The organism is Rhodococcus sp. WWJCD1 (assembly GCF_002258735.1).
Lineage (GTDB): Bacteria > Actinomycetota > Actinomycetes > Mycobacteriales > Mycobacteriaceae > Rhodococcoides.
Window position 1 is genome coordinate 230687 of record NZ_NOXY01000027.1, and the last position, 46619, is coordinate 277305.

Genomic DNA, 46619 nt, shown 5'->3' on the forward strand with positions numbered 1-46619 from the left:
GGGTGGTGCATCGCAATCTCACGAAGTGCTGCCTCAGAGCGGCGGCGTTTCCGAAGCCGACCACCTCGGCGATCGAATCCATCGGCAGATCGGAGTTCTCCAACAATTGCTGAGCCGCCAGCACGCGTTGATCGTTGAGCCACCGCGCGGGCGTCGTTCCGGTTTCGGCCGCGAACCTACGAGCAAAGGTGCGTGCCGACATGTTCACCCGTGCTGCCAGTCGCCCGATCGTCAGCTCGGAGTCGAGATTCTCGGTCATCCAGTCCAGCAGCGGTGCCAATGTCTCGGTGTGCGTGGCGGGCAGGGGACTGGTGACGAACTGAGCTTGGCCACCGTCGCGATGCGGCGGGACGACCATTCTGCGGGCGATCCCGTTGGCCACGACGCTGCCCTGGTACTTGCGCACGATGTGCAGGCACAGGTCGATTCCGGCGGCCGTCCCTGCGCTGGTGAGGACGTTGCCTGCGTCCACGTAGAGGACGTTCGGATCCACCTGAGCCAGCGGGTATTTCGCGGCCAGCGAGGCCGAATGCCGCCAATGCGTCGTGCACGGCCGATTGTCGAGCAGCCCTGCCTGGCCCAGCACGAACGCACCGTTGCACAGGCTTGCGACCATGGCACCCCGGTCCACCGCCGCACGGAGTTTGGCCAGCAAGGGCTCGATGGACGAGTTGTATCCGATGCCGCACACGTAGCTGCCGTCGTCCGCCGCCTCGGTGCCGCCGGCCGGAATGATGATCAGGTCGGCGCTGTCGAGACTGTCGAGATCGTGTGGCACGTCGATGGTGTAACCGACGCGGGTGCGGATCGGTTGGGGGACACCCGCGATCAGGGAGAAGTCGTAGGTGGGGAGGCCCTCGTCCGAGCGGTCGAACCCGAACACCTCGCATGCGACGCCGAGCTCGAACTGTTCGGTCAACGGCATCAGCGCAACGACCACTCGTTTCAGCATGCGACGAGTATGGCAGAAATTCGAGGATATGTGGCGTTACTGCCACTCGTGGAGACTCTCCGCAGGTAGGACGCTAGGTGCATGACAATTGTATTGGTAGTTGTGCTGTCGTTCCTGGCCATCGATGCTCTCGTGGTCGCAGGCTTCGCTCCCGACACCCACGCGGAGGTGACACAGTTCGGCGACTTCACCTTCTGACGTTGCGGTCAGCCGATTCGCCACTCGCGTTTGGCCTCGCCGTCCCAGCGACGCAGGGCCACGACAGAGCCCACCAGGTCCTCGATGCTCGTCGACAACAGTCGTACGGCGTTTCCCGCCTCCTCGGACGTCAATCGCCGGGCCAGTGTCACGTGCGGTGTCCATCGGCCGGGGTCGAGGTGATCGAGCGAGTCTTCGCCCACGGCCGCGTGCATCCTGGCGTGCAGATCGAGCAACTCACTGGTCGGAACGACCAGGCGTGCCAGGGTTATCGCCCGACCGCCGAACACGACGAGCCCGCCGAGGCGCACATCGAACGGATCGAAACGAACGGCTGCGCCGTCGTCCACCGCGACGGGCATCGACGCTGCCACCGCGACAGTGATGTGTGGTCGGTTCGATTCACCTCGGTGCCGATTCTGGCTCGGGAGGCCGGCATCCGACAGCGCCGCCCACTCGCGGCGAACCGCTGCATCGAGGCCGGATTCGAGTAGAAGTTCTGCGGACTGCACCATGGAGGCCATGATGTCGCAGACGGACGGCCGGAATGCAACGACGCTACGGATCGGGGCGATGACCGGCGACGGAATCGGTCACGAGATCGTGCCCGCCACGATCCGAGTGGTCGACGCGGCGATCGCGGCAGTCGGGGGATCGGCGGTCGAGTGGGTGCACCTCCCGCTCGGTCGCGGTGCCATCGACGAGTACGGCACGCCGATACCCGAGAGCACGTTTCAGGAACTGGGCGAGCTAGAGAGTTGGATTCTGGGGCCACACGACAGTGCCTCGTATCCGGAGCCGTTCCGTTCACAGCTGACCCCAGGCGGACGGATTCGGAAGGATTTCGACCTGTTCGCCAACATCAGGCCTGCCAAAGCCCTTGCCGGCGTGCGAGCGATGTCGCCGAACATGGACTTGGTAGTGGTGCGGGAGAACACCGAGGGGTTCTATGCCGATCGCAACATGTTCGTCGGCAGCGGCGAATTCATGCCGACTCCCGACGTGGCACTCGCGGTCGGGGTGTTCACCCGCAGGGCATGCGAACGCATTGCGCGCGAGGCATTCCTGCTCGCAGACAGACGCCGCCGCAAGCTCACCATCGTCCACAAGACCAACGTGCTGTCGATGACGACGGGATTGTTCCGCGATGCGTGCCGCGCCGTGGGCGAGCAGTTCCCACACGTCGAGGTCACCGAGGAACACGTCGACGCGCTGGCCGCACACCTGGTTCGACGCGGTGAGGACTACGACGTCATCGTGGCCGAGAACATGTTCGGCGACATCCTGTCGGATCTGACGGGAGAGTTGTCCGGCTCGCTCGGTACCGCCCCGTCGATCAATTCCTCGCAATCACAGGCCATGGCGCAGGCGTCACACGGTTCCGCCCCGGACATCGCCGGCAAGAATCGCGCCAACCCGACTGCGCTGTTCCTGTCGGCCGCGATGCTGCTCGAGTGGCTCGCCGATCGGCACGGGAACGACCGGCTCGCCGCAGCCGCCGGGCGGATCCGACACTCGGTCGACGACACCGTCGAATCCGGCGTGGCGACAGCAGACCTCGGTGGGCAGGCGTCGACCAGCGCATTCACCGAGACCGTCGAGGCACGGGTGCACCGCCGCTGATCGACGACGGACTCAGCGCGGCTTTCGACTGCTGAAGATCGCGGTGCCGGGAAAGAGTTGCCCACGCAGCGGGCTCCACTGCCCCCACTCTCGGTCCAGCCACTCCGGCCAGTCCGGCTCGACGATGTCTCGCACCTCGAGGCCTGCGGCAACCAGTTCGCGCACTCGGTCACCGATCGTGCGGTGATGCTCCACGTAGTTAGGGGTCCCGTCGGCGTCGTATTCGACGTAGGGGGTTCGATCGAAGTACGGAATCGTCGCGGTCAGGCCGCCGACCCCTGGATCGTCGGGGAACACCCAGCGCATCGGGTGATTGACGGCGAACACCCAGATTCCCCCGGGCCGCAGTACCCGCGCGACCTCCTTCATGACGTTGGCGGAGTCCGCGACGAACGGAACTGCGCCGAAGGCCGAGCACACGATGTCGAATCGTTCGTCGCCGAACGGCAACGATTCGGCACTGGCCTGGACCAGCGGAACCGTCGAACCCCCCGCGGCCATGGCGTCGACGCCTCGTTGCAACATGCCCATCGAGATGTCGAGACCGATCGCGCGAGCACCCTGAGCGCCGAGCCAGCGAGCGCACGGTGCACTGCCGCACCCCACTTCGAGGACGTCCTTGTCTGCGACGTCGCCCAACAAGTGCACATCGCCCTCGTGCAGTCCCTCGGGGCACCAGACGAATTCGCCGGTGTCGGTCGACACACCGAGAAACGCGCCGTGCGTACGGTGGTAGTTGTCGGCGTCGGAGTCCCACCAGAGTCTGCTGGCGCGGTCGCTCGCGGCCGAATCGACACGGCCGCGGCCGGGAGTGGACGATGGCTCAGGAAGATCGCTCACACGCCGACTCTAACCGGGTTTGTGCTGGTACTGCGGCATCGCGTACCCTGATCACCGCGAGTGTGTTCATGCTGCGCTTAGGTCGGGTCCGCCCGTCCTCGGCGTTCGCGGAGTCGGCAGGAATATCGCCGTCGACACTCGTGCTGCACATGTTCTACAAGTCCGACCGAACATCCATCAACCGATACCCAACCCGTCCGGAGCAACTCAACACATGCCCTCAACCACAACCTCACCGCAGGTGGCCGTAAACGATATCGGCTCCGCAGAGGATTTTCTCGCAGCCATCGACGCGACGATCAAGTACTTCAACGATGGTGACATCGTCGAAGGCACCATCGTCAAGGTCGATCGCGACGAGGTTCTACTCGACATCGGTTACAAGACCGAAGGCGTCATCCCTTCTCGCGAGCTCTCCATCAAGCACGACGTCGACCCCAACGAGGTCGTCTCCGTGGGAGATGAGATCGAAGCACTCGTCCTCACCAAGGAGGACAAGGAAGGCCGCCTGATCCTGTCCAAGAAGCGAGCTCAGTACGAGCGCGCTTGGGGCACGATCGAGGAGCTCAAGGAGAAGGACGAGGCCGTCAAGGGCACCGTCATCGAGGTCGTCAAGGGTGGACTCATCCTGGACATCGGTCTCCGCGGCTTCCTGCCTGCCTCGCTCGTCGAGATGCGTCGCGTCCGCGACCTCCAGCCGTACGTCGGCAAGGAGATCGAGGCCAAGATCATCGAGCTCGACAAGAACCGCAACAACGTGGTCCTGTCGCGCCGCGCATGGCTCGAGCAGACCCAGTCCGAGGTCCGCAGCGAGTTCCTGCATCAGCTCCAGAAGGGCCAGGTCCGCAAGGGCGTCGTGTCCTCCATCGTCAACTTCGGTGCCTTCGTGGACCTGGGTGGCGTCGACGGCCTCGTGCACGTCTCCGAGCTGTCCTGGAAGCACATCGATCACCCGTCCGAGGTTGTCGAGGTCGGCACCGAGGTCACCGTCGAGGTTCTCGACGTCGACCTGGACCGCGAGCGTGTGTCGCTGTCGCTCAAGGCAACTCAGGAAGATCCGTGGCGCCAGTTCGCTCGCACCCACGCGATCGGCCAGATCGTGCCCGGAAAGGTCACCAAGCTGGTTCCCTTCGGTGCGTTCGTTCGCGTCGAAGAGGGCATCGAGGGCCTCGTGCACATCTCCGAGCTGGCCGAGCGCCACGTGGAGGTTCCGGACCAGGTCGTGGGTGTCGGCGACGACGCGCTCGTCAAGGTCATCGACATCGATCTCGAGCGTCGCCGGATTTCGTTGAGCCTCAAGCAGGCCAACGAGGACTACGCAGAAGAGTTCGATCCGTCCAAGTACGGCATGGCCGACTCGTACGACGAGGGTGGCAACTACATCTTCCCCGAGGGCTTCGACTCCGAGACCAACGAATGGCTCGAAGGTTACGAGAAGCAGCGTGAAGAGTGGGAAGGTCGCTACGCCGAGGCCGAGCGTCGCCACAAGATGCACACCGCTCAGATGGAGAAGACGGCCAAGGACGAAGCTGCCGAAGCCGCCAACACCAACTACTCCTCCGAGTCGGGTCAGGCCCCCGCCGATGCAGAAGGCGATGCTCCCGCAGCATCGGCTCCGGCCTCGACCGGTGGATCGCTGGCCAGCGATGCGCAGCTTGCTGCACTTCGCGAGAAGCTGTCCGGCAACGCCTGATAGAAGTTGTCCACCCGTGAGGGTGTGACCGCAGCCCCGGTTCTCTTCATGAGAGCCGGGGCTTTCTCGTTCGATAGCAGTCGGGCGGACATGTTCTGCTTGCGAGACGACAATGGACCCGGTTCCGATGAACCGGGCCCATGTGTGAGGGGGAAGTGCGAACTACGCGGCGGTGGCTGGACTCCACTGACCGACGCTCTCCGTACGCTTGCGCATGCTGGCAAAGCTGTGGCGGGCGGGGGTCAGGAGGTTGGTGAACCAGTTACGCCGGTGGTCGGCCAACGCCGAGGCAACTTCCGGAATGAGAACGCAATGTACGCCTGCATCCATGCCAAGGCGGTGCCGACCCGGTTGGATCTGATTGCTTCGCATGGGTGTCCTTTTCAATAGCTGTGGGTCGGCACATCGAGGTCGCGCTCGTCGAAGATAACCGACAGACCTCCGAAACCGGTGTATTTGGGGCTGGTGTGCTTCGGCGTGTTCGAGTGTCAGACTGGGTGCATGCTGAGACTGGGACTGACCGGTGGAATAGGTGCCGGAAAATCGACCGTTGCCAAGGTGCTGACCGAGCTGGGTGGAGTTCTCGTCGACTCCGATGTGCTCGCCCGTGAAGTCGTGGAACCGGGAACGCTTGGCCTGCAACAACTGACGGATACGTTCGGGGCCGACATTCTCGCACCGGACGGTTCGTTGGACCGTCCGGCGTTGGCGGCCGTGGCATTCGGGAACGAGGAATCCCGGAAGAAGCTCAACGGCATCGTCCACCCGTTGGTCGGTCAGCGTACTGCCGAGATCATCGACGGTGCGTCCTCGGATGCCATTGTGGTGCAAGATATTCCGCTCCTCGTCGAAGGCTCGATGGGTCCGTTCTTCCACCTGGTCGTGGTCGTCTGGGTCGATGCCGAAGAGCGCGTACGCCGACTCACCGGGCAACGAAACATGCCGGAGGCCGACGCCCGCGCACGCATCGCCGCGCAGGCAACCGATGACGCACGCCGAGCCGCAGCAGACGTCTGGATCGACAACACCGGTGCGCCGGGCAGCGTCGACGAGCAGGTTCGACTCCTGTGGAACGAGCGCCTGATTCCCTTCGAGCGCAACATCAGAGAGGGCATCGTCGCCCGCACGCATCCGGAACAGGTGACGGCAGACCCGGCATGGGAGTTGCAGGCCCGCCGGATCATCGGCCGCCTGGCTCTCGCCTGTGCGGACGAAGCCGTCCGGATCGACCACGTGGGGTCCACCGCAGTGCCCGGCCTGGACGCCAAGGACGTCATCGACATTCAGATCACGGTGCGTTCTCTCGACGACGCGGATGCGGTCGGTGATCGGTTACGTCTTGCCGGGTTCCCCGGAGTCGAGACCAGTAACTTCGACGACCCCAAGCCTGCATACGGAATGGGCGGTGAGGCAGATCCTGCGGTGTGGGGCAAACGCTTTCACGGCAACGCGGACCCCGGACGTCCGGCCAACGTGCACATTCGGGTCGACGGTTGGCCGAACCAGACTTTCGCCCTGTTGTTCCGCGACTGGCTGCGCGAAGACTCGTCTGTTGCGACCGAGTACTCGGGGATCAAGCGACGTGCCTCCGAGGTGGCCGCAGGGATCAAGGATTACCGTGCGGCGATCGAAGCGTACGAGAACGCCAAGGCACCGTGGTTCGACGTGGCCTACCGTCGGGCGTGGCAGTGGGCTGAGCAGACGAACTGGACTGCCTGACGCAGAGCTGCGCGCATCAGGTCGGCTTACCGTTCCACTCGGTCGGCATCCCGACGGATGCGAGCCACGCGTTCAGGTCGTAGTCGTGCCGCGTCAGTCCTTCGATGGCGGTGATCGATCTGGCCAGCGCGAGCTCGGCCGTCGGGGTGTCGAGGTGTTGCGCCACCCGAGCGTCGAACAACTCGTCGACGTCCAACAGGTCGTAATCGCGGCCGGTACGGACACTGAGGTCGAGATAGTGGTCGACGGATGTCCATCGGGTGGAGCCGGCGGTGTACTCGCCGATGTCGACGTAGTAGTCCTGATCCCTCGCGTGAGCCGGCAGGTAATGGAACACCGAGGCGCGGAGCCCGAGAGCGGGCAGTAGCCAGGACTCGAGGTAGTCGAAGTGGGCATGGTCCGAGGCCCGGGCCATGTACAGCCCCCACGGCTCGACGCGATATTCGTCGACCACGCGTACGAAACCTTTGGGGTCCACGTTCGTTTTGGCGACGAGGTCGAACGTCTCGTGCTTGGGGGCATGTACGACGGTGTGCGCACCGGCTGACGTGTGAGCGACCATGCCTGTAGAAGCTACCGGGAACAGACCTTCGGGGTCTGTCCGGCGGAACTTGTCGGTGGTCGCGTCTACGCTTGTGTAATGGCGTTTGCATCCGAACATCCCGTCGTCGCGCACTCCGAACACCGTCCGGTGGGCGCGATCGAGCGCACCGGACCGGCGTTCGAGGTCGTCAGCGAACACGTGCCGGCCGGTGATCAGCCGACCGCCATCGCCGAGCTCGAACGGCGGATCAAGGCGGACGAGAAGGACGTCGTGCTTCTCGGTGCCACGGGTACCGGTAAATCGGCCACCACGGCCTGGCTCATCGAGAAGCTGCAGCGCCCCACCCTGGTGATGGCACCGAACAAGACTCTGGCTGCGCAGTTGGCGAACGAGCTGCGAGACATGTTGCCCAACAACGCAGTCGAGTACTTCGTGTCGTACTACGACTACTACCAGCCCGAGGCGTACATCGCGCAGACCGACACCTATATCGAGAAGGACTCGTCCATCAACGACGACGTCGAGCGGCTACGGCACTCGGCCACGGCATCTCTGCTCTCGCGGCGCGATGTGGTCGTGGTGGCCTCGGTGTCGTGCATCTACGGCCTCGGCACGCCTCAGTCGTACGTCGACCGGTCGATCGAGCTGGAGGTCAATGTCGAAGTTCAGCGTGATGCACTGCTCAGGCTGCTGGTGGACGTGCAGTACACCCGCAACGACATGGCTTTCACCCGTGGATCGTTCCGGGTGCGCGGCGATACCGTCGAGATCATTCCGTCCTACGAGGAACTGGCGATCCGCATCGAGTTCTTCGGCGACGAGATCGAAGCGCTCTACTACCTGCATCCGCTGACAGGGGACATCGTCCGACAGGTCGATTCGGTACGCATCTTCCCGGCCACTCACTACGTTGCCGGGCCCGAGCGCATGGAACGAGCCGTCAAGGACATCGAAGCCGAACTCGAAGCCCGTCTGGCGGAGCTGGAGGGCAAGGGGAAGCTGCTCGAGGCGCAACGGTTGCGGATGCGGACGCAATACGACCTGGAGATGATCAAACAGGTCGGCTTCTGCTCGGGAATCGAGAACTACTCGCGACACATCGACGGACGAGGGGCCGGCACCGCACCGGCAACGTTGATCGACTACTTCCCCGAGGACTTCTTGCTCGTGATCGACGAGTCGCACGTGACCGTGCCGCAGATCGGTGCGATGTACGAGGGTGACATGTCGCGCAAGCGAAACCTGGTCGATTTCGGGTTCCGCCTCCCGTCGGCGACCGACAACCGTCCGTTGACGTGGGAAGAGTTCACGAAGCGGATCGGTCAGACGGTCTACCTCTCTGCCACCCCGGGAAAGTACGAGCTGGGTCAGACCGGGGGAGAGTTCGTCGAGCAGGTCATCAGGCCCACCGGACTTGTCGATCCCCAGGTGGTCATCAAGCCGACCAAGGGACAGATCGACGATCTGGTGCACCAGATCCGGGAGCGCGCGGAGAAGGACGAGCGCGTGTTGGTGACCACTCTGACCAAGAAGATGTCGGAGGATCTCACCGACTACCTTCTCGAACTGGGCATTCGCGTGCGTTACCTGCACTCCGACATCGACACGCTGCGCCGCGTCGAGCTACTCCGGCAACTGCGCCTCGGCGAGTACGACGTATTGGTCGGCATCAACCTGCTGCGCGAGGGCCTCGACCTACCGGAAGTGTCGCTCGTCGCGATTCTCGATGCCGACAAGGAAGGCTTCCTCCGAAGCGGCACGAGCCTCATCCAGACCATCGGTCGTGCCGCCCGAAATGTGTCCGGCGAAGTGCACATGTACGCCGACAAGATGACGGACTCGATGACCTATGCGATCGAGGAAACAGAACGTCGGCGCGAGAAGCAGATCGCGTACAACAAGGAGCGGGGTGTCGATCCGCAGCCGCTGCGCAAGAAGATTGCTGACATCCTCGATCAGGTCTATCAGGAAGCCGAGGACACCGACAATGTCGTCGAGATCGGCGGGTCCGGTCGCAACGCCAGCCGCGGGCGACGCGCGCAGGGCGAAGCAGGACGGTCGGTCAGCTCCGGGGTATACGAAGGGCAGGACGTCTCGTCGATGCCGCGCGCCGAACTGGCCGATCTGATCAAGAATATGACCGACCAGATGATGAACGCTGCCCGGGAGTTGAAGTTCGAGCTCGCGGGACGCTTACGAGACGAAATTCAGGATCTGAAGAAGGAACTGCGCGGGATGGATGCGGCGGGGCTCAAATAGGGCAGGCTGGAGACGCGAGTGGAGCCTGCGGAATGAGCCGAAATGGTTCGGATACGGTTCAGCGATGGACGCAACCACCGCCGGCCGCACCTCTCGCGCGCTCGAACTGATTCACTCGATGACCTATTTCCTTCCAGAGACACAGGATGCTCTGGTCGCGGCGGGATTGCCGCCGCGGGCCTGCTATTTCGCGGGTCGGGCAGCGCCTTTGGGACGGGTCGGCGCAGGTGTCGTCACCGCCACGTTCTACAACTTCAACCGCGAACTGGTAGCACCGCTCATCCCGGCCGCCTGGGACATCGCGTCACCCGACGAGATCATGGCCATCCGGTACGAGACTCTCGACGCTGCCTTCGGCCGACTGCTCGGCCCCGAGGTTCTGACGTCCGCGGACATGGCCGAGGCGGCCGACCTGGCATCGATCGCAGCCCGTGGAATCCCCGGCGACGACGGTCGACCCCTGTACGCCGCATACTCCGAGCTCGACTGGCCCACTGCGCCGCATCTGGTGCTGTGGCATGCCCTGACCCTGATCCGCGAATACCGCGGCGACGGTCACATTGCGGCGCTGCAGACGGCGGGCCTGAGCGGGCTCGAAGCGCTGATCACCCACACCGCCACCGGCTACGGCTTCGAGAAGGAGTTCGCGCGTAAGCGTCGCGGATGGTCGACCGAGCAGTGGGATGGCGCGGTCGCATCTTTGGCCGACCGAGAACTGCTCTCGTCCGATGGTGCCCTGACGCAGGACGGCAAAGATCTCCGCACGTTGGTCGAGGACATCACCAACGACCTCGCTGTTGCGCCGTGGGCCGCCCTCGGCGAGGACGGTGCCGCTCGGCTGGTCTCGCTCGCGACGCCGTGGCGTGAGTCGATCGTCGGTCAGGGCGTCATTCCCGACGGCGTCTTCGGACCGGCGATCAAGAAGAATTAGGCCGCCTCAGCTGGTGATGTCCTTGGTCGCGAAACGCCGCCACGCGATCAACCCGAACACGGCCGCGTACGTGATGGCCGAGAACGATCCCACCACCATGTCGTTCCAGTCGATACTCGTTCCGAAAGCGTCGATCCACGAATTGGCGTAGTGCCCGGGCAGGTAGTTGCGAAGTGACCCCAGTGCGGTGATCTGATCGAGAATCTGCATCAGAATCGACGTCATCACCGCGCCGCCGACGGCCCCGAGCGGGGCGTCGGTGAGCACTGACAGCAGCATCGCCAGGCCGGCCACCCACAGCAGGTTGATGCCTATGTACGCGACTGCGATCAGTAGCCGCACCAGTGAGGTTCCGTACGACAGACCCTCACCCAGTGGGGTGATGAGCGACTCTGCGCCGTACATCACGGTGCCGATCAACAGCGAAACGCCGACAAGCACGACGATCGCCGCACTCGACAACGTGGCCGACACCAATGCCTTCTGCGTCAGCAGTCGACTCCGAGGTACCGGGATGGCCAGGAGGTACCGCAGACTCGACCACGAGGCCTCGCTCGCCACCGAGTCGCCGAAGAACAGCGCCACCACGACGATCAGTAGGAACCCCACCGACATGAACAGAGCGAAGACCGTGAAGTTCATGCCTCCGCGAGTTCCGAGTTCGATCAGTCCACCGGCGTCCGAGTCGGCACTCGAGCTGCCGACGGTGAAGGCGATCGCAAGAATCACCGGGAGCAGGGCAAGAAATCCGATGGCCAACTGAGTGCGACGGCGTCCCAGCTGCCTGCGCAACTCGGTACGGAAGGGCAAGGTACTGCCGCCGGTGTAACCGGCAGCGCGCCCGTCTGCGTGTGCGGTGCTCATGAGCGATCCTTGCTGGTGTCGGACCTGGGGGTGTCTCGGTGGACCAGGTCGAGGAACACATCCTCGAGGCGGGTCGATTGGGAGAATCCGCGCACCGAGACGCCCGCGGTGACGAGTTCTCGGATGACTACGGCGGAGTCGGCGTCGGTCAGGTCGACGGTCACCGTTCCGTCGTCGACGATCACCGCGCCGTCGTGGCCGGAGGCACCCAGCACCGACCGCGCGCGGGTGGCGTCGTCGACCCTGATCTCCGTTTGTCCGCCCGCTGCGGTCAATTCGCGGACCGTTCCGGAACTGATCACCGATCCGCGATTCATGACGACCACATGGGTACAGGTCTGTTCGACCTCGGCGAGTAGATGGCTCGACACCAACACCGTTCGACCGGTCTTCGCGTAGTTGATCAGCACGTCGCGCATCGTCCTGATCTGCGGTGGATCGAGTCCGTTGGTCGGCTCGTCAAGGACCATCAGATCCGGCAGCCCCAGCATGGCCTGGGCGATGGCCAGCCGCTGCCGCATGCCCTGGCTGTACGACTTGACCTTGCGTTCGATTGCGGCGCCGAGGTCGGCGATCTCCAGTGCCTCTTCCAGGTGGGCGTCCTCGATCGGCCGCCCGGTTGCCTCCCAGTACAACCGTAGGTTCTGAGTTCCGGTCAGGTGGGGAAGAAATCCTGATCCCTCGACGAACGAGCCGAGTCTGGACAGCACCGGCGCGCCCGGCGTCACCTTGTGGCCGAAGACGCGGATGTCACCGCCGGTGGGAGTGATCAGGCCCATCAGCATCCGCAGGGTGGTGGTCTTTCCGGCACCGTTGGGCCCGAGGAGACCCAGAACCTGGCCCTGCTTCACCTCGAAGCTCACGCCGTCGACCGCGCGGAAGCCGTTCGAGTACGTCTTGGCCAGATCGGTGATCACCAGCGGAGTGTCGATCAGACTCTCGTCCACTTCGGCGACCGCGCGGCGTCTGGTCCGCACGACTCCGGCCACGATCGCACCAGCGACCGCGAGCAGGACGACCCCGATGCCGATCAGCGGTGCCACCGGAACGGTGCTGTTGGCGCTCTCCTCTGCAGGGACTGTGGGCAACGCAATGGTGTTGTCGGTCATGGCCACGCTGAACTGGGCCGGTTCGAGCGGAACGGCGTAGGCCTGATCCGTGGTGGAAACGCTCAGTTCGAGGTGATGACCCTGCTGGACGGTATAGCTGATGCCAGGCAGCGCGACGGTGACATCGACGGGATCGATGCCCTCGGTGTCGGGGAGGCGGATCGCCGAGACCGCGCCGCCTGGAAGCGTTCTGGTGCCGTTCGGTGCAACGTCGTAGAGCTTTGCGAACAGAACGGCTTGACCCGGTGAGGCCAGTGACGCCACTCGCAGGTTCACTCGAGGTACACCGGTGATCGTCACGGACGAATCGACGGGATCGCTGGTGAACGTCGCCGACTGGCCCGGCAAGTCCGCGGTCAGGGCTGCTCCGGCCCCGGTCGATCCGAGAGTCGAGAGCACCGAGCCCAAACCGGGTACCGACGAGATCGCCGACGGCGACGCTCCGGGCGGACGAATGATCGACTGGTTCTCCGCCTTGGGAGTGAAAGTGACGGATTCGGTCCGGGTGGCGTCGGAGTCGGCCGCCAGTCCCGGGTAGTCGGGAGCGGTCATCCGGCGGTTGCGGTCGCCGCCGCGCTCGTCGGCTGCCCGCTGAGTGGAGTAGACGAACGGCTGGCCACCGGTGGCAGTGTCGTTGTCACGCAACGTCGTGTCGAAGAAGTCGGCGATGGCCCGATCGCTCGTGCCGTCCGTTCCGCCGGCGTCGTGGCCGCCGTCGAACCATCGCACGGTGACGTTCCCACCGGCCGCCGCGATCTGACGCGCCGTCGCGTCGGCCTGATCCAGGCCGAACAATGTGTCCTGGGTGCCCTGCACCAGCAGAGTCGGTGCGGTGATGTTCGACGCCACCGCGACGGGTGAGTGTGCGGTCAGCAGATCGAGGAGCTGTTGGCTGCGGATCCCCGTCACCGCGGATTGGGCGTAGGCGTCGCAGAACTCGGGAGAAAACCTGCCGCACGCAGACGCGCCCTCGCCGGTCCCCGATGTTTCGGTCCCTGCATCACCGCTGTCATCGCCGTCGCTGGGCGGCGTGCTCGCTGCGCCCGCTCCGAAGAACACACCGGCCCAGCCACGCTTGAGCACGCCGGGTCCGCCGTACTCCGCCGCGGCGGGAGTGACCGTGTCGCCGAGGGCTTCTCGGCCCTCGGTCGAGGTGACGCCGTAGTTGGGGAACAGGGCCTGACCCAGGTCGTTCCAGGTGATCGCGGCGGCGATGGAATCGATGCGGGGGTCGGTGCCGCCTGCACTCAGTGCCAGTGCGCCGCCGTACGAACCACCGGCGACTCCTATGTGAGGGTCGCCGGGAGCGTCGAGTTCCACTTCCGGTTGTTCGGCGAGCCAGTCGATGAGTCCGCGAGCGTCGGCGACTTCGCGATCGGGGTCGTTGATCGAGATCGAACCCGTGCTGTCGCCGAACCCGCGTGCGCTGTAGGCGAGGACGGTGTACCCGCGAGCCGCGAGGTCACGTGCCTCACCGTCGACCGAGTCCTTGCTGCCGCCGAAACCGTGGGCGAGGAGCACCGTCGGCGCGGGTGTGACAGCCGGGGCGTAGAGCCGCGCGTCGATGTCGACGGTGCCCGTCGACCCGGGGCTGTCCGGTAGCGTGATGCGCGCATCACGAGTGGATGTGTCGGCGCTCGAATCCTGGGGGAGGAGTACGAATGCGAGAGCGGCTACCGCTAGAACTGCAATCACAGCGGCGCCGACAGTCATGGCCCGTCTCGACAGTGGCGGGCGGGGAATCGGCATGCAAACCAATGTATGTGAGTGGCGCGGATCGTGTTGTTCCCCAAGTTCACGTTCCGATCGGCCGGTTCCGGCTAATGTCAGCGAATCAGTCTCCGGACCACGTCATTCGGTCCTGTGACTTGCACCAATCGAGATCGACCAGAAGTGTCACATCTGTGTGTGACCGACAAATGGAGGAATGAATGAGCGCCTACCGCACCGTCGTCGTCGGGACCGATGGCTCCGAATCGTCACTGCGGGCAGTGGAGAAGGCCGCGGCTCTGGCGGGAGACGCCGATGCCACCCTGGTGATCGCCTGCGCGTACTACCCGGCCGATCCCAAGGACACGTCCGCTGCCGCCGACGCACTGCGCGAGGACGCCTACCAGATCACCGGATCGGCACCGACGCGTGAAATTCTGCGCACTGCGCGCGAGCATGCCACCAAGGCCGGTGCGAAGAACATCGAGGAGAAGGCGATCGTCGGCGCTCCCGTCGAGTCGCTGCTGGCACTCGTGGACGAGGTGAAGGGCGATCTGCTCGTCGTCGGCAACCGCGGCCTGAACTCGTTGACCGGGCGCCTGTTGGGTTCGGTTCCGTCGGACGCCGCTCGCAAGTCCACCTGCGATGTCCTGATCGTGCACACCGTCCGCTGATTTCACCCTGCGCACGCCTTACGGCCCGCTCCATCGAATCGACGGAGCGGGCCGTTGGTGTGTGCAGGTCTCTAGGCTTCCGGCTCGAACGGCTGCAGCGCCGAGAGTTCCTTCGGTAGCGGGTCGACGTGCACCACGCCGAGTCGCTGGGTGGCTCGGGTGAGTGCCACGTAGAGGTCGTTCATTCCCTTCGGCGACTCGGCCACGATGGCACTCGGCTCGACGATGAGAACCGAGTCGAACTCGAGCCCTTTCGCGTCCTTGACCGACGACACGGTCACCACGTCCGAAGCCAGATGTCGGAAGTCGGAGACGCGACCGGCTGGAACGAGCACTGCGCTCAGCCCAGGTCGTGGGTGCTCTGCGACCCGCTTCTCCACTGCGGTGAACAGGTCCGCCTCCAGCACTTGCAGCGCCCACGGTGTCACGCCGGTGCTGCGGATGGACCGGGGCTCGGACTGCTCGGGATCGATCGCGGCCAGCACGTCGTGCGCCACCACCATGATCTCCGACGGCGTCCTGTAGTTCACCGTCAGTTCGGTCCGCTTCCAGCGTTGTGCCACATACGGTTCGAGTACCGAACTCCACGAAGACGTTCCGGCGGGATCGCCGGTCTGCGCAGTATCGCCCACCAGGGTCATCCACCGATTCGGTATGCGCCGCATCACCATTCGCCACGCCATGGTCGACAGTTCCTGAGCCTCGTCGACGATCACGTGCCCGTATGTCCAGGTCCGGTCGCCGGCTGCCCGTTCGGCGGTGGTGAGGCGTTGACCCGAATTCTGCCGTCGCGCAAGCTGATCGGCGTCGATCAGGTCGTAGGCCATCAGGATCTCCGGATCGAGTTCGTCCTCGAGGTCCTGTGGTGCCGAACCGGTCAGGATGTCCAGTGCCCCCTGGGCGTCGGCGATCTGGCCGCGCCACTGACGTTGTGCCTGCTCACGTTCGGCCGCATCGTCCACACCGAGCAACTCGGCCAGCTCGTCGAGCAGGGGAGCGTCGGCAGCGGAGAAACCCCGGCCCCGACGGCTCAGCGAGTCGCGCTCTTCCGCATCCAGTTCCGGTGCGGCCGAGGCGATCTTCTCGGGCGAAGCAAACAGGTCGTGGAGAACCTGTTGGGGAGACAGATCCGGCCACAGCTCGTCGACAGCGGCCATGACGTCCTGGTCTTCGCGCATCTCGTCGCGCATGTCCGCGATGTCGTCGGCGCTGAGCAGGCTGGATCCGTCGACCAGGTTCTGGCCCAGCTTCGCTGCCAGTTGGTTGGCCAGTTGATCGATCACCGAGGACACGAACAGTGGCCGAGCGAGGTTGTGCGGTCGCCGCGACGAGCGAGCGCGTCCGCGAGCTCGGGTGACGATCTTACGGTCGAGCGTGATGTCGTAGGTGTCGAATTTCAGCCGCCTCGGTTGCGCGGGAACTTCCTGCCGGTCGCGTACCGCTCGGGTCAGCACGTCGACCATCGACAGTCTGCCCTTGACCTCGGTGGCCAGGGCCGAATCCTCTCGTTGCGCACGGACTCCCGGGTAGAGGTCGCCGATCGTGGACAACAGCACACCGGTTTCGCCGAGCGACGGCAGCACCTGTCCGATGTAGTCGAGGAACGTGGCGTTGGGTCCGATGATGAGCACGCCGCTCTTACCCAGCTGCTGGCGGTAGGTGTAGAGCAGATACGCGGCGCGGTGCAGCGCGACGGCCGTCTTGCCGGTGCCCGGTCCGCCTTGAACGACCAGCACACTGCGATGCTGCGACCGGATGATCGCGTCCTGTTCGCTCTGGATCGTTTCGACGATGTCGTTCATCTGGCCGGTACGCGCAGCATCCAGAGCCGAGAGCAGCGCACCTTCACTTGCGACACCGCCTGCTACGGCAGCATCGCTCGACGATCGAGCCGAGTTCAGATCCAGGAATTCATCGGCGATCGACGTCACGCGGCGGCCGCGGGTGCGAATGTGCCTGCGCCGCAACACGTTTTCCGGCGCAGCCGGCGTCGCCAGATAGAACGGCCGGGCCATCGGTGCTCGCCAGTCCAGCAGCAGCGTTTCGTAGTCGTTCTTGTCGTCGAGGATTCCGACTCGGCCGATGTAGCGTTCGGGACGATCGTCCACCTTGGGGTCGAGAGAATCCGGATCGAGGTCGATACGTCCGAAGCACAGTCCGTTCTCTGCGGCGTCGTACTTGGCGATGTCCTCGGTGTACATCTGGTTGAACGATTCGCGTTCGCTTCGGGCCTGTGGTGTTCCACCGGTCTCCAACAGCACGGCCCGCAATCGGTTTGCCGCGTATTCGCGCAGCGCGTCGAGCTGCGTGTACAGCCTCGTCAGATGCGCCTGCTCGAGGTCTTCTTCGATCGGTATGTCGGAACCGCTAGATGTGTGGCCGTCGTCCGGCAAAGGGTCTCCTCGGGGATTCGGCCGAGGCGAAGATATCGCCTCGAAATCAGCCAGAGCAGTCTACGCCGCACAACGGCCCTGCCGCAGAACCTCGAGTTCCGGGGCAGGGCCGCTGTGCACGAGCGGGCGCTCGTTGTGTCCGCGAGGACTACTTGGCGTACTGCTGAATCTTCTTGTCCAGATTCTTCTGAGCCTTGGCAACTCGCTTTTCGAGCTTGGCGCGGGCCTGCTCGGTGACCTTCTCGAGCTCCCTGCTCTGCTTCTCGGCGCGCTTGCGAGCGCGCTTGCCGAGTGTCTCCACGCGATCGGACGCCAGATCGGCCCACGTGACTCCGCGCTTCTGAGCCTCGTCGGCGAGGACGGAGCCCTTCTCAGCGGCCAGATCGGCGAGCTTGGATGCCCGCTTCTGCGCGACGTCGGCCAGTTCGACGCGACGATCCGCGGCAACGTCGACGAGCTTCGATCCACGCTTCTGCGCGAGTTCGGCCAGGTCGGTTCCGCGGTGCGCTGCCTTGTCGGCGAGCTTGGATCCGCGCTTCTGGGCCTCGTCGGCCAGGTCGCTGCCGCGGTCGGCGGCGAGTTCGGCGAGCTTGGACCCGCGCTTCTGTGCTTCCTCGGCCAGTTCGGAGCCCTTGTCGGCTGCGATATGAGCCCAGCGGCTCAGTGCCGGCTGAGCAACCTCGGCCAGCTCCGAGCCCTTATCGGTAGCGATGTCCGCGAGCTTGGCCAACTTGGGCTGGGCGGCGTCGGCGAATTTGGCCAGCTTCGGCTGGGCAGCCTCGGCGAGATCGGCGCTGCGGCTCGCGGCGACGGCTGCGATTTCCTTGACGCGCTCACCGGTCTCGTGGGTGGAGTGCCCCGGCAGTGCCGAGACGACGGTCTCCTGCGCGCGGCGTGCTGCCCGCTTGCTACGCCATGCGACGGACGGCTTGCCCTCGGTGTCGACGGCCGCGATGAGCAGTCCGCCGAGGAGGCTCAGGTTCTTGAAGAAGTGGATGCGCTGCGCAGCCTTGGTCTCCGGGTCGGTCTCGTTCCAGAAGGCGTGACCCGCCAGCGTCGTCGGAACGAGGCTTCCGGCCAGTGCGATCGATGCGATACGTGGTGCCTTGCCGGTCGCCAACAGAATGCCGCCCGCAACCTGAATGCCGCCGTTGATGCGAACCAGCGTCTCCGGGTCCTCGGGCACATTCGCGGTGACCTCGTTCGGTAGAGCGTCCTTGCCCTGCTCGATCAGCGGAGCGGCAACCTTTGCCTTGCCACTGGGGTTACGGAGTGCGTCGACGCCCCCGGCGATGAAGATCGTAGACATCAACGGACGGGCGATACGGCGGACCAGCATTGACAGCCTCCTGCGTAGTTTCTCGTGTCATCGGCGTTAGGACATCGCACGGCGGTGGGGAAAACCTACCGGGGTGCGTCCTTTTGTCACACTATTCATACCCCGTGTTCGACGGTCTCAAGCGCGCCGATCGTCACCAGCCCCGTTCGCGCCATTCGGCCAGGTGAGGGCGCTCGGCACCGAGTGTGGTGTCCTTTCCGTGGCCTGGGTAGACCACGGTGTCGTCGCCGAAACGGTCGAACAACTTGGCCGTCACGTCGTCGAGAAGGTGGGTGAAGTCCTCGGGGCTTCCAGTTTTTCCGACGCCCCCGGGGAAGAGTGAATCTCCGGTGAAGAGATGGGTGCGGGTGCCGTCCGTATCGGTCAGCGCGAGTGCGATGGAACCGGGGGTGTGTCCGGTCAGGTGCACCACATCGAACGTGAGCTCGCCCACCGTCACCGTGTCCCGATCGGCCAGCAGGCGGTCCGGAGCGACGGGCAGCGGCTCGGCATCGAGTGCGTGAGCGGCCGTCGGTGACTCCGTGCCACCAGCGATGTCCGCCAGAGCCTGCCAGTGGTCGGCGTGCTGATGCGTCGTCACGATGAGCGAGAGCGTCGGTGCGTTCTCGTCGATGAGCAGCGAAATGCGTTCGGCCTCGTTGGCGGCGTCGATCAGCACCGAATGACCCGTTGCGGAACAGACGACCAAGTAGGTGTTGTTGTCCATGGGGCCGACCGACATCTTCGTGATCGTCGCGCCGGGAATCGTGCGCCGCTGCGGCTGCGAACCCTGAGAGACGACGCCGGTGTAGTTGTCGTCGATGACCATGAGGTGCTCGTCCATTTCGAGGACGCTACCGTCGGCGGCCCGACGAGGGGCGTCGGGGTCGTGCACGTGGAAAAGTGTGTCGGTGCCTGGATCTACCATTGCTACTGCGTGAGGTTCGTCCCTCACCAATACAGGTTTTCGACGTGGGGTCGTCGGTTACACGACGTGTAACCGGTGCATCGGCACCACACGTCATCATGCGACTCGACAGTTGCGCAGTGCTGCATCGAGCAGCGACTCGACTGGACGTGCTCGTTCGGAAAGAAGGGAACACAGTGGCGGATCGCCTGATAGTGCGAGGTGCACGGGAGCACAATCTGCGGGGAGTCGACATCGACCTGCCTCGCGATGCGCTGATCGTGTTCACAGGTCTGTCCGGCTCGGGCAAGTCGTCCCTCGCCTTCGACACGATCTTCGCCGAAGGTCAGCGTCGCTACGTGGAGTCGCTGTCCGCGTACGCGCGGCAGTTCCTCGGCCAGATGGACAAGCCGGACGTCGATTTCATCGAGGGGCTCTCGCCTGCGGTCTCCATCGATCAGAAGTCGACCAACCGCAACCCGCGGTCGACCGTCGGCACCATCACCGAGGTCTACGACTACCTCCGGCTGCTGTACGCCCGCGCCGGCACGGCGCACTGCCCGGTGTGTGGTGAACAGATCGCGAAGCAGACTCCGCAGCAGATCGTCGATCAGGTGCTGGACATGGAGGAAGGGCTGAAGTTTCAGGTCCTCGCTCCGGTGGTCCGTACTCGCAAGGGTGAATTCGTCGACCTCTTCGACTCGCTCAACACGCAGGGTTACTCCCGTGTGCGCGTTGACGGCGTCGTGCATCAGCTCACCAGTCCTCCTGTTCTCAAGAAGCAGGAAAAGCACGACATCGAGGTCGTCGTCGACCGACTGACCGTCAAGTCCAGCTCGAAGCAGAGATTGACGGATTCGGTCGAAACCGCTCTTCGACTTGCGGACGGCATCGTCGTTCTGGATTTCGTCGACCGCAACGAGAACGCTCCGGACCGCGAACGCCGGTTCTCCGAGAAGCTCGCGTGCCCCAATGGTCACCCGTTGTCCATCGACGATCTCGAGCCGCGGTCCTTCTCGTTCAACTCGCCGTACGGTGCCTGCCCCGACTGCGTCGGACTCGGCGTGCGCAAGGAGGTCGATCCCGAGCTCGTCGTTCCCGACGGCGATCTCAGCCTCGCCGACGGAGCTATCGCACCGTGGTCGATGGGCCAAACATCGGAGTACTTCGGCCGCCTGCTGTCCGGGCTCGCCGACGCGATGGGGTTCGATCTGAATGCACCGTGGAACAAGTTGCCCGCCAAGGTCAAGCGAGCGGTTCTCGAAGGCAGCGACCACCAGGTGCACGTGAAGTACAAGAACCGTTACGGCCGAACGCGCTCGTACTACGCCGAGTTCGAGGGAGTGATGCCGTTCCTGCATCGTCGTCTCGAGCAGACCGAGTCCGAGCAGATGAAGGAACGCTACGACGGGTACATGCGCGATGTGCCGTGCCCCACGTGCAACGGTGCCAGGCTGCGGCCCGAAATCTTGTCGGTCACGATCGCGGCGGGCGACTTCGGTCCGAAGTCGATCGCCGAGGTGTGCGAGCTGTCGATCGCCGATACCGCGAACTTCCTGAACAGCCTCACCCTCGGTCGTCGTGAGGAGGCGATCGCGGGCCAGGTGCTCAAGGAGGTGCAGGCGCGCCTCGGCTTCCTGCTCGACGTCGGCCTGGAATACCTCTCCTTGGCCCGAACGGCCGGCTCGCTGTCCGGCGGCGAGGCCCAGCGAATCCGGCTCGCCACCCAGATCGGATCGGGCCTCGTCGGCGTTCTCTATGTGCTGGACGAGCCCTCGATCGGTCTGCACCAGCGAGACAACCGTCGGTTGATCGACACGCTGACCCGGCTCCGCGACCTCGGAAACACGCTGATCGTCGTCGAGCACGACGAGGACACCATTCGTACCTCCGACTGGATCGTCGACATCGGGCCGTTGGCCGGTGAGCACGGCGGCCGCGTCGTGCACAGCGGCTCGTACGAGGACCTGCTGACCAACGAAGAATCTCTGACCGGCGCGTACCTTTCCGGGCGGATGGAGATTCCACTGCCGGACACCCGCCGCGTCGTCGACAAGAAGCGTCTGGTGACCGTCGTGGGTGCCCGCGAACACAATCTGCGCGGTATCGACGTGAGCTTCCCCCTCGGGGTGCTCACCTCGGTCACCGGAGTGTCCGGTTCGGGCAAGTCCACGCTTGTCAACGACATCCTCGCGACCGTGATGGCCAACAAGCTCAACGGTGCCCGCCAGGTTCCCGGCCGGCACACCCGGATCAACGGACTCGACCAACTCGACAAACTCGTCCGGGTCGACCAGTCGCCCATCGGACGCACGCCGCGCTCCAACGCGGCAACCTACACCGGCGTCTTCGACAAGATTCGTACGTTGTTCGCAGCCACCACCGAGGCCAAGGTGCGCGGCTACCAGCCCGGCCGATTCTCGTTCAACGTCAAGGGCGGTCGGTGCGAGGCATGCTCGGGCGACGGCACGCTCAAGATCGAGATGAACTTCCTCCCGGACGTCTACGTTCCGTGCGAGGTCTGTGAGGGTGCGCGGTACAACCGCGAGACACTCGAGGTGCATTACAAGGGCAAGACCATCGCCGAGGTTCTGGACATGCCGATCGAGGAGGCCGCGGATTTCTTCGAGGCCATCACCTCGATCCATCGATACCTCAAGACACTTGTCGAGGTCGGTCTCGGATACGTGCGTCTCGGTCAACCGGCCACCACGTTGTCCGGTGGTGAGGCGCAACGCGTCAAATTGGCGGCTGAATTGCAGAAGAGGTCCACGGGCCGCACCGTCTACATTCTCGACGAGCCGACCACCGGCTTGCACTTCGAGGACATCCGGAAGCTGCTCGGCGTGGTGAACGGTTTGGTGGACAAGGGCAATACCGTGATCGTCATCGAGCACAACCTCGATGTCATCAAGGTCTCCGACTGGGTGATCGACATGGGTCCCGAGGGCGGGTCCGGTGGCGGAATGGTTGTGGCGCAGGGTGATCCGGAGGCTGTAGCGGCTGTGCCGGAAAGTTACACGGGTAAGTTCCTGCAGGAAGCGCTCACTCGTGAGTCGGTTGTCTCGCAACCGGTGAAAGCCGCCCCGAAGAAGCGCAGGCCGCGAAAGGTCGCCGCAGTCCGGTAGCGCCCGCGAACGTCGAACGCCGCATCCGGTAGTGCACCGGATGCGGCGTTCGTGTTCGGGTCGTCGTCGAGGCTCTCGCTCAGTGCACCGGACCGGTGTACTTCTCGCCGGGGCCCTTTCCTGGCTCGTCCGGGTGGGCCGATGCTTCCCGGAATGCGCGCTGCAGTGCTTGTAGTCCATCGCGAATGGGTCCGGCATGGGGGCCGAGGTATTCCACCGACGCGGTGACCAGGCCTGCCAGTGCGGTGATGACACGTCGTGCCTCGTCGAGGTCCAGGTAGGGGCTCTCGGCGGGATCCGGCTCGGAGAGTCCCAACTTCTCGGCTGCGGAACTCATCAGCATGACCGCAGCGCGGCTGATGACCTCGACCGCGGGGACCTCGGCGAGTTCACGGACTTCGGGCTCGGTGCCGACTGGGTCGACACCCGCGGGATCGCCATCGGCGGGAGTGGGGGAGCTGGTCATGCCTACGAGAATCCCACGCCGCCTGCGGCCGGAAGAATCGGGTGCCGACGAGTTCGGGGGCGATCGGGCTCGATTGTCGGTTTGTCGAATCTGCTGGTAGTGTGACTCGACGACCGTCTTCGGCGTGCGCTCCTCGATGGAGTTCACCGCACGGAGGCAGCAAGTGGAGCCCGACTCCCACCGGCACGTAGCCTTCAACAAGCTACTTCCGGTCCGGTCGCACGACGGAGATCTTCACAGGTTTCCGGCGTGCTTCCTCCCAGTGAGGAGACTGTACGACGACAGTTGTCGTGCGGGTCGACCGGTCGACATCGGGCCCTGCTGTCGGTTCACACCGAGAGTGGGGTTTTTTCTTTGTGGCGGTTCGTATCGCTGCCGGGAAATGTCGAGGATCGACGGCAACGGGCTGTGCCAGTGGCAGGCGGTCGGGTTACACACCACACCGCACTACCTAGGAGGCCCCATCAGCACTGAGACCCGCATCAACGATCGCATCCGAGTTCCTGAGGTCCGGCTTGTCGGACCGGGCGGTGAACAGGTGGGGATCGTGCGTGTTGAAGATGCACTCCGCTTGGCTCTCGAAGCCGACCTCGATCTTGTCGAGGTAGCTCCCGACGCACGTCCGCCGGTCTGCAAGATCATGGACTACGGGAAGTTCAAGTACGAGGCTGCGCAGAAGGCGCGCGAATCGCGCAAGAACCAGACGCTCACCGTCATCAAGGAGCAGAAGCTTCGCCCCAAGATCGACGCGCACGACTACGAGACCAAGAAGCGCAACGTCGTTCGCTTCCTCGAAGCCGGCTCGAAGGTCAAGGTCACCATCATGTTCCGCGGTCGCGAGCAGTCGCGACCCGAACTCGGTTTCCGTCTGCTGCAGCGTTTGGGCGCGGACGTCGCGGAGCTCGGCTTCGTGGAGACCTCGGCCAAGCAGGACGGCCGCAACATGACGATGGTGTTGGCGCCGCACAAGGGTGCCAAGACTCGCGTCAAGGCACAGGAGAGCGCAGCGGCACCGCCCGCGCAACGCGCACCGGCTCCCGCGCCGGAACAGCCCGCCGATGCAGCCCCGGCTGCCGAGGCACCGGCCGCAGCAGCTCCGGCTACTCCGGCGCAGACCAACTGAGCTTCGTGCTCTACCAGTAAGACAGCCCTACAACTGCTTCGGTGCACAGGTTTTCCGTTGCGCTGTACGGCTGTGCCAAGCAACACCGAAGAGCTATTACAGAAGAAGAGGATTTCATGCCCAAGCAGAAGACCCACAGTGGTGCCAAGAAGCGATTCAAGGTGTCCGGCAGCGGCAAGATCCTGCGCCAGAAGGCCGGCCGTCGCCACCTGCTCGAGCACAAGCCCACCAAGGTGACTCGTCGCCTCGATGGTGTCGCCGTTGTCAAGAAGGCCGACGTGCCGCGGATCAAGCGCCTCCTCGGTATCTGATCCGGCCCGCCGCCGACTGATCTCGGTCGGCTTCATCCCTTACCATTCGGGGTTTTCACACACCCCCAGATCGACAGGATTCACCAGTGGCACGCGTAAAAAGGGCCGTCAACGCCCAGAAGAAGCGCCGTTCGATTCTCGAAGCGTCCAAGGGCTACCGCGGACAGCGCTCACGTCTGTACACCAAGGCCAAGGAGCAGCAGCTCCACTCGCTCACCTACGCGTACCGGGACCGCCGCGCGCGCAAGGGTGATTTCCGCAAGCTGTGGATCACGCGTATCAACGCTGCAGCACGGGCCAACGACATCACGTACAACCGCTTCGTCCAGGGCCTGAAGGCCGCGGGCGTCGAGGTCGATCGCAAGATCCTCGCCGAGCTCGCTGTGTCGGATGCCGCGGCTTTCGCAAGCCTGGTCGCCATCGCCAAGGCTGCACTGCCTGCCGATGTCAACGCTCCTGCCGGAGAAGCAGCCTGAGCGAGTCGCCGTACGACGATTCAACTCCGAAACGACCCGTGGATTCGCTGACCGAGCGAACACCGCGGGTCGTTTCGGCCGTCAAGCTCGCGCGTGCCGCGGAACGCAAGAAGACCGGGCAATTCCTCGCCGAGGGGTTCAATGCGGTCTCCGAGGCCGCAAAGTCCGGGCTGGTCCGCGAGCTGTTCTTCACCTCGGATGCCTTCGAGCGTCACCACGCCTTGATTTCGTCCATCGAGGCCGGCGGCGCACGAGTCTTTCCGATCACCGACCGAGCCGCGAAAGCGCTGTCCGACACCGTCACCCCGCAGGGGCTCGTTGCGGTCACCGGACTGGTCGACGTCTCGCTCGGTCGTGCGTTGGCCGATGGTCCGCGTCTGGTAGCGGTACCGGTAGAGGTCGCCGAGCCGGGCAATGCAGGGACGGTCATCCGAGTCGCAGACGCCGCCGGAGCGGATTCGGTTGTCTTGCTGGGTGATTCGGTGGATCCTCACAACGGCAAGTGCGTCCGCGCGTCAGCAGGCAGTGTGTTCCATCTCCCGATCGCTCGGGAACGTTCGATCGAATCCGGAATCGAGGCGTTACGCAGCGCGGGTCTGTCGATCGTGGCGACGGCCGCCGACGGTGAGGTCGACTTGGACGACGCCGACGAACTGCTCGGACGGCCGACCGCGTGGTTGTTCGGCAACGAGGCACACGGGCTGCCCGAGTCGGTGGCTCGCGACGCCGATCACCGCATCCGGATCCCGATCCACGGTCGCGCCGAGAGCCTCAATTTGGCAACTGCCGCAGCGATCTGCCTGTACGCGAGCGCCCGGGCCCAGCGACGCTCCGAGACCTCGTGAGCACCTCTCGCCTAGGATCGATACCTGTCTGCCTCGTGCAGACACCGACTATTACTCGAGGAGTGCAGCTGTCGTGGCGAACAAAGATGTCGGACCCGAGCCGGTAGATCCGAGCGTGCTGGAGGAATCTGCGCTCGGATCCGCAGTGGACTCGGCGGAGCAGGCGTTCGCCGACGCAACGAATCTCGATGCCTTGACCAAGGTCAAGATCGACCACGTGGGCGGTAAGGCTCCGTTGGCGCTGGCGCAGCGCGCACTCGGAGCGATACCGGGCGAGCAGAAGGCCGACGCGGGCAAACGCGTCAAGGCAGCGCGCGACCGTGTGCAGAAGGCCTTCGACGAGCGACGTGCCATTCTTTCGGCCGAGCGGGACGCGGCAATCCTGGTGGCTGAAACCATCGACGTGACGCTGCCGACCGGCCGGGCTCCGGTCGGTGCTCGGCATCCCATCACGATCATCGCCGAACAAGTTGCGGACGTGTTCGTCGGAATGGGCTGGGAGGTCGAAGAAGGTCCCGAGGTCGAGACCGAACACTTCAATTTCGACGCGCTCAACTTCCTGCCCGACCACCCGGCGCGCACGATGCAGGACACGTTCCACATTGCGCCCGAGGGATCGCGGCAGGTGTTGCGCACTCATACCTCGCCGGTGCAGGTGCGGTCGATGCTCTCCCGTGAACTTCCGATCTACGTGGTCTGCCCGGGGCGGACATTCCGCACGGACGAACTCGACACGACGCATACTCCGGTCTTCCATCAGGTCGAGGGTCTCGCCATCGACAAGGGTCTGACCATGGCGCACCTGCGCGGAACGCTGGATGCGTTCGCCAAAGCGCTGTTCGGCAACGACACCCGCACTCGGATGCGACCGAACTACTTCCCGTTCACCGAGCCGTCGGCCGAGGTCGATGTGTGGTTCCCCAAGAAGAAGGGCGGGGCCGGTTGGGTCGAGTGGGGTGGCTGCGGGATGGTCAACCCGAAGGTGTTGCAGGCCAGCGGCATCGACCCCGAGGTGTACACCGGATTCGCATTCGGAATGGGCCTCGAACGCACGCTTCAGTTCCGCAACGACATCCCGGACATGCGCGACATCGTCGAAGGCGACATCAGATTCACGCTGCCCTTCGGTGTTCGGGCCTGACGCCGCTTCACACCCGCCCCACTTCTTCTCGGATACAAGAAAGAGCTGAGCACACGTGCGAGTCCCACAATCCTGGCTGACCGAGGTCCTGCACGCGGGGACTCCCGACTGGGCTGTCTCGCCCGAGGAGCTCGACGCCGGTTTCGTGCGGGTCGGTTTCGAGGTCGAAGAACTCGAATCGCTGGACAACGTGACCGGACCACTGGTGGTGGGCCGGGTGAGCTCGATCGAGGAACTGACCGAGTTCAAGAAGCCGATTCGATTCTGCCTGGTTGACGTCGGGGCCGACGAGCCACAGGAAATCGTCTGTGGTGCGCGAAATTTTGCCGAAGGCGACCTGATCGTCGCCGCTCTGCCGGGCAGCGTTCTACCCGGCGGATTCGCCATCGCATCGCGCAAGACGTACGGCCGCAATTCCAACGGCATGATCTGCTCGACGCTCGAGCTCGGACTCGGCCGAGACCACTCCGGCATTCTGGTGCTGCCTGCAGACACGGCCGCACCGGGTGACGACGCCAAAGAAGTTCTGGGGTTGAAGGACTCGGTCATCGAGCTGAACGTGACCCCGGATCGCGGTTACGCCTTTTCTGTCCGCGGACTGGCCCGTGAGCTGGCGTGCAGCTTCGACTTGCCCTATGTGGACCCGGCGCGGACGACGCCCACCGAGGTCACCGGTGAGGCATGGTCGGTCACCGTCGAATCGAACTCGGGCGCATCACGATTCGCGTTGCGCAAGATCGTCGGCATCGATCCCGCGGCGACCACTCCGTGGTGGATGCAGCGTCGCCTGCTTCTGGCCGGCGTGCGCCCGATCTCGGTTGCTGTCGATGTCACCAACTATGTGCTCCACGAGCTGGGCCAGCCGCTGCACGCGTTCGATGCGGCCAAGCTGAACGGCGATCTCGTCGTCCGCCGCGCGAACGCGGGGGAGAAGCTGACGACACTGGACGGAGTCGAGCGGTCACTCGATCCTGAGGACGTCGTCATCGCCGACGGGTCGGGAGCCATCTCGTTGGCGGGCGTCATGGGCGGGGAGTCCACCGAAGTGGACGACGCGACCACCGAGGTCGTACTCGAAGCAGCGTCGTTCGATCCGCTCGCGGTGTTCCGAACCGGTCGCCGTCACAAGTTGTCCAGCGAGGCGAGCAAGCGTTTCGAGCGGACCGTGGACTCTGCTCTTCCGGTCGCCGCGCTCGATCGTGCGGCACAGTTGCTGGTCGAGATCGCAGGTGGCCGGATCGAGCCGGTGTTGACCGACATCGGCGAGGCCGCCGAGTACCCGGCAGTCACGATGGACTTCGATCTGCCCGACCGAATCGCCGGCGTGCAGTACCCCAACGGAACCGCTGCCCGACGGTTGACGCAGATCGGCTGCAGAGTCGACGTGTCGGTCGACGATGCCGGGCACGGTCAACTGACCGTGACGCCGCCGTCGTGGCGACCGGACCTGGTGCAACGTGCCGACCTGGTGGAAGAGGTGCTGCGTCTCGAGGGCCTCGAGAAGATCCCGTCGGTCCTGCCGTCGGCCCCCGGCGGTCGCGGCCTCACCGCCGAGCAGAAGCGCAGACGAGCGGTCGGCAAGGCGCTCGCGTTCTCCGGCTACGTCGAGGTACTTCCTCCGGTGTTCCTGCCCAAGGGCGTCTTCGACACCTGGGGTCTGGACGAGGACGATCCACGGCGTGCCACCACCTCGGTGCTCAATCCGCTCGAGGCCGATCGCCCCGAGCTCGCGACCACCGTGTTGCCGGGACTGCTCGAGATGCTGAGCCGAAACATCGCCCGCGGTCAGCGTGACGTGTCGCTGTTCGGAATCGCCCAGGTGGTGCTTCGGCACGATGCCACTGCTGCGGTGGACGCGCTGCCGGTGGATCGTCGTCCCACCGACGACCAGATCGCCATGCTTCGAGGGTCGTTGCCGGCGCAGCCGGTGCATGTGGGCGTGGTGCTCACCGGTCAGCGTGAGCTGTCGGGTCCATGGGGCCCGGGCCGCGCCGCCGATGCAGCCGACGCCTTCGCTGCGGTACGCACAGTGGCCGAGGCGGCCGGCGTTCACGTCGATCTTCGTGCCGCTCAACATCTTCCGTGGCATCCCGGTCGGTGTGCCGAGGTACTGCTCGACGGCGAGGTCGTGGGATATGCAGGCGAACTGCACCCGGCGGTCCTCGAGCGGGCAGGCTTGCCGCCGCGTACCTGTGCCGTGGAGCTGAGCCTGAGCGCTCTGCCTGTTGTCGAATCGCTCCCGGCCCCCGAGGTGTCGCCGTATCCGGCGGTGCTCCAGGACGTTGCCGTAGTGGTCGATGCCTCCGTGCCTGCGGCGTCCGTCGAGGCGGCGCTCACGATCGGCGGCGGCGATCTGCTCGAATCGATCCGGTTGTTCGACGTCTACGAGGGCGAACAAGTCGGCGAAGGTCGCAAGTCTCTGGCCTTCGCACTGCGGTTCCGTGGAACCGACGGAACGTTGACCGAGGATCAGGCCACTGCTGCGCGCGATGCTGCAGTGGACGCGGCAGCCAAAGCCGTCGGAGCCGAGCTGCGTAGCTGATCTGTCGGCGGCCGAACCGTCGGTTCCGTAGCGTGGAGTCACGAACGCCCACGGTGACGGGAGCAACGAATGAGTGAATCCGGAGCAGACGGCACGGCGTCCGATCTGCAAGTTGTGCACGACGTCCTCGCGGCGGTGGCCGGTCGGCAGCGGCTGGCCCCGTTGGCGGCTGCGGCGACCGCATTGGCCGCGGAGTTGGGCACCGTCGAGCCCGAACCCACTGGACCCGATCGTGGTACGCCACCGGGAACGGTGCCCGATGTCGATGTTCCGCAGGTCACCAGGCCTCGGATCGATCAGCCGCTCGGAGATCCGCCGCCGGGGGCTCCACTGGGCGGCACGGTGCCGGGCATCATCGATGCGGAATTGGTCGACGATATGCCCGTGGGCGCAGGCGGTGGGTATACAGGCGACGCGGTCGGCGGCTTCACCGAATCCGGAGTGCCCACCTGGGACGGTGTACGCGACAAAGTGGACAATCGCTCGGGTACGGCCGTCGGAGCGGAAGAGCTGGACCGGGAGTCCCGGGCCGGTCGAGATCTGGACAAGCAATGGAACGAGCGTCAAGAAGCCGGCCGCAAGAAGCTCGACGAGATCCGTAAGTCCATGGGCGGAAGCTGACACACCGGACCCGTTCATGAATGAGCTTGCATGATGCTGCATAATAAACCGCATGACTATTTCGGAGGCCGCGCCGAGACGCGTTGCGGTAGCGGGCGCAAGTGGGTATGCCGGCGGTGAGATTCTTCGGCTTCTGCTCGGGCACCCGGCGGTGCGCGACGGTTCGCTGGTCATCGGTTCGCTGACGGCCGGCGGCAATGCCGGGTCCACGCTCGGAGAGTTCCATCCGCATCTGTTGCCGCTGGCCGACCGAGTTCTCGGTCCGACCACCGTCGACGAGCTGGCCGGCCACGATGTCGTGTTCCTCGGGCTCCCGCACGGCAAGTCCGCCGAGCTTGCACTTGCGCTGCCAGAGTCGGTGGTGATCATCGACTGCGGTGCCGACTTCCGCCTCACCGACGGTGCGGCCTGGGAGAAGTACTACAAGAGTCCGCATGCAGGCAGCTGGCCGTACGGGTTGCCGGAGCTGCCGGGCCTCCGAGAGCGGTTGGTCGGTGCGACCCGCATCGCGGTTCCCGGGTGCTATCCGACGGTGTCGTCTCTCGCGCTCGCGCCGGCCGTCGCCGCCGGCATCATCGAGCCGCGGGTCAATATCGTTGCCGTGAGCGGTACATCGGGTGCCGGTCGAGCTCCCAAGGCCGACCTCTTGGGCTCGGAGGTGATGGGCTCGGTTCGGGCGTACGCAGTGGCGGGTGCCCACCGACACACGCCGGAGATCGTGCAGAATCTGTCGGCCGTTGCCGGGAGCGCGGTTGCAGTGTCGTTCACGCCGGTTCTCGCGCCCATGCCCCGCGGAATTCTGGCCACCTGTACCGCGATCACCACTGCCACTGCCGAGCAGGCGGTCGAGGTATACGAAAAGGCTTACGCTGCAGAACCCTTCGTGCACGTTCTTCCCGCCGGCCGCCTTCCTCAGACCGGTTCGGTGATCGGGTCGAACGCCGTACAGATGAGCGTGTCGGTCGATGCCGACGCAGGCCTGCTCGTCGTCATTGCGGCCATCGACAACTTGGCCAAGGGAACGGCGGGAGCCGCCGTTCAATCCATGAATCTTGCACTGGGAATCACCGAGACCGATGGTCTCTCTACCGTAGGAGTAGCGCCATGAGCAGCGTTCGGAGTGAGGCGGAGACCGTCGGTACGGTCGCGGGGAAGCTGGTCCGCACTCAAGGTGTCACCGCTCCCGCCGGGTTCCGCGCGGCCGGAATTCCCGCCGGTATCAAGGTGAGTGGCAGGTCGGATCTGGCCCTGGTGTTCAACGAAGGACCCGACTTCGCGGCGGCGGGTGTGTTCACCCGCAACAAGGTCAAGGCCGCTCCGGTGCTGTGGTCCCAGCAGGTGCTCTCCACCGGGCGGTTGCGTGCGGTGATTCTGAACTCCGGTGGTGCCAACGCCTGCACGGGTGCGCCGGGGTTCCAGGATGCGCATCGTACGGCCGAGGAAGTTGCGTCCGCACTGAGCAACTGGGGTTCGGAGACCGGGGCCATCGAGGTTGCCGTGTGCTCGACGGGTCTGATCGGTGATCGGCTGCCGATGGACAAGCTGCTGCCCGGTGTGACCGAGGTGGTGCACGAACTCGCAGGCGGCATTTCGGGTGGTACCGATGCGGCGTACGCGATCATGACCACCGACACCGTGCCGAAGCAGGCGGCGATTCATCACGCCGACAAGTGGAACGTCGGCGGTATGGCCAAGGGTGCCGGCATGCTGGCACCCTCGCTGGCCACGATGCTCAGTGTCATCACCACCGATGCGGTCGCCACCGCGGAACAGCTCGACAAGGCCCTGCGTGCGGCCACCCGGCTGTCCTTCGATCGGCTCGATGTCGACGGCGCGTCCTCGACCAACGACACGGTGCTCCTGCTGTCGTCCGGGGCCAGTGGAGTGGCACCGTCTCAGGACGACCTCGACGCCGCGGTCCTTGCGGTGTGCGACCACTTGGCCGATCAGATGATGGCCGACGCGGAGGGCGTGACCAAGCGAGTGAAGATCACCGTGTCGGGTGCGATGTCGGAGGACGAGGCCCTGATCGGCGCACGGACCGTTGCCAGGGACAGCTTGACCAAGACGGCACTGTTCGGTTCGGACCCGAACTGGGGACGGGTGCTCGCTGCCATCGGTATCGCGCCGATCGAACTCGATCCCGACCGAATTGCTGTGTCGTTCAACGGCAATCCCGTGTGCATCGACGGCGTCGGCGCGCCGGGTGCTCGTGAGGTCGACCTGTCCGGTGTCGATATCGCCGTGACCATAGACCTCGGTCTCGGTGCCGGTTCGGCCACCATCCGAACCACCGACCTGTCGCACGCGTACGTCGAAGAGAATTCGGCGTATTCGTCATGACCTCGACAGCCCTCCAGTTGACGGCCGCGCAGAAAGCGTTCACTCTCGCCGAGGCTTTGCCCTGGTTGCAACGATTCTCGGGTAAGACCGTCGTGGTGAAGTACGGCGGAAACGCCATGATCGACGACGATCTCAAACGGGCGTTCGCCGCCGACATGGTGTTCCTGCGTACCGTCGGGATCCATCCCGTCGTCGTACACGGTGGTGGACCGCAGATTTCGGCAATGCTCACCCGGCTCGGGTTGGCGGGCGAGTTCCGCGGCGGATTCCGCGTCACCACCCCCGAGGTCATGGACGTCGTGCGCATGGTGCTGTTCGGGCAGGTCGGCCGGGAACTCGTCGGCTTGATCAACTGTCACGGGCCGTATGCCGTCGGCATCTCCGGCGAGGACGCGCACCTGTTCACCGCGACCCGGCGAACCGTGCTCGTCGACGGCGACCAGACCGACATCGGTCTGGTGGGCGACGTCACCTCGGTGGATCCGAAGGCGATCTTCGATCTCATTGCGGCCGGACGTATTCCGGTGGTGTCCACCATCGCTCCCGACCGCGACGGCGTCGTGCACAACATCAACGCCGACACCGCCGCCGCCGCACTGGCGAGTGCGATCGGTGCCGAAAAACTGGTCGTGCTCACCGACGTCGAGGGTCTGTACACCGCGTGGCCCGATCGCACCTCGCTGACGTCCGAGATCGATGCGTCCGCGCTCGATGCGTTGCTGCCCACGCTCGACGCCGGGATGGTGCCGAAGATGGAAGCGTGCCTGCGCGCCGTTCGAGCAGGCGTGCCGACTGCACATGTCATCGACGGGCGCGTCGAACATTCGGTTCTGGTGGAACTGTTCACCGGCCAGGGGATCGGCACCATGGTCACCCCCGATCACTCTTCTACGTCAGGAGTCACGCCATGACCGGCACGGAGTCCACGCTCGATCTTCAACAGCGGTGGTCGAATTCGCTGATGGACAACTACGGTGTGCCGCGTGTGGCGCTCGTGCGCGGTGACGGTGCAGTGGTGACCGATGCCGACGGCAAGCAGTACCTCGACCTTCTCGCCGGTATTGCCGTGAACATCCTGGGCCACGCCCATCCGGCGGTGATCGAGGCGGTCAACACGCAGCTGTCCACTCTGGGACACACCTCGAATCTGTATGCGACAGAGCCCGGTATCGCGTTGGCAGAGCAATTGCTCGCGCACCTCGGTGCCGGGGCCACCGGGCGAGTGTTCCTGTGCAACTCGGGAACCGAGGCCAACGAGGCAGCGTTCAAGATCGCTCGCCTGACCGGTCGTCCCAACATCGTGGCAGCCGAGAAGTCCTTCCACGGGCGGACGATGGGAGCTCTTGCACTCACCGGACAACCCGACAAGCGCACTCCGTTCGAGCCGATGCCCGCGGGCGTGCAGCACGTGCCGTACGGCGATGTGGCCGCGCTCGAGGCCGTCGTCGATTCCGACACCGCCGCAGTGTTTCTCGAACCGATCATGGGTGAGGGGGGTGTGGTGGTTCCGCCCGAGGGATACCTCCTTGCTGCGCGTGAGATCACCGCGAAACACGGCGCGTTGCTCGTTCTCGACGAGGTGCAGACCGGAATCGGTCGAACGGGGTGGTTCTACGCACATCAGTCGGTCGGCATCGTGCCCGACGTGATCACACTCGCTAAGGGCCTGGGCGGTGGCCTTCCCATCGGTGCGTGCATCGGTATCGGAGCCGCGGGGGAACTGCTGCATCCGGGTAAGCACGGCACCACGTTCGGTGGTAATCCCGTGTGTGCCGCTGCCGCGCTTGCGGTGTTGCGCACCATCGCCGACGAGGATCTCCTCTCTCACGCCGACAGCATCGGCAAGACCATCGCTCACTCCATCGAGGCCCTCGAACATCCTCTCGTCAGCCATGTCCGGGGATCGGGGCTCCTCCTGGGAGTCGTGCTCACCGCTGCGATCGCACCGGCGGCCGAGGCGGCCGCGCGAGATGCAGGCTTTCTTCTCAATGCGGCGCAGCCCGATGTGCTGAGACTCGCACCACCACTGATCATCACCGAAGAGCAAGCCGCGTCGTTCGTGACGGCACTACCGGCAATTCTCGACGCAGCACAGGAGGCTCATCAGCCATGACCGTTCAGCACTTTCTCCGAGACGACGACGTCACCCCACAGCAGCAGGCCGAGATCCTCGCTCTGGCTGCCGAACTCAAGCGTGCGCCGTTCTCGAAGCGCCCGCTCGAGGGGCCGAAGGGTATCGGCGTCATCTTCGAGAAGAACTCCACCCGGACTCGCTTCTCCTTCGAACTGGGCATCGCGCAACTGGGCGGGCATGCCGTCGTGGTCACCGGAAGCGATACGCAACTCGGTCGCGAAGAGACGCTGCAGGACACCGGCCGGGTGCTCTCGCGCTACGTCGAGGCCGTCGTGTGGCGCACCTTCGGGCAGAAGCGGCTCGAGCAGATGGCCACCGGCGCAACGGTTCCCATCGTCAACGCCCTGTCGAACGAATTCCACCCGTGCCAGGTACTCGCCGATCTGCAGACCCTGATCGAGCACAAGGGGAACCTGAAGGGGCGCACGTTGGCATATTTCGGTGACGGTGCCAACAATATGGCGCACTCGCTGCTCATCGGCGGAGTGACGGCAGGGCTGAACGTCAGGATCGCCGCGCCCAAGGATTTCGTGCCGCTCGGATACGTTCTCGACGCCGCCCGTGCGCGCGCCGAGGAAACCGGGGCCACCATCACCGTCACCGAGGATCCGGCCGAGGCCGCAGCCGGTGCCGACGCGCTGGTCACCGACACCTGGACCTCGATGGGTCAGGAGAACGACGGTCTCGATCGTGTCGCCCCTTTCCGGCCGTATCGAATCGACTCCGATCTCCTGTCCAAAGCCCAGTCCGACGCTGTTGTGCTGCACTGCCTCCCAGCACATCGCGGCGAGGAGATCACCGACGAGGTGCTCGACGGTCCACAGAGCGTCGTGTGGGACGAGGCGGAGAACCGTCTGCACGCGCAGAAGGCACTGCTGGTCTGGCTCCTCGACAAGGCTCAGCGACCATGAGCGAGGACGTCAGTGCGGTGCCGTTGACCGCGTCGACCCGGGCGGGCAGGCAGGCGCGAATCATTGCGCTGCTGGCCACGCATCAGGTACGCAGTCAACCGCAGCTGGCGTCGTTGCTCGCAGCCGAGGGGATCGACACCACTCAGGCCACGCTCTCGCGGGATCTCGAGGAATTGGGTGCGGTGAAACTGCGCGCCCCGGACGGTGGAGTGGGCGTGTACGTCGTGCCCGAGGACGGCAGCCCGGTCCGCGGGGTGTCCGGTGGCACCGACCGCCTCCTGAAGTTGCTGGGGGAGTTGTTGGTGTCCACCGATCACAGCGGGAACCAGGCCGTGCTCCGAACACCGCCAGGCGCAGCGCATTACTTGGCCAGCGCTCTGGATCGTGCAGCAATGCCCGAGATCGTCGGGACCATTGCAGGAGACGACACGATTCTGTTGATAGCCCGCGAGCCACACACCGGTGGCCAGGTCGCGGACAAGATCGAAAAGCTTGCTCGACGCGGTAACTGAGATCCGGTTACCCATCATGCGCAACCAGAACAACGAAGGAGCTTGAACACCATGGCCGAACGCGTCATCCTCGCCTATTCCGGCGGACTCGACACCTCTGTCGCCATCAGCTGGATCGGGCGGGAGACCGGCAAGGAGGTCGTCGCTGTCGCCATCGATCTCGGGCAGGGCGGCGAGGACATGGACGTCGTGCGTCAGCGTGCACTCGATTGCGGCGCAGTCGAATCCGTCGTTGTCGATGCCCGGGACGAGTTCGCGGACGAGTACTGCCTGCCGACGGTGCAGTCCAATGCTCTGTACATGGATCGCTACCCGCTGGTGTCGGCCATCAGCCGTCCGTTGATCGTCAAGCACCTCGTCGAGAACGCGCGGGCTCACGGCGGAACCGTTGTTGCACATGGGTGCACAGGCAAGGGCAACGATCAGGTCAGGTTCGAGGTCGGCTTCAACACGCTCGCCCCCGAGCTCGAGGTGCTGGCACCCGTCCGCGACTACGCATGGACCCGCGAGAAGGCCATCAAGTTCGCCGAAGAGAACGACATCCCGATCAACGTGACCACCAAGTCGCCGTTCTCGATCGACCAGAACGTCTGGGGACGCGCAGTCGAAACCGGTTTCCTCGAGGACCTGTGGAACGCGCCGACCAAGGACGTCTACGACTACACCGAGGATCCGACGGTCAACTTCCAGGCTCCGGACGAGCTCATCGTCTCGTTCGACAAGGGTCGTCCCGTCGCGATCGACGGTCGTCCGGTCTCGGTACTCGAAGCGATTCAGGAGCTCAACACTCGGGCGGGCGCGCAGGGTGTCGGGCGTTTGGACGTCGTCGAGGATCGGCTCGTGGGCATCAAGAGTCGGGAGATCTACGAGGCCCCGGGCGCCATGGTGCTCATCCGCGCGCACGAGGAGCTCGAGCACGTGACCCTCGAGCGCGAACTGGGCCGCTACAAGCGCCACACCGACCAGAAGTGGGCCGAGCTGGTGTACGACGGGCTGTGGTATTCCCCGCTCAAGGGTGCTCTCGACACGTTCGTCCAACACACGCAGGAGCATGTGTCCGGCGACATCCGTCTGGTGCTGCACGCTGGAGGCATCATCGTCAACGGCCGTCGTAGTGGCGAGTCGCTGTACGACTTCAATCTCGCTACTTACGACGAGGGCGACACGTTCGACCAGTCCGCGGCCAAGGGATTCGTGCAGCTGCACGGCCTGTCCTCGAAGATCGCAGCGAAGCGGGACCTGGGCCTGTGACAACCTCGGACAGCGCACACGGAACCAACGAAGGTTCGCTCTGGGGCGGCAGGTTCGCATCCGGACCGGCCGCAGCGATGGCGGCTCTGAGCAAGTCGACGCACTTCGACTGGGTACTCGCGCCCTACGACATCCGAGCATCGATGGCCCATGCCCGCGTGCTGAACGGTGCCGGACTGCTCACCCCGCAGGACCTCGAGACCATGCTCGACGGTTTACAACGCCTCGCCGACGACGTCGACTCGGGTGCATTCGCGGCAGCCGAGACCGACGAGGACGTGCACGGCGCCCTCGAACGTGGTCTCATCGATCGCGTCGGACCCGAGGTCGGTGGACGCCTGCGTGCGGGCCGATCGCGCAACGACCAGGTGGCGACGCTGTTCCGAATGTGGCTCCGCGACGCGGTCCGCCGGGTCTCGGTCGGAGTTCTCGACGTGGTCGACGCCCTGGCGACTCAGGCTGCGTCGCATCCGACGGCCGTCATGCCGGGCAAGACTCATTCGCAGGCAGCGCAGCCGGTGCTGCTCGCGCATCATCTGCTCGCGCACACTCATCCGCTGTTGCGGGACGTCCAGCGCTTCGAGGACTTCGACAAGCGAGCGGCGGTGTCGCCCTACGGTTCCGGTGCGCTCGCCGGTTCGTCGCTCGGGCTGAGTCCGGAGAAGATCGCGGCCGAGCTCGGGTTCGAGTCGTCCGCCGAGAACTCGATCGACGCCACGTCCTCGCGCGATTTCGCTGCGGAGGCCGCGTTCGTACTGGCGATGACGGCCGTGGATCTGTCTCGGTTCGCCGAGGAGGTCATCTCGTGGAGTACGCCCGAATACGGATACGTGACACTGGCCGACGCTTGGTCGACGGGCAGTTCCATCATGCCGCAGAAGAAGAATCCGGACGTCGCGGAGCTGACTCGCGGCAAGACCGGCCGCCTGATCGGCAATCTGACCGGTCTGTTGGCCACGCTCAAGGCTCAACCGTTGGCCTACAACCGCGATCTTCAGGAAGACAAGGAGCCGGTGTTCGATTCGGTGGCGCAGCTGGAGTTGTTGCTCCCGGCGCTCACCGGATTGACCGCGACGCTCGAGTTCCACACCGAACGCATGGCCGAGCTGGCACCGGCCGGTTTCACACTCGCCACCGATATCGCAGAGTGGATGGTGCGACAGGGGATTGCCTTCCGCGTTGCCCACGAGGCAGCCGGAGCGTGCGTCCGGGCGGCGGAAGCGCGGGGCGTGGGGCTGGTCGATCTGACCGATGACGAGCTGGCCGCCATCGATCCGGCGCTCACTCCGGATGTTCGCGAGGTGCTCACGGTGGAGGGTTCCATTTCGTCGCGTGATGCTCGCGGCGGCACAGCCGCGGTCCAGGTGGCGCATCAGCTCGGTGGTGTGCGGGCGACAGCCTCGACGCTTCGTGCGTGGGCCGAGGAACCGGTGTTGCAACACTAGGTGAGCAAGGGACATCCACGCCGGTTCCGTCGAATGTGATGTGAGAAGCTTTCGTCACGTGAAGACCGATGCCGGTCGTTCCGTCGGGGCCGAACGCAGGAGTGTAGTTGTGGGACTGAATGCAGACGCCGTACGTGGTCCACTGCGCCGTGCCATCGCCACGGCCCAGAACGGTCTCGAGGTCATTCGTCTCGGTGGTCTCGAAACCGAGGTGGACCCGTCGCCGTTCCGGGTGATGGACCGGGAGCCCATGTATCGGTTGCGCCGGTACTTCCCCGACGACGTGCCTGCGGATAGTCCTCCTGTGGTGCTCATTCCGCCGATGATGGTGTCCGCCGACGTCTACGACGTCACGACCGATCAGGGTGCGGCCGGCATTCTGCACGGCATGGGCCTGGATCCATGGGTGGTCGATTTCGGTTCACCCGATACCGAAGAGGGCGGGTGGAGCCGTACTCTCGCCGATCATGTCGTGGCGATCAGCGAGGTCGTCGACAAGGTGCACGAGCACACCGGCCGAGACGTTCACCTCGGTGGCTACTCGCAGGGCGGAATGTTCTGCTACCAGGCTGCTGCCTATCGGGGTGGACGAAACCTGGCCAGCCTCATCACGTTCGGGGCTCCCGTCGACACGTTGGCCGGGTTGCCGCTGGGAATCCCGGCCGGCGTGGCCACCCGGGGCGCAGAGTTTCTCGCCGATCATGTCTTCACCCGGCTGGCCGTCTCGGGCTGGATGGCGCGGACGGGATTTCAACTCCTCGATCCGGCGAAAACCGTTCGGTCCCGCCTGGATTTCCTTCGACAGTTGCACGACCGTGAGGCATTGTTGCCGCGCGAGCCGCAGCGACGCTTTCTGGCGATGGACGGGTGGGTGGCATGGTCCGGCCCGGCCGTGGCGGAGCTGCTGAAGCAGTTCGTCGTGCACAACCGCATGATGACCGGCGGGTTTGTCATCAAGGACAGATTGTTGACTCTGGCCGAACTGACGGTGCCGGTGCTGGCCTTCGTCGGTGAGGTCGACGACATCGGTCAACCCTTGGCCGTACGCGGCATCCAGCGAGCGGCTCCGCGCGCACAGGTCTTCGAAACTACCTTGCGCGCAGGCCATTTCGGCCTCGTGGTCGGCAGTACGGCAGCTGCACAGACGTGGCCGACGACGGGCAACTGGATTCGGTGGCGTGAGGATCTCGGACCGAAGCCCGAGGCTGTCCGCGTGATGGAGCGCGAGGACCACAGCGATTCCGACAGCGGTGTGTCGATCACCAATCGACTGATCCACACGGCAGCCTCCATTGCCGAGGTCGGTGTCGGCGTCGGCCGGGGGCTGGCATCGGCAGCGACCGGCGCTGTACGAGGTACCCGTGAAATTTCGTCCGAGGCCGTGCGTACGCTGCCGCGGCTCGCGCGGCTCGGACAGATGCAGCCGCACAGTCGAGTCTCGTTGGGCCGCTTGATCGCCGAGCAGGGACGTAAATCGCCGAACGGCGAGTGCTTCCTGTTCGACGACCGCGTGCACACCTACGACGCGGTCAACGTCCGCATCGACAACGTCGTTCGCGGTCTGATCAGTGTCGGGGTGCGTCCTGCGTCGCGCATCGGAGTGCTGATGGAGACGCGCCCCAGTGCGTTGGCCGCCATGGCTGCGCTGTCGAGGATCGGGGCAGTGCCGGTTCTGCTGCAGCCGGGCAGCGACCTGACTGCAGCACTGCGGACGGTCGATGTCGATACCGTGATCGCAGATCCCGAGAACGTAGCGGCGGCAGTCCCGGTGACACCGAATGTTCTGGTACTGGGTGGCGGTGAGACGCGTCGACTCGAGATACCGAACGGATACGAGGTGACCGATCTCGAGGCCATCGATCCCGATGCTGTGCGTTTGCCGCAGTGGTACGAGCCCGATCCGGGCCGCGCTCGTGAATTGGCCATGGTCCTGTTCACGACGACCGATCGTGGTCTCGAGCCCCGGTACATCACCAATCACCGCTGGGCACTCTCGGCCTTCGGCACCGCTACCACGGCCGCGCTCGGCCCTGGCGATACCGTGTATTGCCTTGCTCCGCTGCATCATTCGGCGGGAATTCTGGTCACGATCGGTGGCGCGCTCGCGGGTGGCTCGCGGATTGCGCTCTCCCGTGGTCTCGACCCCGAGCGGTTCAGTGAAGAGGTCTACCGCTACGGCGTGACCGTGGTCAGTTACACGTGGACGATGATGCGGCAGATCCTCGACGACGGTCGTTTCCCGGTGGATTCCGGCCATCCGGTCCGCCTGTTCATCGGCTCCGGCATGCCGGTCGGATTGTGGCGCCGCACACTGGCACGATTCAGCCCTGCTCGGGTGCTCGAGTTCTACGCATCGACCGAGAACGACGTCATTCTGGCCAACGTGGCTGGATCGAAGATCGGCTCGAAAGGCCGCCCCCTGCCCGGCAGTGCCCGGGTTGCCCTTGCGGCCTACGACCCGATCACCTGCCGACTCGAAGAGGACGACGACGGTTTCGTTCGGCAGTGCCGCGACGACGAGATCGGGCTGCTCTTGGGTCGACCGAGCGGCGAGGGCGAAGCGACCAGCCATGTGATGCGCGGTGTCTTCGAGCCCACGGACGCATGGATTCCCACCGAGAATCTCTTCCGACGCGATTCCGACGGAGACTACTGGCTGATCGACCGCAAGGACACCGTCGTACGTTCGGCGTGCGGCCCGGTCTACACCCAGCCCATCGTCGATGCTGTCGGCGATCTCGACCAGGTGGATTCGGCTGTGGTCTACGGCGTACACGTCGCCGTCGATCGTCCACGGTCGGTTCGTGTCGATGCGGCTGCCACCGAGGTTGCTGTCTGCGCCATCTCTCTGCAACCCGAAGCAGTGATCACCGCTCGTGCATTGACGGATACGCTCGGTGCGCTGCTCCCGGCCGAGCGTCCGGCAATTGTGCACGTAGTGTCCGAAATCCCGGTGGGTCGCGCGTATCGGCCCAATGCGACGGCGCTGAAGGAAGCGGGCATCCCGACGCCCAGTGCCCGGTCGTGGTTCTACGACTCGGAGTCGAACAGTTACCGCCGTTTGACCAAAGCTGTTGTTGCCGAGCGTTTTGTGGGTGGGGGCGAGTCCACCGAAAAGTCCTCCTAGGAGGAACGACTCGAAAATGAGGAGTGGAGCCTGCCGGTGACGGCTCGTTCGGTAGCGTGGTCGAGTACATCACTCCGACTCGGTCGGAGCAGAACGAAGGACACTTGTGGCAATCGATTCGACACTGCTTTCCATTCTCGCGTGCCCGGTGGACAAGGGCTCGCTGTTGCTGGTCGAGGGCGAACTGCTCTACAACCCGCGACTGCGTCGCGCATATCCGATAGAGAACGGCATCCCGGTCCTGCTCGCCGACGATGCGCGTGATGTCGACGACGCGGAGCACGAGTCGATTCTGTCCCGCGCCACCTCCTAGACCGCCTGGTTGCTCACGGGGTTCGTCGACGTAGTGTCGCGGCCGCCCCGGTCAGAGCGGCAACGGTGAACGCCACGACCACAGCGATATCGGTCCACGTGCGCCCGGTGACGCCTGGGTGATGGGATATCTCTTGCAGGGCGTCCACCAGGTAGCTCAGCGGCAGAACGTTGCTGATGACGCTCAACCAGCTCGGCATCTGACCGCGAGGTACCAGGAGTCCACAAAGGAACAGCTGGGGGATCACGACGACCGGCATGAACTGAACGGCTTGAAATTCGGTGCGAGCGAATGCGCTGCACAGCAAGCCGATCGCGACGCCGAGCATTGCTGCAAGCACTGCGATCACCAGAACCCAGGCAACGGAGCCCTCGATGTCGAGCCCGAGAAATCCGAACGCGACAGCGCACGCGAGCAGGGCTTGTCCCACCGCGGCGAGCGAGAACGCGGAGCCGTAGCTCGCCAGCAGGTCCAGCTTGGACATCGGAGTCGTCAGCAGGCGTTCGAGCGTTCCCGAGGTTCGTTCGCGCTGCATCGAGATCGACGTGATCAGAAACATGACGACGAACGGCAGGATGCCGAGCATCGTGATTGCGATCCTGTCGAACAGCGACTGCTGGTTCGGCGGTGAGGGAACGTCGCGGTACAGGAAGTACAGCAACACCATCAGCAGAGACGGCACGAGCAGAACCATGGCAACCGATCTGTGGTCGGCTCTGAGCTGGCGAAGAATTCGCCCCGTGCCCGCCGCGTAGATCCTCGCGTTCACGATTGCTGCTCCGCCGATCTGATGATCGAGAGGAATGCACGATCGAGATTCGTTTCGTTCGTCTGCTCGAGCAACGCGTCCGGGCTCGATTGAGCCAGCACTGAGCCGTCACGCATCAGCACGAGCCGGCTGCAGTGCTCCGCCTCCTCCATCACGTGGCTCGAGACCAACACCGTCGTACCTGCGTTCGCGAGATCGGCGAAACGCGACCACAGCTCCGAACGAAGCACCGGATCCAATCCGACGGTCGGCTCGTCGAGTACCAGCAGTTCTGGTTCTGCGACCAGCGCACTGGCCAACGAGACCCGTCCCAACTGTCCACCGGAGAGTTCGCCTGCACGCGACGCCGCGTGATCGGCGAGTCCCACTGCCTCGATCGCGGAAGCCACCTCTGCGCGGCCGCGACCGTACAGCGACCCGAAGTACTGCACGTTCTCACGAACGGTGAGGTCGCGGTAGACACTCGGTGCCTGGGTCACGTACCCGACTGTGCGACGCAACGATGCGGAGCCGGCCGGTGATCCGAGAACCGTCACGGTTCCGCTTGCCACGATCTGAGTGCCGACGATTGCGCGAATCAACGTCGTCTTCCCGCAGCCCGAAGGACCGAGAAGTCCGGTGATGGCACCGCGAGGGATTGTCAGGGATAGATTGCGCAGCACTGTTCGCTCGCCTCGGCGAACCGTCAGCCCTGTCACCTCGACAGCATGCTCCCCCGTGAACGCCATGTGGGCCCTCCAGACTTCATCGGATGGTGAAGTCATAGCCCTGTCGGCGCGTGGTGGTCAAGGGCGCAGCATCATGGGATGGGTGAACGTCGCTGACTTGGAAAGCGGAGACCCGGACGACGCAGCCCGACGCATTCTCGGGGGAACCGTCCACGCAGGTGAAGTGTCCTTGCGCATCGTGGAAGTCGAGGCATACGGCGGTCCACTCGACGGTCCGTGGCCCGACCCGGCGGCGCATTCCTTCCGTGGTTCGACACCTCGCAACGAGGTGATGTTCGGGCCGGCGGGGCGGCTGTACGTCTACCTGAGCTACGGCATGCACTTGTGCATGAATGTCAGCTGCGGTCCGGACGGGACGGCCGCCGCCGTGTTACTCCGGGCGGGTGAAGTGGTGGCCGGTCATGACATCGTCGAGGGCAGGCGCGCCGGCCGCAGTCCACGATCTGCACGGGTGGAGGCCGGGTGGGGCCGCGGGCCGGGCAATCTCGGTCGAGCCTTGGGCGTCTCGCTGGCGGACAACGGAACGGAACTGTTCGACGCCTCGTCCGCCGTCACCCTCCAGCTACTCCCGCACCCGCTGCCGGAGCAGGCTGTCGCGTCCGGCCCACGCGTCGGGGTGAGTCTGGCAGCTGACCGACCGTGGCGCTTCTGGATTCGTGGATCTTCGGCGGTATCGAGCTACAAACGCAGTCCCCGCGCCGCGGTGCCCGGTGGCCTGGAGGCCTGACCGACGGGTCGATGCGTGCATGCGGGAAGATCGACGTCGTGAGTGAGAACATCATCGACGAAATGACCTGGCGCGGACTGATCGCGCAGTCCACCGATGTGAACGCGCTGAGGGAGGCGACGTCCGAGGGTCCGATCACGCTGTATTCCGGTTTCGATCCGACCGGTCCGTCGCTGCACGCAGGGCACTTGGTGCCGTTGCTCGCTCTCAAGCGGTTTCAGCGGGCCGGACATCGGCCGATCATTCTCGCCGGCGGAGCGACGGGACTGATCGGTGACCCTCGCGACGTGGGGGAGCGGACCATGAATTCTCCCGAGGTCGTCACCGAGTGGGCAACGCGAATTCGAGGTCAGCTCGAGCGTTTCGTCGACTTGGACGACAGCCCCACGGGTGCGGTGGTGGTGAACAATCTGTCGTGGACGGGCGAGCTGTCCGCCATCGATTTTCTACGCGATATCGGCAAGCATTTCTCGATCAACGTGATGCTCGCACGCGAGACGGTCAAGAACAGGCTCGAGAGCGACGGAATGTCGTACACCGAGTTCAGCTACATGCTGTTGCAGGCCAACGACTACGTACAGCTTCGCCGTGAGTACGGCTGCAGTCTTCAGATCGGTGGCTCCGATCAGTGGGGCAACATCATTGCCGGTGTGGAACTGAACAGACGCCAGGATGCCGAGTCGGTCCACGCAATGACCGTTCCCCTGGTCACGTCTGCCGATGGAAAGAAGTTCGGCAAATCCACCGGTGGCGGCAGCCTGTGGCTCGACCCGGAGATGACGAGCCCGTACGCCTGGTACCAGTACTTCGTCAATACCGGTGACGCGGACGTCGTGAAGTACCTGCGTTGGTTCACCTTCCTGTCGAAGGAGGAGTTGGCCGAACTCGAAGTCGCCACTTCGGAGCGTCCGCACGCGCGCGAGGCTCAAAAACGTCTCGCCGCAGAAATGACCACCCTCGTACACGGGGAAGAGTCGACTCGATCGGTCGAGCTCGCCAGTCAGGCACTTTTCGGACGTGCAGAACTGGCAGAACTCGACGAGAAGACTCTCGCCGCCGCGTTGCAGGAAGCATCTGTGGCCGACATCGAGGTCGGTGCTCCGAACACCATCGTGGATCTGCTTGTCGCCACGGGACTGAGCGAAAGCAAAGGCGCGGCCCGGCGTGCGGTCAAGGAGGGCGGCGCATCGGTCAACAACGTCAAGATTTCCGACGAGGACTGGACGCCCACAGCGGACGATCTACTGCACGGACGGTGGCTGGTGGTTCGACGCGGAAAGCGGAACTTCGCAGGCGCGCGGGTCTCGAGCTAGCTTCGCGGGTTGTCAGTGGCCGGAGTCACATCCATGTAATTTGGTTACGACGCCCGTCAGGTGGGTAGTTGAACAGTTGCGACCAGGCTGTTCACACGGTTCGCGTGTGAACGACCTGGGGATTTGACGCGTTGTTATCCGGGGCGTAACTTTGTCCAGGTCAGAGCGACACGGACGCCAGCCCAGACCGCAAGGCCTGAGCGAAGTGGAGTTCGCTTTCGACAACATGGAGGGTGGAGCCGCAAGGTTCGACTTCCTTGGATGAGAAGCCAGTTTGACTGTGCTCGATCATCTGATCTAAGCTGGAACGGTTGCCCCGGACATCTACGAGCATCTGCTCGTTGTTGAATGGTGCGTGCGTGTTCTTTGAGAACTCAACAGTGTGTCGATGAATGTCAGTGCCGAATTTTTGTTTGGTGAAAGCATTCGATGTATCAGCCATCCGCTTGTGGTGGTTGTTGTCGGGTGTTGTTTGAAAATGCTAGTTGAGTTTATTTGCTAGTGATTTGACTTGATGTCTTTGACTGATTCACGGTCCTTTTGGGTCCGTTGTTTCGCAGGTCTTTTACGGAGAGTTTGATCCTGGCTCAGGACGAACGCTGGCGGCGTGCTTAACACATGCAAGTCGAGCGGTAAGGCCTTTCGGGGTACACGAGCGG

At 64.6% G+C, this 46619-nt stretch carries 40 protein-coding genes and 1 rRNA gene (1 of these 41 cut by a window edge); 27 read left to right on the forward strand and 14 right to left on the reverse strand.

Annotated elements, in window-relative coordinates:
- Both CH286_RS20435 and CH286_RS20440 read right to left on the reverse strand, forming a co-directional pair.
- On the reverse strand, positions 1-952 hold the 5' portion of the coding sequence (locus tag CH286_RS20435) for a helix-turn-helix domain-containing protein (RefSeq protein ID WP_032378971.1). It extends 47 nt beyond the left edge of the window; only the first 952 of its 999 coding nucleotides appear in the window; its start codon is at positions 950-952; its stop codon lies off the left edge, out of view.
- Positions 953-1158: 206 nt separating this feature from the next.
- Positions 1159-1665, reverse strand: coding sequence for a 2'-5' RNA ligase family protein (locus CH286_RS20440; RefSeq protein ID WP_094610217.1), 507 nt, complete (start codon positions 1663-1665; stop codon positions 1159-1161).
- A 10-nt stretch (positions 1666-1675) separates the two neighbouring features.
- On the opposite strand from CH286_RS20440, the gene CH286_RS20445 reads away from it, so the two are divergent.
- Positions 1676-2773, forward strand: coding sequence for an isocitrate/isopropylmalate dehydrogenase family protein (locus CH286_RS20445; protein ID WP_094610250.1), 1098 nt, complete (start codon positions 1676-1678; stop codon positions 2771-2773).
- 12 nt (positions 2774-2785) lie between these two features.
- On the opposite strand, the gene CH286_RS20450 is transcribed toward CH286_RS20445, so the two are convergent.
- On the reverse strand, positions 2786-3613 hold the full coding sequence (locus tag CH286_RS20450) for a class I SAM-dependent methyltransferase (protein ID WP_037150760.1): 828 nt from the start codon (positions 3611-3613) through the stop codon (positions 2786-2788).
- Positions 3614-3827: 214 nt separating this feature from the next.
- Between CH286_RS20450 and rpsA the strand changes: the two genes are divergently transcribed.
- Positions 3828-5306, forward strand: a complete 1479-nt coding sequence (rpsA, locus tag CH286_RS20455) for a 30S ribosomal protein S1 (protein WP_027497255.1) — start codon at positions 3828-3830, stop codon at positions 5304-5306.
- Between the two features lie 162 nt (positions 5307-5468).
- On the opposite strand, the gene CH286_RS20460 is transcribed toward rpsA, so the two are convergent.
- Positions 5469-5678 (reverse strand): hypothetical protein, encoded by a 210-nt coding sequence (locus CH286_RS20460; RefSeq protein ID WP_032378969.1) that lies wholly within the window; start codon positions 5676-5678, stop codon positions 5469-5471.
- Positions 5679-5807: 129 nt separating this feature from the next.
- On the opposite strand from CH286_RS20460, the gene coaE reads away from it, so the two are divergent.
- Positions 5808-7025, forward strand: a complete 1218-nt coding sequence (gene coaE, locus CH286_RS20465; RefSeq protein WP_037150758.1) for a dephospho-CoA kinase — start codon at positions 5808-5810, stop codon at positions 7023-7025.
- A 16-nt stretch (positions 7026-7041) separates the two neighbouring features.
- Here coaE and CH286_RS20470 read toward each other — a convergent pair whose 3' ends face one another.
- Entirely contained in the window at positions 7042-7587 is a 546-nt protein-coding gene (locus tag CH286_RS20470) for a DUF402 domain-containing protein (protein ID WP_032404011.1), read from the reverse strand.
- A gap of 78 nt (positions 7588-7665) precedes the next feature.
- Between CH286_RS20470 and uvrB the strand changes: the two genes are divergently transcribed.
- Together uvrB and CH286_RS20480 are read left to right on the forward strand one after the other, a co-directional pair.
- The gene (gene uvrB, locus CH286_RS20475) at positions 7666-9828 is read left to right on the forward strand and encodes an excinuclease ABC subunit UvrB (protein WP_057476196.1); all 2163 of its coding nucleotides are present in this window, start codon (positions 7666-7668) and stop codon (positions 9826-9828) included.
- 64 nt (positions 9829-9892) lie between these two features.
- A complete protein-coding gene (locus tag CH286_RS20480) occupies positions 9893-10759 on the forward strand; it encodes an SCO6745 family protein (RefSeq protein WP_032404013.1) in 867 nt (288 codons plus the stop codon).
- Between the two features lie 6 nt (positions 10760-10765).
- On the opposite strand, the gene CH286_RS20485 is transcribed toward CH286_RS20480, so the two are convergent.
- Together CH286_RS20485 and CH286_RS20490 are read right to left on the reverse strand one after the other, a co-directional pair.
- On the reverse strand, positions 10766-11623 hold the full coding sequence (locus CH286_RS20485) for an ABC transporter permease (RefSeq protein WP_032404014.1): 858 nt from the start codon (positions 11621-11623) through the stop codon (positions 10766-10768).
- Positions 11620-14481, reverse strand: a complete 2862-nt coding sequence (locus CH286_RS20490; RefSeq protein ID WP_094610218.1) for an alpha/beta fold hydrolase — start codon at positions 14479-14481, stop codon at positions 11620-11622. The genes CH286_RS20485 and CH286_RS20490 overlap by 4 nt, the downstream gene beginning before the upstream one ends.
- Positions 14482-14663: 182 nt before the next feature.
- Between CH286_RS20490 and CH286_RS20495 the strand changes: the two genes are divergently transcribed.
- A complete protein-coding gene (locus tag CH286_RS20495) occupies positions 14664-15116 on the forward strand; it encodes a universal stress protein (RefSeq protein WP_032378962.1) in 453 nt (150 codons plus the stop codon).
- A 71-nt stretch (positions 15117-15187) separates the two neighbouring features.
- On the opposite strand, the gene CH286_RS20500 is transcribed toward CH286_RS20495, so the two are convergent.
- The 3 genes from CH286_RS20500 to CH286_RS20510 form a co-directional block, all read right to left on the reverse strand.
- Positions 15188-17509, reverse strand: a complete 2322-nt coding sequence (locus CH286_RS20500; RefSeq protein WP_032404016.1) for a HelD family protein — start codon at positions 17507-17509, stop codon at positions 15188-15190.
- A 148-nt stretch (positions 17510-17657) separates the two neighbouring features.
- Positions 17658-18848 (reverse strand): DoxX family protein, encoded by a 1191-nt coding sequence (locus CH286_RS20505; protein ID WP_032404017.1) that lies wholly within the window; start codon positions 18846-18848, stop codon positions 17658-17660.
- Between the two features lie 133 nt (positions 18849-18981).
- A complete protein-coding gene (locus CH286_RS20510) occupies positions 18982-19671 on the reverse strand; it encodes an MBL fold metallo-hydrolase (RefSeq protein ID WP_032404076.1) in 690 nt (229 codons plus the stop codon).
- Positions 19672-19931: 260 nt separating this feature from the next.
- Here CH286_RS20510 and uvrA point away from each other — a divergent pair, with 260 nt between their 5' ends.
- Positions 19932-22862, forward strand: a complete 2931-nt coding sequence (gene uvrA / locus CH286_RS20515; protein ID WP_094610251.1) for an excinuclease ABC subunit UvrA — start codon at positions 19932-19934, stop codon at positions 22860-22862.
- Positions 22863-22941: 79 nt separating this feature from the next.
- On the opposite strand, the gene CH286_RS20520 is transcribed toward uvrA, so the two are convergent.
- The gene (locus CH286_RS20520) at positions 22942-23328 is read right to left on the reverse strand and encodes a DUF1844 domain-containing protein (RefSeq protein WP_032404077.1); all 387 of its coding nucleotides are present in this window, start codon (positions 23326-23328) and stop codon (positions 22942-22944) included.
- A 382-nt stretch (positions 23329-23710) separates the two neighbouring features.
- Here CH286_RS20520 and infC point away from each other — a divergent pair, with 382 nt between their 5' ends.
- The 17 genes from infC to CH286_RS20605 all read left to right on the forward strand — a co-directional run bounded on the left by infC (position 23711) and on the right by CH286_RS20605 (position 42423).
- On the forward strand, positions 23711-24451 hold the full coding sequence (gene infC / locus CH286_RS20525) for a translation initiation factor IF-3 (protein ID WP_052058412.1): 741 nt from the start codon (positions 23711-23713) through the stop codon (positions 24449-24451).
- A 116-nt stretch (positions 24452-24567) separates the two neighbouring features.
- On the forward strand, positions 24568-24762 hold the full coding sequence (rpmI, locus tag CH286_RS20530) for a 50S ribosomal protein L35 (RefSeq protein ID WP_008715923.1): 195 nt from the start codon (positions 24568-24570) through the stop codon (positions 24760-24762).
- 86 nt (positions 24763-24848) lie between these two features.
- A complete protein-coding gene (gene rplT, locus CH286_RS20535; RefSeq protein ID WP_032378959.1) occupies positions 24849-25238 on the forward strand; it encodes a 50S ribosomal protein L20 in 390 nt (129 codons plus the stop codon).
- A gap of 38 nt (positions 25239-25276) precedes the next feature.
- A complete protein-coding gene (locus tag CH286_RS20540; RefSeq protein WP_094610219.1) occupies positions 25277-26083 on the forward strand; it encodes a TrmH family RNA methyltransferase in 807 nt (268 codons plus the stop codon).
- 73 nt (positions 26084-26156) lie between these two features.
- On the forward strand, positions 26157-27224 hold the full coding sequence (gene pheS, locus CH286_RS20545) for a phenylalanine--tRNA ligase subunit alpha (RefSeq protein WP_094610220.1): 1068 nt from the start codon (positions 26157-26159) through the stop codon (positions 27222-27224).
- A 55-nt stretch (positions 27225-27279) separates the two neighbouring features.
- Positions 27280-29766 carry a phenylalanine--tRNA ligase subunit beta gene (gene pheT, locus CH286_RS20550; protein ID WP_094610221.1) on the forward strand — a complete coding sequence of 829 codons (2487 nt, stop codon included), beginning with the start codon at positions 27280-27282 and terminating at the stop codon, positions 29764-29766.
- A 69-nt stretch (positions 29767-29835) separates the two neighbouring features.
- Positions 29836-30387, forward strand: a complete 552-nt coding sequence (locus CH286_RS20555) for a hypothetical protein (protein ID WP_094610222.1) — start codon at positions 29836-29838, stop codon at positions 30385-30387.
- 52 nt (positions 30388-30439) lie between these two features.
- Entirely contained in the window at positions 30440-31495 is a 1056-nt protein-coding gene (argC, locus tag CH286_RS20560; RefSeq protein WP_094610223.1) for an N-acetyl-gamma-glutamyl-phosphate reductase, read from the forward strand.
- Positions 31492-32730 (forward strand): bifunctional glutamate N-acetyltransferase/amino-acid acetyltransferase ArgJ, encoded by a 1239-nt coding sequence (argJ, locus tag CH286_RS20565; protein WP_094610224.1) that lies wholly within the window; start codon positions 31492-31494, stop codon positions 32728-32730. Before argC ends, argJ begins: the two co-directional genes overlap by 4 nt.
- Positions 32727-33641, forward strand: coding sequence for an acetylglutamate kinase (gene argB, locus CH286_RS20570; protein WP_094610225.1), 915 nt, complete (start codon positions 32727-32729; stop codon positions 33639-33641). The genes argJ and argB overlap by 4 nt, the downstream gene beginning before the upstream one ends.
- Entirely contained in the window at positions 33638-34843 is a 1206-nt protein-coding gene (locus tag CH286_RS20575; protein ID WP_032378952.1) for an acetylornithine transaminase, read from the forward strand. The genes argB and CH286_RS20575 overlap by 4 nt, the downstream gene beginning before the upstream one ends.
- Complete coding sequence (gene argF / locus CH286_RS20580; RefSeq protein ID WP_094610226.1) at positions 34840-35775, forward strand: ornithine carbamoyltransferase; 936 nt, start codon at positions 34840-34842, stop codon at positions 35773-35775. Before CH286_RS20575 ends, argF begins: the two co-directional genes overlap by 4 nt.
- A complete protein-coding gene (locus tag CH286_RS20585; protein WP_032378950.1) occupies positions 35772-36287 on the forward strand; it encodes an arginine repressor in 516 nt (171 codons plus the stop codon). The genes argF and CH286_RS20585 overlap by 4 nt, the downstream gene beginning before the upstream one ends.
- A gap of 51 nt (positions 36288-36338) precedes the next feature.
- Positions 36339-37538 carry an argininosuccinate synthase gene (locus tag CH286_RS20590; RefSeq protein ID WP_032378949.1) on the forward strand — a complete coding sequence of 400 codons (1200 nt, stop codon included), beginning with the start codon at positions 36339-36341 and terminating at the stop codon, positions 37536-37538.
- A complete protein-coding gene (argH, locus tag CH286_RS20595) occupies positions 37535-38983 on the forward strand; it encodes an argininosuccinate lyase (RefSeq protein WP_094610227.1) in 1449 nt (482 codons plus the stop codon). The genes CH286_RS20590 and argH overlap by 4 nt, the downstream gene beginning before the upstream one ends.
- A gap of 109 nt (positions 38984-39092) precedes the next feature.
- A complete protein-coding gene (locus CH286_RS20600; RefSeq protein WP_032404078.1) occupies positions 39093-42110 on the forward strand; it encodes an AMP-binding protein in 3018 nt (1005 codons plus the stop codon).
- A 106-nt stretch (positions 42111-42216) separates the two neighbouring features.
- On the forward strand, positions 42217-42423 hold the full coding sequence (locus tag CH286_RS20605) for a Trm112 family protein (protein WP_032404027.1): 207 nt from the start codon (positions 42217-42219) through the stop codon (positions 42421-42423).
- Positions 42424-42436: 13 nt separating this feature from the next.
- On the opposite strand, the gene CH286_RS20610 is transcribed toward CH286_RS20605, so the two are convergent.
- Positions 42437-43192 carry an ABC transporter permease gene (locus tag CH286_RS20610; RefSeq protein ID WP_094610228.1) on the reverse strand — a complete coding sequence of 252 codons (756 nt, stop codon included), beginning with the start codon at positions 43190-43192 and terminating at the stop codon, positions 42437-42439.
- Positions 43189-43920, reverse strand: a complete 732-nt coding sequence (locus CH286_RS20615) for an ABC transporter ATP-binding protein (RefSeq protein WP_094610229.1) — start codon at positions 43918-43920, stop codon at positions 43189-43191. The genes CH286_RS20610 and CH286_RS20615 overlap by 4 nt, the downstream gene beginning before the upstream one ends.
- A gap of 73 nt (positions 43921-43993) precedes the next feature.
- Between CH286_RS20615 and CH286_RS20620 the strand changes: the two genes are divergently transcribed.
- Positions 43994-44647, forward strand: a complete 654-nt coding sequence (locus CH286_RS20620) for a DNA-3-methyladenine glycosylase (RefSeq protein WP_094610230.1) — start codon at positions 43994-43996, stop codon at positions 44645-44647.
- 38 nt (positions 44648-44685) lie between these two features.
- The gene (tyrS, locus tag CH286_RS20625) at positions 44686-45960 is read left to right on the forward strand and encodes a tyrosine--tRNA ligase (RefSeq protein ID WP_094610253.1); all 1275 of its coding nucleotides are present in this window, start codon (positions 44686-44688) and stop codon (positions 45958-45960) included.
- Between the two features lie 160 nt (positions 45961-46120).
- Here the strand turns inward: tyrS and CH286_RS20630 are convergent, their stop codons facing one another.
- Entirely contained in the window at positions 46121-46402 is a 282-nt protein-coding gene (locus CH286_RS20630; RefSeq protein ID WP_094610231.1) for a hypothetical protein, read from the reverse strand.
- A gap of 122 nt (positions 46403-46524) precedes the next feature.
- On the opposite strand from CH286_RS20630, the gene CH286_RS20635 reads away from it, so the two are divergent.
- Positions 46525-46619 (forward strand): 16S ribosomal RNA (locus CH286_RS20635); the annotation flags it as partial.

Coding starts and splice junctions, on each gene's coding strand:
- rpmI (WP_008715923.1), top strand. CDS start 24,568: ATGCCCAAGCAGAAGACCCACAGTGGTGCCAAGAAGCGATTCAAGGTG.
- CH286_RS20555 (WP_094610222.1), top strand. CDS start 29,836: ATGAGTGAATCCGGAGCAGACGGCACGGCGTCCGATCTGCAAGTTGTG.
- coaE (WP_037150758.1), top strand. CDS start 5,808: ATGCTGAGACTGGGACTGACCGGTGGAATAGGTGCCGGAAAATCGACC.
- CH286_RS20620 (WP_094610230.1), top strand. CDS start 43,994: ATGGGATGGGTGAACGTCGCTGACTTGGAAAGCGGAGACCCGGACGAC.
- CH286_RS20480 (WP_032404013.1), top strand. CDS start 9,893: ATGGACGCAACCACCGCCGGCCGCACCTCTCGCGCGCTCGAACTGATT.
- argC (WP_094610223.1), top strand. CDS start 30,440: ATGACTATTTCGGAGGCCGCGCCGAGACGCGTTGCGGTAGCGGGCGCA.
- CH286_RS20510 (WP_032404076.1), bottom strand. CDS start 19,671: ATGGACGAGCACCTCATGGTCATCGACGACAACTACACCGGCGTCGTC.
- CH286_RS20440 (WP_094610217.1), bottom strand. CDS start 1,665: ATGGTGCAGTCCGCAGAACTTCTACTCGAATCCGGCCTCGATGCAGCG.
- CH286_RS20490 (WP_094610218.1), bottom strand. CDS start 14,481: ATGCCGATTCCCCGCCCGCCACTGTCGAGACGGGCCATGACTGTCGGC.
- infC (WP_052058412.1), top strand. CDS start 23,711: ATGTCGAGGATCGACGGCAACGGGCTGTGCCAGTGGCAGGCGGTCGGG.
- CH286_RS20445 (WP_094610250.1), top strand. CDS start 1,676: ATGTCGCAGACGGACGGCCGGAATGCAACGACGCTACGGATCGGGGCG.
- CH286_RS20590 (WP_032378949.1), top strand. CDS start 36,339: ATGGCCGAACGCGTCATCCTCGCCTATTCCGGCGGACTCGACACCTCT.
- rpsA (WP_027497255.1), top strand. CDS start 3,828: ATGCCCTCAACCACAACCTCACCGCAGGTGGCCGTAAACGATATCGGC.
- uvrB (WP_057476196.1), top strand. CDS start 7,666: ATGGCGTTTGCATCCGAACATCCCGTCGTCGCGCACTCCGAACACCGT.
- CH286_RS20505 (WP_032404017.1), bottom strand. CDS start 18,848: ATGCTGGTCCGCCGTATCGCCCGTCCGTTGATGTCTACGATCTTCATC.
- CH286_RS20585 (WP_032378950.1), top strand. CDS start 35,772: ATGAGCGAGGACGTCAGTGCGGTGCCGTTGACCGCGTCGACCCGGGCG.
- CH286_RS20520 (WP_032404077.1), bottom strand. CDS start 23,328: ATGACCAGCTCCCCCACTCCCGCCGATGGCGATCCCGCGGGTGTCGAC.
- CH286_RS20485 (WP_032404014.1), bottom strand. CDS start 11,623: ATGAGCACCGCACACGCAGACGGGCGCGCTGCCGGTTACACCGGCGGC.
- CH286_RS20470 (WP_032404011.1), bottom strand. CDS start 7,587: ATGGTCGCTCACACGTCAGCCGGTGCGCACACCGTCGTACATGCCCCC.
- argB (WP_094610225.1), top strand. CDS start 32,727: ATGACCTCGACAGCCCTCCAGTTGACGGCCGCGCAGAAAGCGTTCACT.
- CH286_RS20575 (WP_032378952.1), top strand. CDS start 33,638: ATGACCGGCACGGAGTCCACGCTCGATCTTCAACAGCGGTGGTCGAAT.
- CH286_RS20460 (WP_032378969.1), bottom strand. CDS start 5,678: ATGCGAAGCAATCAGATCCAACCGGGTCGGCACCGCCTTGGCATGGAT.
- CH286_RS20495 (WP_032378962.1), top strand. CDS start 14,664: ATGAGCGCCTACCGCACCGTCGTCGTCGGGACCGATGGCTCCGAATCG.
- argF (WP_094610226.1), top strand. CDS start 34,840: ATGACCGTTCAGCACTTTCTCCGAGACGACGACGTCACCCCACAGCAG.
- argJ (WP_094610224.1), top strand. CDS start 31,492: ATGAGCAGCGTTCGGAGTGAGGCGGAGACCGTCGGTACGGTCGCGGGG.
- CH286_RS20630 (WP_094610231.1), bottom strand. CDS start 46,402: ATGGCTGATACATCGAATGCTTTCACCAAACAAAAATTCGGCACTGAC.
- CH286_RS20615 (WP_094610229.1), bottom strand. CDS start 43,920: ATGGCGTTCACGGGGGAGCATGCTGTCGAGGTGACAGGGCTGACGGTT.